Here is a 57,671-nt window from a genome sequence, read left to right as displayed (position 1 = left end):
CCCCATTACCAACAGCCGCGACGAAATGATGATTAACGCCAGCTACGGCTTAGGCGAAGCCGTGGTCAGCGGCACCGTCACGCCCGACGAATACGTCATTAAGAAAAGCGACAAGTCGATTATCGAAAAGGTCATCGCAGACAAAAAGAAAATCGTCGTACAAAATGATTCGGGCATCGGCACCCACGAAGCCGATGTGGAAGATATTTTAGGCGCCGGCGCCGTGAAGGAAGAATGCCTGACGAAAGAAGAATTAGGCACCTTAATCGACGCGGGTCTTAAAATCGAAAGCCTTTACGGCAGCGTACAAGACATCGAATGGGGCATGGACAGAGATACCAAGGGCCTCTACATTTTACAATCCAGACCCATTACCACATTAGGTGAAGCGGAAAGCGCATCGGAAGGCGAGAAAGAGGAAGGCATGAATCAAGCACCTGAAAAATTAAATCCCCTGGTTCGCGGCTTGGCGGCATCGCCGGGCATCGGACGAGGCAAGGTTAAAAAGATTAAAGATGTCAGCGAAATTAACCTGGTTAAAGAAGGGGACATCCTCGTTACAGGCATGACCAACCCCGACATGGTACCCGCTATGCGTACCGCAGCCGCCGTCGTTACCGACGAAGGTGGAAGAACCTGTCACGCCGCCATCGTCAGCCGGGAATTGGGCATTCCCTGTATCGTAGGCAGCAACACCGCGACATCCGTTTTGGAAGACGACCAATTCATTACCGTCGATGCCACTCGCGGCGTCGTATACGAAGGCGATGTATTAAAGGATAAAGCAAAGAAAAAAGACGAAAACGCCGGCGCAGGCGCAGGCATCGGCATTTCCGCCGAAGAACTTCGTCAAATCGTGGCACCGACGACGGCAACCAAGATCTACATGAACTTAGGCGAACCGGCGTTGATCGAAAAATATAAAAACCTGCCCTTCGACGGCATCGGCCTCATGCGCACGGAATTTATTTTCACCAATAAAATCGGCGCTCACCCCATGTACCTGGCGAAGACCGATCAAGGAGACATCCTTATCGATCAATTGGCCGAAGGCATTGCAGAAGTAGCCGGCGCTATCTACCCGAAACAAGTCGTCGTTCGCATGAGCGACTTCCGTACCAACGAATTCCGCGGCCTCAAGGGCGGCGACGAAGTGGAACCCCACGAAGAAAACCCCATGATCGGATGGCGTGGCGTCAGCCGTTACATTTCTCCGGAATACGAAAAGGGCTTCCGTCTGGAATGTAAGGCCATGCGCAAGGTGCGCGAAGATTTCGGTTTGGACAATGTGGTTGCCATGTTGCCCTTCGTCCGTACGCCGGAAGAGCTGGTCGTCGTGAAAAATATTTTGGCGGAAGAAGGCTTGAAGCAATCCAAAAACTTCAAGATTTGGATCATGGCTGAAGTCCCCTCGGTGGTCTTCCAAGCGGAAGAATTCGCCGAACTGGTCGACGGCTTCTCCATCGGATCCAATGACTTGACTCAGCTCACCATGGGTGCCGACCGCGACAGCGGTATCTTGAACCGTATGGGCTACTTCGACGAACGAAACGAAGCCGTGAAGCGCGCCATTAAGATCTTAGTCGATGCCGCTAACAAGAAAGGCATCACCTGCTCCATTTGCGGTCAAGGCCCGAGCCAATACCCCGAATTTGCAGAATTCCTCGTAGAATGCGGAATCACCTCCATGTCCGTCAACCCGGACACGGTGGATTACACCCGTCGCTTAGTCGCCGGCGTGGAACAAAAAATGATTCTTCGCAAATTAAGAGAACAAAACTAAACAAGACAAAAATCCGTCGGAAAGCCGGCGGATTTTTTCATGTCAGTCATTTTGTTCGAGGCAAAATAAAAAATGGCACAAAAAAAGTTCGAGCACGCACTCTAGAGTGACCCCATAAAGTTGGACTTAATCGAGTAAGCATTTCGCTTGCTCGATTTTGTTTTACATAACTTATTTTCTAAGCGGTTTTCATTCGTTCACGGTATTGCTTTGGACTTAGCCCTCCTAATTTTTCTTTGATTCGGTCGTTGTTATAGTAGTGGATAAAGTCTTCGATCGCCCGCACAAGTTTCTGCCGGCTTCGGTAGACGTAACCGTCGTAGATTTCTCTTTTCAGTACACTGAAGAAGTTTTCCATGGGTGCGTTGTCGTAGCAGTTACCTTTTCTCGACATGCTTTGAAAGATGTGGTGTTCTTCTAACATGGCTTGATAGGCGGTCATTTGGTAGCCCCAACCGCGATCGGAGTGGAAGGTGCGGCGATAGGGACAGGTGTTGGTTCGTTCGATGGCTTTTTCTAAGCCTCGTAGCATGGTGACGCCGTTGGGCTGATCGGATAGGACGTAGCTAATGATTTCCAGATTGTACATGTCCATGTATGGATCGAGGTAGAGTTTCTTTGTTTGAAGTTTCCCCGCTTTATCTTCGACGTAGTATTTGAATTCTGTAGTGTCGGTGGTAATTTTTTGGTAGGGGATACAGGTGTTGAAGCGTCGATTGATTCGATTCTTCTTGATCTTACCGACGACGCCTTTGTAAGAGTTGTACTTCTTGTATTTCCTGCCATAGGCACGGACTTGAAGGCCCATGTCTTGAACCAGTCGTTGAACTTTCTTTTTGTTTACCGCCCAACCCCGGTTCTTCAGCTCCAGATGGATCCGGCGGTAGCCGTAGTCTTTGTGTTCGCGCCGAATGGCGAGGATTTCGTCTTTCAACGCTTGGTCTTTGTCTTCTTCGCTCCACTTTTTCTGCCAGTACATGAAGGTGGATTTGGGAAAGTTGATGGCAGCGAGTATCTCTGTTAGTTGGAATTGTTCTCGGAGTTTGGCGACGATCCTCGCCTTTTTCTCATTTTTTCTTCCCTCACCAAACTCCTTAGCTCCTCCAGGTATAGCTTTTGAATGGTGAGTTTCCGGTTCTCCGCCTCTAATTCTTTGATGCGGTTTTCCAATGCCTCACGCGAGGATGCATCAAGAGGCTCCTTCTTAGTTGCAGACTTCGGTGGTTGATTGCAGGCGTCTTTCTTCGTCACAGGTCTCCCTCGCTTATGTGTTCGCAGCCCCTCCATGCCCTCCTTTCGATACTGACTGTGCCATTTGGCGATCATGGACGGATTCGTCAAACCAAGTTCAAGGGCCAATTGTTGGTAACTGCATTCGCTCGTTTCGTAACGTGTAATGGCTTCTAACTTAAACTCTACACTGTACTCACGTTTATTTCTAGAGCGCATTAACCCTTCATCGCCAAATTGTTTGTAATTATTGACCCAACGTCTGATCAGTGATTCATCAATTTGATATTTATCTTCTAAGATGGGATAGCTTGACTCTCCGAACAGGTATTCTTCGACGATTTTCCTTTTTAATTCATAACTGTATTTTGCCATTAAAAGACCCCCAAAGGTTGGATTTCTTGGTCCAACTTTTGGGGGTCAGTGCACTCGAACTTTTTTAATGGATTAAAGATCCACGTGAAACAGCTTGGCGTAATCGCGAAGGCCCGTTTCGATTTCCTTTAAAGAAAAATCTCCTCGCCGCAATTCCTTTTCGTCGATTCTGAGCAGAGATTCGTAGAAGAGAATGCCCGTGGCGAGATCCGCCTCGCCTTCGTCAAAGGCGTCGAAGAGGGCGTCCTCCGCCTCGCCGTATTTGCCTTCCCGAGCGAGGGAATAGAGGGTTTGGGAGAGAGACGTCGCTTGCGTCGCTTCCTTTGCCTCGTCGCTGAAGCCCATGGGATAGGCGAGGCCCAGGAGGAACTGAATCAACTCCTTGATTTGCTGCATGAGAAAGTCGTTTTTAATCATTCATTGCCTCCCATTTTCTTTGCCAATTCCTTGGCATGGTAGGTAATAATCAGCTTAGCCCCGGCGCGCTTCATGGCGATCATGTTTTCGTAAATAATGTCTTCTTTGAAGACGCCGTCGCGAATGGCGTTTTTGATCATGGTGTATTCGCCGCTTACATTGTAGGTGACGAAGTTCGTGTTAAAGCTGTCCTTTGCCCGTGCCAGCACGTCTAAATAGGCGAGGCCGGGTTTCACGATAATAAAATCCGCGTCCTCATCTAAATCCTGGGCGATTTCACGTAGGGCTTCGTCGCCGTTGTGGAAATCCATTTGATAGGATTTTCTGTCGCCGAAGGCGGGGCAGCTGTCGGCGGCGTCGCGGAAGGGACCGTAATAGCTCGAGGCAAATTTCGCGGCGTAAGACATAATGGGCACGTCCTTAAAGCCGCCTGCGTCCAAGACCTCGCGAATTTTCGCCACGCGAAAATCCATCATATCCGACGGCGCGATCACATCGCTTCCCGCCTTAGCGTGGGAGAGGGCGATCTTCGCCATGTACTCGATGGTGGCGTCATTGTCCACCATGCCCTTATCGTCTAAAATGCCGCAGTGGCCGTGGTCGGTGTACTCGCACATACAGACGTCGGTGATGATGACGAGTTCGTCGGTAAGAGCTTTTATCTTACGGCAGGCTTCCTGCACGATGCCGTTTTCGTCGTAAGCGCCGCTGCCTACATGGTCCTTGTGATTGACGACGCCGAATAGGATGACGGCAGGGATGTGAAGGGCAACGAGCTCCTTGATCTCATCATCCAGCCGATCCACGGAAAAGTGGTAAACACCGGGCATGGATGGAATTTCCCGCTTAATGTCTTCGCCTTCCACGACGAAGAGGGGGTAGATGAAATCGGAAACGGAGAGGGTGGTCTCCTCGGTCATTTTTCTAAGCAATTTATTGTTTCGAATTCTGCGCATGCGCATGCTGTGACAGCTCCTTTAATATAGTTTCCAGGAGAGACTCGCGTGTGGCTTTTTCTCCCGAATAAATATTTTCCTCTTTTATTCCCAGTTTGACAAGGCTTTGTTTCGTCGTCTCGCCGATGGCGAAGACCGTCGGGCCGAAAGCCGAGAGACCGTAGGCGGCGTAAAAATTTTTCGCCGCGGAAGGGGAGAGAAAGACCGATGCGTCGGAAATTTCGGTCAAGGGCTTCGGATCTGAGGGGGCGACGGTATGGTAGATGATGCGGTCCGTGGTGCAGGCCATGTCTTTCAGCACGACCCCTAAATAAGGATCGCTCGCCGCGGCGTGAGGATAGTAAAGGCGATCCGTCTTCTTCAGTCGCGTCTTTAAAAATTCCGCCATGTGCCGGCCGTCGTAGATGTCGGGTATGCCGTCGGCGCGAAGGCCGTAGGGGGCAAGGGCCTTGGCGGTTTTTTCGCCAACCACATAGATAGATACGCCGGCGAGCTTTCGAATATCGTGGGCTTTTAAAAATGCGTCGAAGAAATAGTCCACGGCATTTTTCGACGTAAAGACCAAAGTGTCGAAGGAAAAATCCGCGAGATCCTTTTGAAGCACGTCTCTATTCACGGCTTCGGTGCGGATCATGGGCCGGAGAATGACTTGGGCGCCCCATGCCCTCAACGGCTCCGCCATGGCCTCGGGATGTTCGTCGGTTAAAATGATCTTTTGCCCGGTAAGGGGCAAGTGGTTGAAGGGCGTGAGCTCTTCGTGTAGATCCACCACCTCGCCGACGACGATGAGGCCCGGGCTCGTTACCTCGGGCGGAAGGCCTCGGGCGGCAACTTTTTCAAGATCCGTATAAAAGGAAAAACTTTCGCCGTCGTCGGATAGCTTTAACACGGCCACGGGGGTGGCGGGATTTTTTCCGCCGGCCATGAGGTCCCGGACGATGGATGCGGCATTTTTCAGTCCCATGTAAAAGACCAAGGTCCCGGGCACTTTGCCGTAGACGGTAAAGTCATCCTTGCCTTTGGCGCCGTGGCCCGTGATAAAGGACACGCTTTGGGCCACGTGCCGATGGGTCACAGGAATGCCCGCCATGGCGGGGACGGTGACTCCCGAGGTGATTCCCGAGATCACGCGAAAGGGAATATTTCTCTCAGATAAGTATAAGGCCTCTTCGCCGCCGCGACCGAAGACATAGGGATCGCCGCCTTTTAAGCGAATCACCTGTTTGCCCGAGTTGTAGCCCTTTTCCAAGAGCGCGTGAATTTCATCTTGGGACAGGGTGTGATTGCTTGCGGCCTTTCCCGCGTAAATCTTCTCCGCCTTCGGCGCGAAATCCAAAATCGCGGGATCCATGAGCCGGTCGTAGACGATAAAGTCGGCGCGAACCAGGGCTTTATAGAGGGCGAGGGTAATGTTGTCGCGGCCGCCGATGCCTGCGCCGGCGAGGATGACGGGATATTTATTCATGGCCCTTCACCTTCCTAACAAGCTCCAACACATCGTCCATCGCTCTTTCAGCCGTGGTGGTGACGGTGGCATAGATCAGGGGCTCGTCCACGGTTTCGGCAAAGCAGCCGTGGAGGGCGATGTCTTTGCCGTTCTGCTCCATGTGAATGCCGATAGGGGACTGGCAGGAGGCGTTCAGCGCCCGTTGATAGGCCCGCTCCACCTTCATGCGAAGGGCGGCATGAGAATCGGAAGCTTCGGCAAAAATTTTCAGCAGTTCGCGTCGGTCTTCCGCAAGCTCGATGCCCAAAAGGCCCTGAGAAGGCGAGGGAATAAAGCGTGTCGGATCCAAGGGGGCCGTCACCTTGTGGGCCAGGCCCGATCGGGCGAGGCCAGCGTAGGCGAGGAGAGTGCCGTCGGCCAAGCCTTCTTCCACCTTTTGAATCCGCGTCTCCACATTGCCGCGAATGGGCACAATTTCTACATCGGGATAAAAGTGCTTCAGTTGAGCGATGCGTCGGTTGCTTCCCGTGGCCACGACCATTCGGGCCAGATCCGCCTCTTTAAAGTCCATAGCCTGCCCCACAAAGGCATCGGCATCCGACGGTGCTGCCGGAGGCGGGGCGAGGGTATAGCCGCCCAAAATCTTCGAGGGCATATCCTTTAAGGAGTGCACCGCCAAATCTACCGTCCCTTCTCGAAGGGCCCGCTCCAATTCGCCGACAAAGACGCCGTTTTTGCCGATTTTGTGAATGGGCAGGGTTTTGCAACGATCCCCTTTTGTGGAAATAGTCACCAGCTCAGCATCCAAGCCCGCCTCATTTAAAATGCCTACCACTTCCGTGGCTTGAATCTGTGCCAGTTTACTCGCTCTCGTTCCCACCCTCAGGGTCATACTTTGCCTCCCAATGCGCCTTGCTGATTTTTTCTTCCCGCCACAAATCTTCCATAATTCGAGAAATGTGTTCGCTCTTTCGTTCCAATAAAATTTTTCGAATCCTGTTCATCTCTTCCAGCTTCGCCACGTCGTATCTTTCCAGAAAAGCTTCCATATCTTCCTTTACGTGCTTCGATATGGTGGGATTTTCAGAAGAAACACTGACCACGAGAGGCCCGCGGTTCACCACGGATGCCATGTGAACATCCGATGTTTCGGGATCCGACGTGGAAAGAACCGGCACGGAAGATAGCTTTGCCCGCCGCACCAAGGCGGCATTTAATGCCGCATCGTCCGTGGCTGCGATTAAAAAATCGTAGGCAAAGAAGCGGAAGTCGGCATCCACGGTTTTTTCTTTCAAGAAAATTCGATCCGGATGCTCTTCCGCCAATTCGCACAAGCTCTCGTCGAAGACGGGAGCGAGGCAGTAAAAGCTGAACGACGAAGGGAGCAGCCCCTTCATCTTTGTCGCCGCCGCCTTCCCGCCGCCGACGACAAGCACTTTTTTATCTTGTGTGTCTACCATGAGAGGAAAATATCGCATAGGCCCTCCTAATTTCACAATTGCTTTTACCATTATATCAAAGAGACAGGATAAAACCTTAGGACTTGAAATGAAATCGTAACAGCGAAGGGCTTGCACCATGTTATAATAAGAGCAGGTAGGATTTTTTATGAATTCTAGGAGGAAAAAATGAAGAAAAACAAAGCAAAAACAGTGGCCACTTTGGCCTTAGCAGGCGCATTATTGACATCGCCTTTGACGGCCATGGCCGCCAGCTTCAAAGACGTGAATGCCAATCACTGGGCCTATAGTCACATTTCTAAATTAAGCGATTTACGCATTATCAGCGGTTACGACGACGGTACCTTTAAGCCGACCCGTTCGGTTAGCTATTTAGAAGTACTCACTTTACTGAAAGGGATTCAAAATCCCACATCGGCGGAACTGACACAAGCGATTACCACACAAGGACACATTGCCGATGCCTATAAAGTGCCTAAATGGGCGAAGCCTGCTGTTTGTATCGCTCTTCAAAATAATGTTATTTCGGAAATGAATTTGAAGGCGGCCTACAAGCACGGCTACATCACCGACACACCGAAAGCCGGTCAATTCCCCGGTCGCGAGCTGATTATGGTTTATTATGCCAAAGCATTGGGCATTCAACCGATTCAGGACAAGACGAAGATCAAGGTAAAAGATAACGCTCTTATCGGAAAGACGTCAAAAGACTTAACCGGGGATGTAGATATTAAAGGTTACTATGCCGCAATGATCGAAGCAGGCATTTTCCATGAAACCGGAGATGATGGCTTCTTCAATCCCAACGCTCCTTTAAAACGTGAACAAATGGCGACGATCACTGACTTTAGTTACGACTACAGAGCGGTACAAACCTTTGAAGGCGACGTCGTCGAGAACACGGTGATCAAAAATGAAGCCACCTTCAGCATTAAGGACAAGACGGGAAAAACCATCGGATTCGTTCTCAACTCCAACACCGCCGTCACCTTAAACGGTAAAGTAGGAAAACTTAGCGACATTACTGCAGGAAGCACCGTCAAAGTTAAGGCATTTGCTCAAGGCGGCGGCATTGCTCCTTATAAAGCCGTTTCCGTCGACGTTATCGGCAACGACGCCGAAGGCAAAGGGATCGTCGACAGCCGAAAGAACGACGACATCCAAATTTCCTATTCCACGAAAAAAGACGTCGTCGTCGACAGCAGCTTTAAGCCGGAAAAAACCGCAAGCTTTAAATTCGATAAAGACACGGTCATTACCAGCTTAGGCAAGAAAATCGACAAGAGTGCCATCAATGTCAGAGACCTGGTCAGCTTCAAGTCGCGCAACGGTGTCTTAAAGGAAGTCATGGTTTATCCCTATAGCGGCATGGTCAGCGGTGAATTCGTCAACTTCGAATATAATCGTATCGGCGTTTCCCGTATCATCTTGAAACTTGAAAACAAGCAAGAACAAGACTTCATCGTCAAGGATGAAAAAGTCGCTAGGGAACTTTTCGACCTGTCGCAACGAATCAACAAGGGCTATCCCTTGACCTTGAGCACCAGATACCATGAGGTTGTCGATGCAAAAGAAATGGAAACGACTCTCGAAGGCTTTTATTTAGGCTATTACAATGCTGTAAATGGCTATGAAATTTCCATTGGAAATGGACAAGGAACGAAATTCTATCCCGTTGCTGAAAGAGTCAATTATGTGGAAGGTGATAAGAAGTTCCTGACATCGTTTAATCAAGAGCAGCTAGGAGAACAGTTGAAAAAATTCAAAGGTGCTCAGCGAGTTCAAGTTGTTCTTACCTTAAAAGGTGGAAAAGTCATCGGCGTTCGAGTTATTGGTGTTTTAGATAAAGCTGATATTTATACACCCTTGGATTCCGTTAAGCGTCTCGAAGATGTAACACCTCCTTTCGGACATAATACTTTGCCCGGTTACAAGGCTTATGCTTTCACATTTAAGATTGATGGTAAGACGGAGACGAGAAATTTAATGGTAGCTGAAAAATACGTACCGATCATAGATAAGTATATAAATACATTATCTTTGTCATCCATGTCTTTAAAATATGACGTATACACCACCTTCGCGGGAAGTGGCGAAAAGGTATATGGTAACCTGAGATTGGATACGCCGGAAGAAAAAAATATTGAGCTCTATCGTTATAATTAAACAGAAGTGAGCAACTTAATAATAGCATTGATGCTAAAAGGCCCTATGGTTTGTCCCCATAGGGTCTTTTTTGATATAATAAATTGTTAGTATGGGATAGGAGGTGCTTGGAATGGATCCGTTTTTACGAACCCGTTGGCTCATCGGCACGGAGGCCGTCAATCGGCTGCAACAGATGCGTGTCGCCGTTTTCGGCGTCGGCGGCGTCGGCGGCTTTTGCATCGAGGCATTGGCGCGGGCCGGCGTCGGCGCATTGGACATCGTGGATTACGACCGGGTGGATGTGACGAATATTAATCGGCAAATCATCGCCACGACGGAAACCGTAGGTGCGCTGAAGGTGGATGTGATGAAAGAGCGCCTCGCATCCATCGTGCCCAAAACGGCGGTGCGCACCTACCACCTTATGTATAACGAAGCCACCGCCGATGAAATCAACTTCGGCGATTACGATTACGTGGTGGATGCCGTGGATCAGGTGACGGCGAAGCTATTGATTATCGAAAAGGCGCAGGCGGCCGGCGTGCCCGTCCTATCGGCTATGGGCGCCGGCAATAAATTACATCCGGAAGCGTTGGAGATCGCCATGCTTTCCGAAACCAAGGTCTGTCCCTTGGCACGAGTCATGCGCCGGGAAGTAAAAAAGCGGGGCCTCGGCGATTTCCCCGTGGTTTATTCTACGGAGGAGCCGAAAAAAGTGGAAGGCATCGACGAGCGTTCGCCTGCGAGCATTTCCTTCGTGCCGTCCACGGCGGGTTTGATCGCGGCGTCGAAGGTCATCAGGGATTTAGTCCGAGAGTAGAAAGAGGGTCGTGTTGTTAGAAAATTATAATGATCGTCAGAAAGAAGCTATACTTCACACAGAGGGCCCTCTCTTGGTGCTCGCCGGAGCCGGCAGCGGCAAGACCCGCGTGGTCACGGGCAAGATCGCTTTCTTAATCGAGGAGAAAAACGTTTCTCCCTACCGCATCCTCGCCATTACCTTTACGAATAAGGCGGCGAAGGAAATGAAGGATCGAGTAGCCCGCCAATTGGAGCGAAATATCGATGGCATGTGGATCAGCACCTTCCACGCCATGTGCGTGAGGATTCTTCGTGGCGACATTCACTTCCTGGGTTACGACAAAAACTTTGCCATTTACGACGGCGCCGATCAAAAGACGCTGATGAAAGAGTGCATGAAGGAATTGAATCTCAGCAAGGACATGTACAATCCCTACGGCCTTCTGAGTCGAATCTCCGCGTGGAAAAACGAGGGCACGGATCCGGATGCCGCCATGAAGGAAAATTTCGGCGATTTTCACGGGCGGCAGACGGCGGAGGCCTATCGCCTTTACGAAAAGAAGAAGCGGGAGAACAACGCCCTGGATTTCGACGATCTATTGGTGAAGACCGTGGAATTGTTTCAGCTGAAGAAGGATGTCCTCGCCTTTTATCAACAGAAATTCGATTATATTTTCGTGGACGAGTATCAGGACACGAACCACATTCAGTACTTACTGGTCAAGATGCTGTCGGGGAATGCGAAAAACCTCACCGTCGTCGGCGACAACGATCAATCCATCTATCGCTGGCGGGGGGCGGACATCGGCAATATTCTTTCCTTCGAAAAAGATTTTCCCGGCGCGAAGACCATTTTGCTGGAGCAGAATTACCGCTCCACCACGCCCATATTGGACTGCGCCAATGCCCTCATCGCCAACAATCCCACGTTGAAGGAAAAGAATTTGTGGACGGCCAATGAAGGCGGCGATCCCGTGGTCTATCGGGAGTTTTACCATAACACGGAAGAGGAAATGGCCGTGATCCAAAAAATGGAGCACTTGAATTACAAGGGCACGGCTTACGGGGACATGGCGATTTTGTACCGCACCAACGCCCAGTCACGGGGCTTTGAGGAAGCCCTCATGCGGGAAGGCATTCCCTACCGCGTCGTCGGCGGGCTGCGCTTCTACGATCGCCGGGAGATCAAGGACGTTATCGCCTATTTGGCGGCGGTGGACAATCCCAAGGACGATGTGAATATGAGTCGTATCGTCAATGTGCCGAAAAGGGGTATAGGTGATACGACCATCGACAAGCTGCGGGCCTTCGCCGGCGAAAAGGGCATGAGCCTCTTTGACCTCATGGAAAAATTAGACGACTACCCCGAGCTGAAAATCCGTGCCCATAAAAACATACGCGATTTTGTGAACCTGATTCACCTTCTGCAAAACAAAGCCGCCGAAATCGGTTTGACCGCACTGGTGGAAGCCATTCTGTTCGAAAGCGGCTATGCCGACGAGCTGAAGCGGGAGGACACGGTGGAATCCCGCACTCGATTGGAAAATGTGGAAGAGTTTATTTCCGCGGCGGCGGAATTTGAAGAAGTCAATCCCGATCAAAGCCTCACGGATTTTCTCGGCAATCTAAGCTTAATCTCCGACAAGAATGAATTGGACGACGAATCCCACGCCGTGAAGCTCATGACCATTCACGGGGCGAAAGGTCTGGAATTTCCCGTGGTCTTTGTCGTCGGTTTGGAAGAGCGGCTTTTCCCCACCTCCAGAAGCTACGACGACGAAGAGAGCATGGAGGAAGAGCGTCGGCTTATGTACGTGGCGGTGACCCGGGCGGAAGAAAAGCTCTTTCTTTCCTCGGCCAAGTCGCGCACCCTTTACGGCAAGCGTAACGGCGCCGTCAGAAGCCGCTTCGTGGAAGAGATCGAGGATAAGATTTCCGTCCACGAAGAAGAGAGCAGAAAAATAGACTTAAAGAGTCGCCACGAGATTTACACCGGGGCGGCCATGGATAGAAAGCCCGCGAGGGAAGTGGCGGAAGATTTACCCGAATTACATCTCGGCGATACCATCGTCCACAAGAAATGGGGCGAGGGGATGATCGTTCAGTTAAAAGGGGACGAAGGCGTCATTTCCTTTGAAGGAAAAGGACTGAAGACTTTGAATTTAAAGGTGGCGCCGATTCGAAAGAAGGAATAAGATGGAGAAGATGAGAGAGATCATCGACCAATTAAATACCTGGGCCCACGCCTACTACACCTTGGACGCGCCCTTGGTGGAGGACAAGGCCTACGATGCCCTCTACGATAAGCTCGTCGCCCTGGAAAAGGAGACGGGGGAAGTGGCGCCCGATTCGCCTACTCGCCGCGTCGGCGGCGATCTATTGGATGGCTTCGAAAAGTTTACCCACGAGAAGCCTCTCTATTCCCTGGACAAGGCCCAGAGCTACGAGCGCCTTAAGGCCTGGTGTGATCGCATGCACGAGGCCGGCGCCGACGATATGGGCTATATGGCGGAGCTGAAATTCGACGGCCTTACCATTTCTTTAACCTACGACGACGGCAAGCTCACCCGGGCAGTCACTCGGGGCAACGGCACCGTGGGTGAAGTGATTACGGAGCAGGCGGTGACTATATCCACCGTTCCTTTAAGTATTCCCTTTACCGGGCACTTGGTGGTTCAGGGGGAAGGGCTTATGCCCTATGCCAGTCTGAAAAAATACAACGAGACGGCAGCGGAACCCTTAAAGAATCCGAGAAACGGTGCCGCCGGCGCTTTGCGCAATTTAGATCCCAAGGAAACCAGGCGGCGCAGGCTCACGGCGTACTTATATAATCTCACCGATGCCGAGGGGATGAATTTCGAAACAGACGAGGAAGTGAAGGCCTTTTTAAAAGAGCAGGGCTTTCTCGTTCACCCCATGACCCGGCGCTGCAAAGACTTTCAGGCCATACTCGATTACATCGAAGAGGTGGAGAAGATTCGGGACGATCTGGACGTCATGATCGACGGCGTCGTGTTGAAAATCAACGACGTCACCAAGCGGGACGCCCTGGGCTACACGGTGAAATTTCCCCGCTGGGCCATCGCCTATAAATTCGAAGCGAAAGAAGTGGTCACAAAACTTCTCGACGTGGAATGGAATGTGGGCCGCACGGGCAAGGTGACGCCTACGGCCATACTGGAGCCCGTGGACATCGACGGGGTCACCATTCAGCGGGCCACCTTGAATAATTACGACGACATCCTGCGAAAAGGCGTGCGAATCAACGGAAAAGTGCTTTTACGGCGAAGTAATGACGTGATTCCGGAAATTTTAGAGGGAATCGGCGAAGAAGGTGATAGAATAGAGATGATCACCCATTGTCCCGCCTGCGCCACGGAGCTCGTGCAAAAGGGCGTGCACAGCTTCTGTCCGAACACCATCGGCTGCGAGCCCCAATTGGTGGCGCGGATCGATCACTTCGCCTCTCGCGATGCCATGGACATTACGGGCCTCAGCGAAAAGACGGCGGAGCGATTAATCGCCGCGGGCCTTTTGCACGAGATTCCGGATATTTACGCATTGAAGCGGGAAGATCTCATGACCCTCGAGGGATTCGGCGAAAAGAAAGCCGACAATCTCTTAAACGCCATTGAGGCCTCGAAAAAAATCAGCTTTAAGCATTTTATCTACGCCTTGGGCATCGGACAGGTGGGCATTAAGACTGCCGGCGATTTGGCGGATCACTTCGTCGACTTCGACGCCCTGGCAAAGGCCGATGAATCGGAGCTTATCACCATCGAGGACATCGGTCCGGAAACGGCCCAAGAGATTCATCTCTTCTTTACGGATCCCGTTATCGGCGGCTACGTTCACGATTTAATGGACGCCGGCATGGAGCTGATCTACGAGCAAACGAAAAAATCCGGCGTTCTCGACGACATGACCGTGGTCCTCACGGGCACCCTGTCCCGGCCCAGAAGCGAAGTAAAATCCTTGCTGGAAGCCGAAGGAGCGAAGGTCACGGGCTCCGTCTCGAAAAACACGGATCTGGTTCTCGCCGGGGAAGCGGCGGGGTCGAAAGCGGAAAAAGCGGAAAAATTAGGCGTACCCGTCTTATCGGAAGAAGCCTTTAATAGAAAGTGGGGGAACCTCCTATGAATAAAGACCAAATAAAGCATATTGCGGAAATTTCCAAGCTCTACTTCACGGACGAAGAACTGGACGGCATGGTCAAGGAATTTTCCGACACCATGGATCTCATCGACACGATTAAACAGTCGGACATTCACTGCGTGCCGACCTTCCATACGAACACTTTGCCCAATCGTCTTCGCGACGATGAAATTCGTCCTTCTTTGGATAGAGAAGACGCGACGGGTAATGCCGTGGCCGTGAAATACGGTTACTTCGAAATCATTAAATTTGTGGAATAAGGAGGGCTTATGAATCTGACCCATTTAAGCGGCCTGGAAACCAGACAACTGTTTCTCGACGGAGAAATTACCTGTACGGAACTGGTGGAAGCCTATTTGGAAAATATTAAGCGGGACGACGAGGATCTGAATGTCTTCATCACCCTTACCGACGATATCGCACTGGAAAAGGCGAAGGAATTGGATGAGAAGCGCGAAAAGGGCGAACCTCTGGGAAAGATGGCGGGCATCGTCGTTTCCTTAAAGGACAATATCGCCATGAAGGATGTGCGTATGACCTGTGCATCGAAAATGCTCGCCGATTTCGTTTCGCCTTACGACGCCGTGGTCACGGCGAAGCTAAAGGCGGAAGATGCCATTCTTATCGGCAAGGTGAACCTGGACGAATTTGCCATGGGATCTTCCACGAAGACTTCTTATTTCGGAACGACGAAAAACCCCGTGGACAGAACCCGTGTCAGCGGTGGCTCTTCCGGCGGTAGTGCCGCTTCCGTTGCGGCTCATTTCTGTGCCGTCAGCTTAGGTACCGATACCGGCGGTTCCGTGCGTCAACCGGCGTCCTTCTGCGGCGTCGTGGGCATGAAGCCCTCCCACGGCAGTATTTCCCGCTACGGCGTCGCCGCCATGGCCAACACCTTTGACCAAGTCGGCGTCTTGGCTCACACCGTAGACGACGTTCAATACGTCCTGGAAATCCTCAAAGGATCCGATCAACGAGACGCCACCTGCATCGGAAACGACTCCCTTAACGATGAAGCTGTGAAAGGCGCCAAGCCCTTGAGCGAACTAAAGGTTGCCATTCCCGACACCTTCAAGACCTTCGACGTGGAAGATTCCGTTCGCGAAGCTTTTCAACGGACCGTGGACTTTATGAAGGAAAAGGGCGCACAAGTGGAGTACGTCCATATCGCCAGTCTGGATCTGGCCATTGCCGTGTACCATATTTTGGTCAACGGCGAAATTGCGCCTAACATGAGCCGTTTCGACGGTATTTTGTACGGCTTTATCGCCGACGATTACGACAACATCGACGATCTCTATATCAAGACCCGCAGCGAAGGCTTCGGCGACGAAGTCAAGCGCCGGATCATGATCGGATCCTATATTATGAGCATGGATCACTCCAAGGAATACTTCGAGCAATCTTTGGAAATGCGTCACTGCATGATGGAAGAATTTAATCAGGTCTATAAAAATCACGACGTGATTCTCTGTCCCACCTCGCCGACAGTGGCTGTACCTATCGACAAAAATATGTCCCCGGTTCAAACCTATATGCTCGACCTGTTTACGGTACCCGTGAACCTCATCGGCACCGGCGGCATCAGCGTGCCGGCTAAGGACAAGGACGGGCTTCCCGTGGGCATTCAAATTATTCCGAAGAAGAGCAATGACCATCAAGCCCTTGCCACGGCGAAAGAATTGGAGGGAAATATCTAATGGGTTACAAGACAATCGTGGGATTAGAAATCCACGTCGAATTATCCACCAAGACCAAGGCCTTCTGCGGCTGCGAAAACGCCTACGGCAGAGAGCCCAACACCTGCACCTGTCCGGTTTGTTTAGGTCTTCCCGGCGCCACCCCCGTCTTAAACAAAGGCGCCGTGGAGCGTGCCATTGAAATCGCCACGGCCTTTCATATGGAAATCAATCACAAATCGACTTTCTCCAGAAAGAATTACTTCTATCCCGACTTAACCAAGGGCTACCAAATTACCCAAACCGACGAAGCCGTGGCCAATCACGGTTATATCGAAATCGAAACCGATGAGGGTCCCAAGAAGATCGGCATTCACCAAATTCAATTGGAAGAGGATACCGGAAAGAGTCTGCATACGGAAAAAGGAACGACGCTCATGGACTACAATCGCTGCGGCGTACCCCTGGTGGAAATCGTCTCCGATCCGGACATGGCCTCGGGCCTTGAAGCTCGCCTCTTCCTCGAAAAATTGAGAAACACCTTGCGCTATTTGGAAGTCAGCGACGTGAAGATGGAAGAGGGCTCCCTGCGCTGCGACGTCAATGTCAATATTAAAAACACGGAAACAGGCGAACGCAGTGCCATTTCCGAAGTAAAGAACCTGAACTCTTTCCGTGCCGTGGAAAAGGCCATCGACTACGAAGTGGCCCGTCAAATCGAGCTTATGGAAAAGGGCGAAACGGAATTGCGCGCCACCCGCCGCTGGGACGATGCGGAAAACAAAACCGTAGTCATGCGGGTGAAGTATACGGCCAGCGACTACCGCTTCGCACCGGAAGGAGACCTGGGCCCCCTGTTCATCGACGACGAATGGATCGAAAAAGTGCGCAAGGGCATGGCGGAACTTCCCGATGTGAAGATCGCTCGCTTTATCGAAACCTACGGTCTAAAAGAATACGATGCGAAAGTCATTTGCGGTTCGAAAAAAGTTGCGAACTACTTTGAAGAGGTGGCCAAGCACTTTACGGACTACGATATGCTTTCCAATTGGTTTATGACGGAATTTCTGCGCCGCATCGAAGTCACCGACGACGGGGACATGGAGGTGCCTTTCGAAGGAGAAGACTTCGCCTATCTCTTGGAGCAAGTGAAGTCCGGCAAGATCAACAATAACGCCGGGAAGAAAGTCTTCCGCATCATGTGCGAAGAAGGCAAAAAGCCCAAGGCCATTATCGAAGAAGAAGGTCTGGTGCAAATCGGAGACGCTTCGGAAATCGAAGCCATGGTCAAGGAAGTCTTGGCGGAAAATCCCGAGTCCGTGGAACAATTTAAGGCGGGCAAGGACCGCGTCGTCGGTTTCCTCGTGGGCCAAGTCATGAAGAAAAGTCGCGGCAAGGCCAATCCTCAAATGGCCAACGAAATGCTCGTGAAATTTCTTAAGCAATAAAAAGGGGAATGTTCAGTGGAACGTGTGATTACATCGGCCATTACCAATTACGGATACCTGGCCGTATTCGCATTGATCTTTATTGAAAATGTATTTCCGCCCATTCCATCGGAAGTGATTTTGCTCCTCGGCGGTTTTTTCGTCGGGCGGGGCAATCTCGCCTTTCTTCCCACGGTCTTGGCGGCCACGGCGGGCTCGCTTTTGGGCGCCTACATCCTCTACGGCATCGGACGCATGGTGCCTACGGAAAAGATTTACGACTCCGCCGAACACGGTTGGATGGGCAGACTGGGCTTTAAGAAAAAGGAAATTATGGGCGTGGTCAACAAGTTCGAGCACAAGGGAAAAGCCCTGGTCCTCGTCGGCCGTTGCGTGCCCGTGGTTCGCAGCCTCATCTCTATTCCTGCCGGCATGGTGTCCATGCGAATCTCCGTGTTTTCCCTGCTCACGGCGGCGGGCTCATTTGTATGGAACTGCGTGCTCACCTTTCTCGGCTATAAAACCGGTGAGAACTGGCATGTGATCCTCACCTATTTGGATTACTACAAATATATTATCGTGGCCCTATTGGCGGTCATCGCCATAGGCTATTTGATTTGGCATTTTAAACAAAAGGACGCAGAATGAAATATAAACGCATGGAAGAAGCGATTTTTCTTAACAGGGAAAATCGCTTTATTGCTATGGTAGAAAAAGACGACAAAAAAATACGGGTTCACGTGCCCAACACCGGCCGCTGTCGGGAACTTTTTATCCCCGGGGCGAAAGTGCTTTTAGATGGAGCGGATCCCGCAAGGAAACGCAAGACGCCTTACAGCTTGGTCACGGTGTACAAAGGGGACCTTCCCATTAATATCGACTCCCAGGCGCCCAATCAATTGGCGGCGGAGTATTTCGACGGCGCGCCTTATTTAAAGGGCTTCGGAAAAATTCTTTCCTACGAAAGGGAAGTGAAGCACGGTAACAGTCGCTTCGACTTTTATCTTAAAGGCACAGAAGGCGAAGGCTTTTTGGAAGTGAAGGGCGTCACCTTGGAAGAAGTGGGCCTGGCGAAATTTCCCGACGCGCCTACTATGCGCGGGGCGAAGCATATTCGCGAACTGGGCGACATGGCTACGGAAGGAAAATGCTGCGGCGTGCTTTTCGTGGTTCAGATGAAAGGCATATGGGGCTTTACGCCAAACGTGGAGACGGATCCCGAATTCACTCAGGCACTGAGGGAGGCGGAAGAGAAGGGCCTCCATATTTTCGTCGTCGATACCATCGTCGACGGGGCGGAAATGGAAATGGATAAAGCCGTGCCCTATTTCAAAAAGGCGCCCCTATCCCTCGTAAAGACCCGGGAAGAAGAGCTGCCTGTCGTCGTGAACCTTATCGATTCGGCGCGGGCCGCATTAAAGATCGACGGCGTGGATCAATGGCAGGGCGTGGTTCCTACACCCGAAGAGCTTTTGGAAAATATCAAAGCAGGGTGTTGCTACTTCTTTAAAGACGATACCGTCGCAGGCATGGCTGTGTTAAAAGAAGGGGCGGATCCCACTTACGGAAGCATCGACGGCGAGTGGCTTACGGAGGGCGACTACCTAACGATTCATCAATTCGTCGTCGCCGAAAATAAAAGAGGCGAGGGCATGAGTCGGCGCATGATGGAGCGGATTTTCACCTACGTAAGGTTTAAAGGCATCCCCGCCATTCGCATCGACACCCACGCCGATAATTTCCGAATGAGGGGTTTAATCGAGTCCACGGGCTTTACCTACTGCGGCGTGATTACCGTGGCCGACGGCACCGAGCGTGTGGCTTATGAGCAGGTGATTTTATGAAGCGACTATTATTATCCGCCGGGCACTCCGGCGCGGGGAAGACGTCCATAACCATGGGGATCATCGGCGCCCTGATCCGCCGAGGCATGACGGTGGCATCGGCGAAGATCGGGCCCGATTACATCGACCTTATGTACCACCGCGCCCTGGGGGCATACGGCGTGAACTTGGACCGCCATCTTATGGATGACGATTACATTTTCCACCTTATGGCTCGCCTGGAGATAAAGGACGTCATCGTCATGGAAGGGGCCATGGGCTACTACGACGGCATGTCCACCACGACGGCATGTTCGGCGGCGGAGATGGCGTATTTCACCAAGACGCCGACGATTTTCATCGCATCGGGACGGGGCAAGGGAGCGAGCCTCGGCGCGGAGCTTGCGGGCTTTTTAAATTATAAAGAAAACACCATTGCCGGCGTCATATTGAATCACACGAAGCCTGCCATGGCACTCTACTACGAAAAAATCATCAGAGAAGCCACGGGGCTGACCCTCTTCGGTTGCATTCCCGATTTGGATCGGGACTTGCCCGAGCGTCATTTGGGCCTGCATCGACCGGAGGAGATAAAAAACTTCCGCACCTTTGCAGAAAATTGGGCGGACGTCGTGGAAAATTACGTGGATTTAGATAAGCTCCTCGCGGCTTGTGAAACAGAATCCGTGAGCAGTGAAATAGCCATTAGCCCAACTCGGGAAAAAATTCCCGTGGCGCTTGCGAAGGACGAGGCCTTTTTCTTTTATTACGAAGACGTCCTCGACGATCTTGCCGAGAGAGGAGTGGAATGGATTCCATTTTCGCCGCTCACGGATCCTCTGCCGAAAGGGATCTGCGGCGTCTATTTGGGCGGCGGCTATCCGGAGCTTCACAAAGAAGCCTTGGCGAAAAACACAGGCCTTGCCCGGGATTTAAAATCCTTCGTCGAAAGCGGCGGCGTTCTTATCGCCGAGGGCGGCGGCTTTATGAGCCTTCTCGAAAAAATCGACGGCAGAGAAGCCTTCGGCCTCTTTCCCGGCGAGGCGAAAATGACGGAGCGCCTGCAGCATTTCGGCTATCAGATAATAAATGCGGAAGAGGACGGATTGTTATTAAAGGCCGGCGAGGCCGCACCCGTCCACGAATTTCACTACAGCGCCGCCGATGAAGAGGGGAAGGACCTTCTCATCCAAAAGCCGGACGGCAGGGGAAAGAGGCGCACGGCGTATTGCGGAAAAAACTTTTACGCCGGCTATCCTCAACTCCATCTAAGCGGCAATAGTAAACTCAGGGAAAATTTTCTGAATGCATTAAAGGAGGCGACACCGTGGCAGGGTTAATGGTATTGGGAACGGCATCCAACGCGGGAAAAAGCGCCATGGTGGCGGCGCTCCTTCGCATTTACGCCAACAGAGGCTACCGGGTGGCGCCCTTTAAGGCGCAGAACATGGCGCTGAACAGCGGCATTACCGACGACGGCTCGGAAATCGGGCGGGCGCAAATCGTGCAGGCGGAGGCGGCGCGGATACCCGCCGACGTGCGCATGAACCCTATTCTCTTAAAGCCGACATCGCCGGGGGTGAGCCAGGTTATAGTAAATGGACGTGTCTACAAAAACCTCGAGACACGAGCCTATTACGCCGAAAAGAAAAAGCTCTTTCCTAAAGCCTTGGCGGCTTATGAATCCTTGGCCGACGAATTCGACTTCGTCCTGTGCGAAGGCGCGGGGAGCGCATCGGAGATCAATTTAAAGAGCGTGGACATGGTAAACATGGGCTTCGCCAAGGCGGCGGACATTCCCGCCATACTCATCGCCGACATCGATCGCGGCGGCATGTTCGCCTCCGTTGTAGGCACATGGGAGCTCTTTGACGAGGACGAGCGAAGAAGGCTCAAGGGCATCGTCGTGAACCGCTTCCGCGGCGACGTGTCCATATTGGAGCCGGGGCTTAAAATTTTAGAGGAGTGCACCGGCGTGCCCGTCCTCGGCGTCGTGCCCTACGCCGACGTGCAATTGGAAGCGGAAGACTCACTGGCCATGGAATTTCACGAGGCGAATGACGCAGCTGTGGACATCGCCGTGATTCATCTGCCCCACATATCCAATGTCACCGACGTGGCGCCCTTTCAAATCATGGATGATGTTCGCGTCCGCACCGTCGCCCGAGTTGAAGAATTTGGCGAGCCGGATCTCTTGATCATCCCCGGAACGAAAAACACCATGGCCGACTTAAAATGGCTGAAAGAAACGGGATTCTATTCCCGCGTCCTGCGTCACGCAGAAAGGGGCGGCGCCGTCTTTTCCATTTGCGGCGGCTTTCAAATGATGGGGGACACCCTTTCCGATCCGGAGGGCGTGGAAAGCGGCGGCACCATGGAAGGCCTCAAGCTCTTTCCTATGGACACCGTCTTCTCGAAAGAAAAAAAGCAGTGCCGGTTGGAAACGACGATTACCGCTTCCGAGGGCCTGCTGAAAAATCTGAATGGAACAAAAGTAACGGGCTATGAAATTCATATGGGACTAAGCAAAATAAGAGAAGCGGGAGAAATAGAAAAACTGACGGAATCCGGCGGCATCGCAATAAACGGCCGCCTCTACGGCACCTACATCCACGGCTTCTTCGACGCCCCCCATATCGCCGAGGGAATCGTGGCCGCGCTGAAGAAAGAAAAAGACCTGCCGGTGAAAGAAACCGTGGACTACGCCGCCTTTAAAGACAGCCAGATCGAAAAACTGGCGGTCGTGGTGGAAGAGGCGTTGGATATGAAGAAGCTGGATGAAATCTTGGGCTTGCTGTAAAGGGAGGCGACCATTGAAGATACTGATGATCGAAGACGACGAGACCATCGTCTACGGCGTGAAAACTTATCTGGCTCGGTACGACATGGAAGTGGTGGCGGCGAGTCGATTGGGCGATGTGGGCGAAGAGCAAATTCGCTCCGCCGATCTGCTCATTTTGGATGTAAATCTTCCCGACGGATCGGGTTTCGATTTTTTAAATTGGGTCCGTTCCTTTTCTAAACTGCCCATTCTCATGCTTACGGTAAAAGGTGACGAAGACTATGTCGTGAAAGGTTTGTCTGAAGGGGCCGATGAATACGTGGCAAAGCCATTTTCCCTTCCCGTACTGAAGGCGCGAATTGACAATCTTTTCAAGCGTCGCGTACCGGAAGAAGAGTTGCTGGAATTTAAAGAGCTGATCTTAGACAGGCAATCGAAGATGGCAATCTTGCGGGGCGATGCAGTGGACTTAAATAGACAGGAATTTGATCTGCTGGCCATGCTATTGGCACATCGGGGCAGACAATTGTTGCGAAGCCAATTAATCGACGAGGTGTGGGGCTTTGGCGACGAAGTTAACGATAATACACTCACCGTCGCCGTGAAGCGCCTTCGCAAGAAGCTGGGACCTTACGGCCATTTTATAAAAACTGTGCGGGGCATGGGCTATTTTTGGGAGGACGGCGATGACTAAGAGACAGACCCTGTTGATCCTATCGCTGAATCTCGTCCTTTCCATGGTTGTGGTTGCTTTCTTTCCGCGCTTCGATTGGTTGACCGTCGCGCTATTTTTTCTGATTAACACAGGGCTTTACTTTGCCATCGATCGCTTTGAAGCGAAGGCTTGCATGGAAGTCGAAAAGAAGGTTGACGACATGATCCGTCTCCTACATAGTTCGGATTCGGAGTCTCGAGTCGATGAGGCCGAAGAAGACGATTTTTCTAAGCTGAGAGATGAAATCGTGAAGATGACATCAGAAAATAGGCGCATCACTCAAGAGGCGGAGAGGCGTCGTGTTCAACTGACGGAGTATACGGAAGATATCGCCCATCAAATCAAGACGCCCATTACAGGTACCTTGCTTATGCTGGATCTAATCGACGATGCATCTGACAAAGAGGCCCTTATACGTATGGGCCGATCCATGGAGCGCCTCTTGGGCCTTTCCGATGCGCTACTTAAATTGGCGGCGGTGGACAGTGATGTGGTGGCCATGAAAAAAGAAGCGGTCGACGGTATGGAGCTGGCGACATCCGTGGCGGAAGGATTGGAAAGTGCCTTCGGGAGAGAAAAGATCCCTTGCACTATTTATGGCGAATCAGTGGCTCTTTATTGTGATAAGAAATGGACCTACGAAGCCCTGTTTAATCTGGCGAAGAACGGCATGGAAGCGTCCAAAGAAAGAGGTATCGCTATGACTTTTATAAAAACCAATGTCTACAAATCCATTGTCGTCGAAGATTTCGGCGAAGGCATGGATCGGGACACCTTGGAACAAGCATTTCGGCGCTTTTATAAAAAAGATCCCAACACACCCGGCTTTGGCATCGGCCTCCCCATGGCAAGGGCGATTATGAAAAGACAAGGCGGCGATCTCCTCTATACAAAAAGGAAGGAATCAAATCGATTCGAGCTGCGCTTTTACGAATAAATGAGGCATCGGTACTCGGTCACCGACCGGTCACTTTCACTTGATATCGTAGGCTCAGAAAAGGAGGAACACTATGCCTATTGTAAAAACAGTGAATCTAACGAAAACCTACGGTCGGTCGGTGGAAGTACACGCACTGGACGGCGTGAATTTCCAGTTGGAAAAAGGAGACTTGGTGGCAATCATCGGCGACAGCGGATCGGGAAAATCCACCTTGCTTCACCTTTTGGCGGGCATCGACAGGCCCACCGGTGGCGAAATTTTCATTCAAGATAAAAACATTACCACCCTCAGTAACGAGGAAATGACCATTTTCCGCCGCAGAAATATTGGAGTCATCTACCAATTTTTCAATCTGATCCCCAATATAACGGCGCGGAAAAATATCTTGCTCCCCCTGCTACTCGACGGAAGGAGGGAAGATGAGGCTTATTTTAAAGAGATTATTTCGATTCTCGGGATCGAAGATAAATTGGATCGCTATCCGAAACAACTTTCCGGCGGCGAACAACAGCGAGTGGCCATTGCCCGAAGCTTAATCACGAGGCCCGCGTTGATTTTAGCGGATGAGCCCACCGGAAACCTGGATCGGCGAAATTCCGAAGAAATCACCGCCCTTTTCCGATTGGTCAACGAGCGAACCGGCTCCACCATGGTCATCGTGACCCACGATGAAAAGGTGGCCAACAGCTGCCAAAAAGTTTTTCGCATGATCGACGGAAAACTCTTCCCTTCGGAGGTGTAGACGATGAAAATCATCGGTGAATTAGCTGCTTCCGTAGTGAATACCGGGAAAAAAGACGCCTTGGCGGTAAAAACAAGCATACTGCTTGCCGTGATCCTGCTGGGGACCATTCTGTTCATCACTACCTTTATAAGAAAAGCGGACGTCGATTTTTCCATCGCCAATACAGGCGATTACCACGCGTCCATTGCCGAGGTCGACGCCTCTTTTTACGATGATTTAAAAAAGAATCCGGGCATCGAAAAAATTGCCTTCCATCGCATGGTAAAAACGGACCGAAACGCCGTGATTTACGAGCGAGATGACTATTTTAATCAATTAAAAGGTTACGAACCCATCGAGGGCAGGCGGCCGGAAAAAGACGATGAATTATTGGTGCCCGATTCGTTTTTGAAGCGCAACCGGGATTTGCATCTGAACTGCACATTGGAGGCGGAAGGGAAGACGTATCGAATCGTAGGCGTTTATGAAAATAACGAAATATCATTTGAAGAGTCTTATCTGATCGGACGCTTGTCAGATGTGTCGAAAGACGAGCTGTTCGAAGGATCAAGCGGGACCGAAGCCTATATTTGGTATAAAAATCCACGGGATACCTACACCCTGACGCGGGAGATTTTACAGAAGCGAGGCATCGATCCAAAAGTGGCGGAAAGTCAGGGACGGTTGGGCTACAATACCCCTCTCTTGAATTATAAAATGATCTATCCCAATGGAATTATTCCGCCGAAACCAGTTTTGTCTCGTGCATTGGAAATGTATATTCCCATGAGTCTGTTGGCACTCTTATTTGCCTTTATTATTTACGGCGCTTTTAACGTGTGGAACAGTCGGGATCAGCGGGAGATTGCTCTGTTAAAAAGCGTAGGCATGACGGAGAAACAAGTAAAGAAAATGATTCGCAGGCGTGCTTTTCTTTTGGCGAGGGGACCGATTCTGCTGGGCACGGTCCTGTCCTATGGTGTGGCCAACGGACTTATGTATTTAATGTGGCGCAACAATGCCAAGAGCATCCATGCTGTGGCCGACATATTAAGCGAGCGAATTAAGGCGCCGGATTTTCAAGCGGTGAGCCTTTCGCCCTATGGGATTTTGGCTATTTTAATTTTATCTGTGGCGACGGTTTATCTATCCGCCATGGTGCCGACGAAGCGCTGCGGGAAATTAAATATTATCGAGGGATTAAACGGCCTGTCTGAAAAAGACGGGCGGCTGGGTCCGTCGAAAGTAAGGGGAAAAATCGAAAAGACGTTGGCTAAAGATTATTACGTTTCTTACAAGAGAACCTACCGCACGATCCTTTTGTCCACGGCGCTCTCGGCTGTCATTCTCACCGTGGTTATGGTGTCCGGTGCTTATTCAGGGCTCACTGAAGCCTACGACAAATTTCGCAGTCCCTATTCTTTTTCGTCGGTTATTTACACCCCGGGATCGATGGATCCCCAAATGACCGAGGACCTAAAAGCTCTAAAAGGCGTGGATGAATGGCATGTATATCGCAAGCAAGATTTTAAGTGCTTTGTCGGAGACAACGGAGCGTTCTTTTCAGATTCTATGAAACAGGCGTTAAAAGATGGCAAGAAGTCAAAGGATTTGTATGCCAGGCTGTATGGACTTACCGACGAGGATTACGAGAAGCTTTTGGCAGCGAATGGATACGATAACGATACGGCGTATTTGCTCTTAAATAGAACCGCCGCCGACGACGGAAGTCCCTATGCCTTTCGAAATTACATTCCCGTCACCGATGGAAGCGGGGCCGTGAAGCTGCGCTACGCCGCGGAGGGCAAAGTGATGGCCATCGGCATCGGCGGAGTGATCGACGAGATGCCCTTCGCCATCGAGCCCATGACGGCCCGAGAAGTGTCCTTATTTACGCGACAATCTACCATGGAGGCGTTTTTCCAAAAGGAAGGACACGATCCGTCGGATCCGGTGAACTATTACAATATAAAAATGCGAGCGGACAAAAACGTGGATAAAGTATCCGAAGATTTCGAAAAAGTCATCGCATCTTATATTCCGAAGACCGACCACTCCACCTTGACTCAAGCTATGAGTCGGGCTTTGGATAATGAGGCGGAGAGGAATGTGCGCGTACTGAACGGAGGCATTCAAGGAATTTTAATTCTCATCGCCTTGACCAATGCCTACAATAGTTTTATCGGCAACTTGCGGGCGAGGAAGAGGGAGTTTCAACTGCTTATGACGGCGGGTATGACGGAAAGACAAATGAAATCCATGGTTTACAGAGAAGGCGGCATGCTCTTTTTGCGCTTACTTGCCCTTTACGGCATCTTGCTTCCCGTGGTCATCTTAGGGCGATCGGCGAGGAGCAAATTCGACATTGCTTTCGCCGCGAAACATCTTTTCTTCACGACGAACTATCTGCCCATTGCTTTGGCATTCGTCGTCATGGGCATCGGGATCAGCCTTTCTATTAGAAAGGGTTTAGAGCAAGTATTAGTTGAAGACTTAAATTGAATTACACTAAAAAAAGGACTTCTCAGGTTGGGAAGTCCTTTTTGCATGAAAAAATCGGCACAAGCGAACTTATGCCGATTCGTTATATTATTCGACGGTAACGGATTTCGCCAGGTTTCTCGGCTTGTCCACGTCGTTGCCCAAGAGGACGCTCACTTTGTAGGCGAGGATTTGTTGGGGCAGGACGGCGAGGATGGGGGCGTAGAGATCGGAAATGGCGGGGATTCGGATCAAATCGTCGGCCACTTCGTCGATGTGGGCGCTGAGGTCGTTGGTGATGACGATATTGTAGGCGCCTCTAGCCTTTACTTCTTTAATATTGGAAATGCTCTTTTCCACGAGAAGGGATTGGGTGATAATGGTGACGATGGGAATACCGTCTTCTACCAAGGCGATGCTGCCGTGTTTTAATTCACCGGCGGGCATGGATTGGGCGTGAATGTAGGAAATTTCCTTAAGCTTCAATGCGCCTTCTTTTGCGCTTAGGTAGTCGATGCCGCGGCCCAAGTAGAAGATGGCCGGGTGAGAGGACAGGCGCTTGGCGATGGGATCCAAGGCGTCGACGTTTTCCAAAATGGATTCGATCTTTTCGGGAACGCCGGAGAGTTCTTCGATGGCGACTTTCACCGCTTCTTCGTCGTAGGTGCCCAGCTTGTAGCCGAAGTCCAATGCCAGGAGATAAAGGCTTAGGAGCTGAGTGGAGTAGGCCTTGGTGCTGGCCACGGAAATTTCGGGGCCCGCGTCGCAGTAAATGACCTTATCGCTTTCGCGGTCGATACTGGAGCCCAACACATTGGTAATGGCGAGAACTTTCGCACCGCGCTGTTTCGCTTCACGAAGCACGGCCAGGGTGTCGCCGGTTTCGCCGGATTGGCTCACGACGATGAGCAGGCTGTTTTCGTTTAAGAAGGGCATATTGTAGCGGAATTCCGATGCGATTTCCGCCGTAATTTCCTTTTGCATGGCCTCTTCCAAGGCGCGCTTGCCCACTTGGGAAGCGTGGAAGGCCGTGCCGCAGGCGGTCATGTAGACGTGGTCGAAGGCTTCGATTTCATCTTTCGTAAAGGATTGGTCGCCGAAGCTGACGAAATTGTCCTTCACTTTGCGGCGCAGGCAGTCGCGGATGGCTTTGGGCTGTTCGAAGATTTCTTTCATCATGTAGTGTTCGAAACCTTCTTTGCCGGCGCTTTCCATGCTCCATTCCACAGTTTGCACAGCTTTTTCGATGGCCTTGCCGCCGTTATAGATGGTGTAGTGGCCGCCTTCGATGACCACGAGATCGTCGTTATCCAAATAAATCACATCGCGGGTGTAGGCCAAGAGGGCGGGGATGTCCGATGCGGCAAAGACGCCGTCTTCGGCGATGCCTAAAATCAAGGGGGATTCCCTGCGGGTGACGATTAAGGTTTCTGGATCCTCCGACGAGAGGACGGCCAGGCTGAATGTGCCGCGGAGTTCTTTCGTCGCCTCTTCAACGGCCGCCTTCAAGTCGCCGTGAAGCTTCGATGCGATTAAGTTCGCCACTACTTCCGTATCCGTATCGGAATAGAAGGTGTAGCCTTCTTCCATGAGTCTATTTTTAATTTCCTGGAAATTCTCGATAATGCCGTTGTGTACCACGGCCACCTTTTGATCGCTGGAGACGTGGGGGTGGGCGTTTATTTCACTGGGGACGCCGTGGGTAGCCCAGCGGGTGTGGCCTATGCCGTTGTGGCCTGCCAGGGGATGGGCGCGGAGCTTTTCTTCCAAAGCATCCAAGCGGCCGGCGGCTTTTGTAACTTTTAATACGCCGTCTTCGATGATGGCGATGCCGGCACTGTCGTAGCCGCGATATTCTAATTTTTCAAGTCCCTGAAGAATCCGTTCTTCAGCATTTACTTTGCCGTTAAAGGCGACAATTCCACACATAATATCCTCCTAATCTCGGGAGCTGCCGTATTGATTTTGTGCACAGATTGCTCTGGGTTTTGTACAATACTTAGGTTGCAGACCTATGAAGCATCCGCCGAAAATTTCGATCACTTCATTCCTCGTCCACCTTGTAGGTGCTGGCGCTCATATTCTTCTCCCGCACTAAATTACTAGCGTACATAAACATTATACCATAGCCCTCGGGATTAAGAGAATAGACTCATCTTGACGGAAGAATATAGGATTGTTATGATAAAGTGCAGAGAAAGGCAAATATGCCGCAAATACTAGGAGGTAATCATGACTGAAGAAAATAAAGTACTGGCGTCCATTGGACAAATGGACATTCATCAATCCGATGTGGATGCTTATTTAAAGAGCATGAATCCGCAAATGGCCATTCAATTCCAAGGTGAAGAAGGCAAAAAGCATATTTTAGACGAATTGGTTCGTCAAGAGCTTTTGCTTTTGGATGCCCAAGACAGAAAATTGGACGAAGAGGAAGAATTTAAAAAGGTCTTCGCCGATACGAAGAAGTCCCTTTTGAAATCCTACAACTTCTCAAAAACCATTGAAGGCGTGGAAGTGTCTGAAGAGGACATGAAAAAGTATTACGAAGAAAACAAGGATTATTTCAAAAAGCCGGAATCCGTACACGCCGCTCACATTTTAATCGACGACGAAGAAAAGGCCGCCGACCTCGCCAAGCAAGCACGTGAAGGCGCCGACTTTGCCGATCTTGCCAAGGAACACTCTTCCTGCCCCTCCAATCAAAACGGCGGCGACTTGGGTACCTTCGGTCGCGGTCAAATGGTACCGGAGTTCGAGGAAGAAGTCTTCGCCATGAAAGACGGAGAAATTTCCGATCCCGTGAAGACCCAATTCGGTTACCATATTATTAAACGCTTTGAAGGCAGTCCGGAAGAAGCGAAAAGTTTCGACGACGTTCGCGGCGAAATTCAAATGGAACTGACGCGTCAAAAACAACAACAATGCTATTTGGACAAGGTAGCCGAGCTGGAAAAGAAATACAAGGTAGAATACAAATAAAGAAGTGGCTTCGGCCGCTTTTTTATTGCTTTTGAAAAGAAAAAATATATCTTCAAACCTTTAATTCACAGGCGATGCCAATGGCAAAGAGCGAAGCCTGGATCGTTTTCCGACTTTGTTCTGTGTTATACTAGAGGGTAAGTCAGGGGGAAGATATGGAACTGGATTTATTTAATTTTATCGACCGCTCCATCGAGCTGTTGAACAATAAATACGATCACATTGCGGAGCTTGAGAACGAGCTCGAAAACTTTTTCGAAATGGAATTTATGGAAAACGACCGTTTTCTCGCGGTCAATTCCCGAATTAAATCGCCAAACTCTCTGCGGGAAAAAATTATTCGCAACAGCCTTTACATGCGTTACGACGATCCGTCGAAAATGCTTCGGAATATGCAGGACATTATCGGTCTTCGAATTGAATGTCGCTTTACCGACGACGAGGCGGCCATCTACCGCGCCATTAAGGATCTGTTTTACATTCCCGTCGAAGACGGCTACTATCGCTCGCCGACCCACAAGGGCATTTTCCTCGATATGGAAACGGCCCAGCCCATGATTCAAAAAAACGGCTTCGGCATTTATAAAATCGACGGCATTATTAAAGATGGCGACGAAAATATTAATTTCGAACTGCAGATCAAGTCCTTGGTCAATGTCTTCTGGGGCGAAATCGACCACAAGGTCTTGTATAAGAACTACAATTACATGCTCACGGAAGAATTTTTCCGGGACATTATGCACTCCATTAAGGACAATCTGTCCATGATCGACAGGCAGTTGAGGATTCTTTACGAACACGTCAACGACATGGACTCCTCGGCGGCCTACAGCAATCACAAACAGGTGAAGAGCCTGTTGTCGAAAATCATTCACGACATTTTCGTGGGAAACATTCGAAAAGAGCTGGGCTTCGTCGTGGACTTTAACGAAACCTCGGACATTATCGTGGATTACCTGGATTACAAATGTCAGGAGCTCTTGGACTATAACGAAGGGGAAAACTTCATTCGCCTTTTGAACCGCATCAACCACATCGACCAGCGAGGCTTCAAAGTGTCCGAGAGCGTGGAATTCGATCGCAAACCGAGCTTTACCACAGACTTTACCGAACGGGTGGGCCGGGCGGTTTACGCCGTCATGCCGCGGGAATTCGGATGGAATTTATTCTTCAAGATCATCGCCGTCATCGAGCAATCGGAGCCGCGAATTGACTTCGAAGAGTTTTTCCGCTATTTGGAAAGCCTCTTGGTGAACATGGTATCGAGAGAAGTGGACTCCAGAGGATTTTCCGAGGAAGAATACCAAGTCCTCGTGGATTTCGTTCTGGATTGCTACGCCACCATGGTGGAAAAAGATCCTTCCATGAACCATATGATCAGCAAGTACTACGGATTGAGCAATCATTCCATATCTCAGGTCTTTCGAAATATCGACTCCTTCGAGGATTTTCAGGAAAACAAATCGCGCATCGAGCGCTTATTGAACAGTTAGGAGGGAGCATGGCGGAAATTATTTTGGCCGGCGGCTGTTTTTGGGGCGTAGAAGAATATTTTCGTCGTACGAAAGGTATTACGTCGACTTTGGTGGGCTATGTCAATTCCGACATCCCGAATCCCACCTACGAAGACCTGTGCTACGGCAAGAGCAAGGCGGCGGAAGGCGTCATCATCGAATTCGATGACGACGTTATTTCCAGGCAGGAAATCGTCGATTTGTTTTATAAAATCATCGACCCCTACAGCTATTTTCGCCAGGGAAACGACGTGGGGCGGCAGTACCGCACCGGCCTTTACTATCGACCCGGTGACGAGGCACTGGAGACCTTTTACGAAGAGGACAAGCAGAGGCGACAAAAGGAGTCCCCACGCAAGATTTGGGTAGAGGTGGAGGCCCTTCAAAACTTCACCGAGGCGGAGGAATACCATCAAAAGTATTTGGTGAAAAATCCCGGCGGCTATTGCCACATTCCTTTGCCGAAGAAAAGCGAAAACTAATGACGGAACGGTGTATTTCGTGTAATATAAAGGAGAGGTGATATTGTGATAAAAGGTTTAACCGGCGACTTCCCGGTATTGAAGTACTTTGCTGAAATTACGGACATTCCCAGATGCAGCAAAGAGGAAGAAAAAATCAGCAATTACTTGGTAGCATGGGCGAAAGAACGAAATCTCGAGGTCATTCAAGACGAAGAGAACAACGTCATCATTAAAAAGCCCGCAACGAAGGGCTATGAAAATGAGCCCATCGTCATCTTACAAGGCCACATGGATATGGTCTGCGAAGCGACGAAAGGCCACGAACACAATTTCTGTTGTGACCCCATCGAAGCGGTCGTGGAAGGCGATCGCATTATTGCCAAGAACACCACATTAGGCGCCGACGACGGCATTGCCGTGGCCATGATGCTGGCGATTTTAGACGGCGATTACGAACATCCCGCGTTGGAATGCTTGATCACCACGGACGAAGAGACCGGCATGACCGGAGCTCACACCCTCGACGGGAAGCTCCTCGAAGGCCGTACCTTGATCAACATCGACTCGGAAGAAGAAGGCATTATTACTGTGGGCTGTGCCGGCGGTTTGGTGTCCAATATTGTTTTTGAAAAATCCTTTAAAGCACCGGAAAAAGACGTCTTCCTTCAACTGGACTTCGGCGGATTCCGCGGTGGCCACTCCGGCGCGGACATCGACGACGAACGGGGCAACCCCATTCTTTTACTGGCGCGGATGTTAAGAGAAGTGTCCTTCGAACACGATTTCGAATTGGTTGACTTCTCCGGCGGATCCAAGCCCAACGCCATCCCCAGAGATGCCGAAGCCATTATCGGCGTCGACTCCAAAGATGTGGACGTTGTAAAAGAAGCCTTGAATCGCTCGGCCGACACGATTCTTAAGGAATTCGTCGCCACGGACCCCAACGGCAAGCTGAGTATTGTCGAAGCCAAGGCCGACAAGGTCCTCACCCCGGAAGTAGCCGACGGCATCATCAACTACCTGCTTTTGGCACCCAACGGCGTCAATACCTTCAGCAAAAAAATCGAAGGCTTGGTTGAATCTTCCACCAATGTGGGCGTCGGCGCAAGCGACGACGAAAAAGTGGTTTTCACCATGCAAATCCGAAGCGATGTGGAAAGCAAGATTCATTTTATCGCATTGAAAAACCGCATGGCCGGCGAAGTCAACGGCGGTAAATACGAAGAACAATCTTCCTACGCCGCATGGGAATATGCGGAAGAATCGCCGCTGCGCGACAAGGCCGTCAAACTCTGGAAAGAAATCACCGGCGAAGAAGCCACGGTAGAAATGATTCACGCCGGTTTAGAATGCGGCATTTTGCAAGATGCCATCGGTCATATGGATATGATTTCCATTGGCCCCGACATGGAAGGCGTGCATGCACCGGGAGAAAATCTATCCATTTCTTCCACGAAGAGAGTCTTCGACTACCTGATTAAACTGTTAAATACGAAAGGATAAATATGAGCCACGATCACAATCACGAACATGAACATGAACATGAGGAAATGGACGTCATCACGTTGACTTTAGAAGATGACAGCGAAATGGACTGTGCCGTCATCGGCGTCTTTCCCTACGAAGAAAAAGACTACATCGCCTTATTGCCCTTAAAGGACGACGAGGTCGACGAAGACGCTTCCGTTTTACTTTACGAATACACGGAGCTTGAAGAAGGCGAATTGGAATTGGTCTTTATAGAAGATGAAGACTTTTTCAACGAAGTGGCCGACGAATTCGAGCGCCTCTATGCGGAAGAAGTAGAAGACCAAGGAGTCTAAAATTACGGAACAATTACCTTATCGAAGCTTCAGCGCTTATGCCAATGAAACCTTCGGCATGAAAGTGTACAAGGTGCCCATTCACCTGAAAGGCAGCTGTCCTAATCGCGACGGCACGGCAGGTGTAGGCGGTTGCATTTTCTGTGGCGAAGAAGGGGGAAGCTTCGAATGGATTCACGGAAGCATCGGCGAACAATTTAAAGAAAATAAAGAGCGCATGAAGACCCGGTACAATGCCCGGGGCTTCATCGCCTATTTTCAAAATTTTACCGGCACCTACCTTCCCTTGGAAGAATTTAAAGAAAATTTAAAGGCGGTGGCCACGGAAGACATCCTCGGCGTGTCGATTTCCACTCGGCCCGATTGTGTCGACGACAGTTATTTAGAAGCGGCGAAAGAAATCTTTCCCGACAAAGTCATTACCTTTGAATTGGGTCTGCAATCAGCCAACGAAAAGACCCTGGCCCTGATCAATCGGGGGCACGGCGTCGATGCCTTTATCGATGCCGCCAAGCGTATTAAAGACAAAGGCCTTCGCCTTTGTGTTCATATGATTCTGGATTTGCCTTGGGACAGCCGCGAAGACGTGATTCGAGGCGCGAAGCTTTTGGCTGATGTAGGCGCCGACGAGGTGAAGATTCACAATCTTTACGTGGCGAAGCACACCAAGCTAGCCGATATGTATGAATCCGGCGACTTCGTTCCCCTTCCCATGGAAGAATTTATGGAGCGTGTGATTCTGTTTTTAGAACACTGCCCGCCGGAGATGGTGGTGGGTCGCCTCTTGGGCCGTGCGCCGGAAGACGACGTGCTCTTCGCCAATTGGAACAGAAGCTGGTATTATATTCGGGACGAAATTATTCGTCGAATGAATGAGGAGAATCGGCCGCAAGGTCACTTCTATAGAAAATAGAGAAAGGATGATCACAATGATTCATTACATTTTAGGAGCAAAAGGCGCAGGAAAGACGAAATGGTTAATCGACCACGCCAACGAAGATCACGAAGGCGGCAACGGCAATATCGCTTTTGTCGAAGTCGACGACGATCACATTTTCAGCTTAGATTACAATGTGCGCTTAATTAATGCCACGGAATACGACTTAACGACCCTGGATGAATTCTACGGCTTCTTATGCGGTATGTTCGCCATGGACTACGACTTGCAAAAAGTTTACGTCGACGGCATGTACAAAGTCGTAGATCTTTCCATCGACGACTTAGTCGATTTGGCAAACCGCTTGGAAGCATTGGGCATGGAAAACCGCGAAATTTACATTAACGTCAACTACGTTGAAGCCGACTTCCCGGCAGAATTAAAAGAATACGCACTGGAAGTTTCTTTAGAAGGCTAAGGATTTGACAGGGGATCGGAATGAAAGCAAATAAGACAATTATCCGAATCATCGCAGTCGTTTTATGTGTTGCCATGGTGTTGCCGCTAATTATCAATGCAATCTTTTGACGACGACGGCTTAAAGATGGAACCCATTTGCGACGAATGGTTCCGGCACTTTATGGAAAGACGCAGCGCCTTGATTCGCGCTTACGAGCGAGGCGATTTAAACAAAAAGGAATTTCTGCAGTCGAATTTAAAAGACATGCACAATAGCAATGTGCGCCCTTTTTTAATCATCGACCGATTGGAAAAAGGCATCTTTAACTACCAGTATTACAATGCCCTTGCCAAAAGTTATCGCATGGAGGCCCGTCGCTTGAAGGGGCGCCAAAAGTGTAATCGCGAGTACAGCCGTTGCCTTTCTTTGACCGAAAAATATTACGGAAAGAAAGACGATACGATACTTGAAATTTTGAAATTCGTCGATTGTAAAAATGTGTACGCCTATTTCGTGCACTGCGACGGAAAAAAACTTCAGGACCGCCTGTTCGAAATCGTCTTTATCGAATACCCGGAATATATTTTACATTCCACATCCCGGAGAGTTTACCGGTATTTGCACGACCGCGATATTTTCATGGAAGAAAAGATGCGGTCGAAAATCGACATGTACATTAACGACAGGTACTGAGCCATAGAAGGAGGCAAGGTTTGGAATTCAATCATCTGAAACAATCGGATCCTGCGATCTTTGAGCTGATCCAAAAAGAAATTCATCGTCAGCAAAGTCACATCGAGCTGATCGCATCGGAAAATTTTGTCTCCCGCAGCGTCATGGAGGCCATGGGATCGCCTTTAACCAATAAATATGCCGAAGGTCTTCCCGGTGCGCGCTATTACGGCGGCTGCGAAGTGGTGGATGAAGTGGAGCAATTGGCCATCGATCGCTTCAAGGCCCTTTACGGTGCCGATCACGCCAATGTTCAGCCCCACAGCGGTGCCAATGCCAATATGGCCGTATACCTGGGCCTGTTGAAGCCCGGCGAACGAATGCTGGGCATGAACCTGAGCCAAGGCGGTCACCTGTCCCACGGCAGCCCGGTGAATATTTCCGGTAAATACTTCGACGTGGTGGCTTACGGCGTGGACAAAGAAACCGGCCGAATCGACTACGACGCCTTTGAAGATGCGGTAAAGAAGTACGAGCCCAAGCTGGTAATTGCCGGCGCATCGGCCTATCCGAGAAAAATCGACTTTAAGCGTATGAGCGAGGTCGTGAAGGCAAGCGGTGCCTATTTTATGGTCGATATGGCTCACATCGCAGGACTTGTAGCCACCGGCTATCACGAAAATCCCGTGCCCTACGCCGACGTGGTCACCACCACGACGCACAAGACCCTGCGCGGTCCCAGAGGCGGCGCCATTCTGTGCACGGAAGAGCTGCACAAGACCATCGACAAGGCCGTGTTCCCCGGACTGCAAGGCGGCCCCTTGGAACACGTCATCGCGGCAAAAGCCGTGTCCTTCCACGAAGCGGCACAGCCCGACTTTAAGGTGTACTGCAAGCAGATCATCGACAATGCCAAGGCCATGGAAAAGGTCTTTTTGGAACAAGGCGTGGACTTGGTTTCCGGCGGCACGGACAATCACCTGCTGCTCTTGGATCTTCGCTCCTTAAAGATGAACGGGAAAGAAGCGGAAAAACTTTTAAACGATAGCGGCCTCGCCGTCAATAAAAACATGATTCCCTACGATCCCGAAAAACCCATGGTCACCAGCGGCATTCGCATCGGTACCCCGGCCATTACCACCCTGGGTGCAAAAGAAGAAGATGCGGCCTATGTGGCACAGATTATGGTGGACCTGCTGAAAAAAACCATTTCGGAAGACGAAGCAAAAGACAGGGTAAGGATTTTTTGCGAAAAATTCCCCCTTTACAAATAACGGGAGAAGGACTCGAAAGAGTCCTTTTCTAATATGACGAGAGGAGGCGCCATGAACCCATATGAAATCGACATCGTTCATAAAGCATTAAACACGATCCGCTCCGTCGATCCCGGGTCCATCGGCGAAGAACTGGAAATCGAAGCCGGCGACCGACTCATCGCCATTAATGACAGGGAAGTGCGGGATGTCATCGACTATCGCTACGAATCGGCCAACGAGTACATTACCTTGACCATAGAGAAGCAAGACGGAGAGCTGATCCTTTACGATATCGAAAAGGACGTGGAAGAACCCGTGGGATTAAACTTCGTCACGCCTTTGTTGGATAAACAAAAGACCTGCTCCAATCGCTGTTTGTTTTGCTTTATCGATCAAATGCCGCCGAATATGCGGGACAGTCTATACATTAAAGACGACGATTCACGCCTTTCATTTCTTCAGGGCAATTACATTACCCTGACCAATATAAAAAAAGAAGACTTCGATCGCATGATCGCCTATGGCCTAAGCCCAATTAATGTGTCGGTTCACGCCACCAATCCAGAGTTGCGGGTGAAGCTTTTGAAAAATCCTTCGGCGGGAAAGATTATGGAAGACATGAAGCGCCTGGCTCGTGCCGGGATCGTCATGAACGCGCAGATCGTCCTCTTGCCCAATGTAAACGACGGAGAGGAATTGAAGCGTACCCTGCGGGATTTAGCCTCCCTCATGCCTCAGGTGGCCTCTGTGGCCATGGTCCCCGTAGGTCTTTCCAAGTATCGGGATCACTTGCCGAAGCTTGCGCCCTATACCAAGGAAGAGGCGCGAGAGGTGATCGCCATTGCCGAGGCCTTCGGCAAAAAGATGCGAGAAAAATGCGGTCGCCACTGGGTCTATGCCTCCGACGAATTTTATCTCATCGCCGAGAAGGATCTGCCGGAATCGGAATATTACGACGGCTATCCCCAATACGAAAACGGAGTGGGCCTCATGCGCTCCTTCTTCGAGGAATTTAAAGAAGCCCTGGATGCGGCAGAGGGCGATTACCATTCGAAGATCACCTTGGCAACAGGGGAGTATGCGGCGCCTTTGTTTCGCTCCATGGCGGATATGATAGGCGAAAAGTTTCCCGGCATTCATCTCGACGTGGTCACCGTAAAAAATGAATTTTTCGGCGACACGGTAAAGGTGGCGGGGCTCTTGACGGCGGAGGATGTGGTCCGTCAATTGAAAGGTAAAATCCACGATGCTATAATGTTACCTATGTCTATGTTTCGAAGCGACCGCGCCATTACATTGGACGATGTGACGGTGGACGCTTTGGAAGAAGAATTAGGTGCGAAAATTATTACCGTAAGCAACAATGGCGGGGAATTTTTACAAAAATGTTTGGAGGTGCGTCCTGTTGAATAGACCGGTCGTCTGTATTATAGGTCGTCCCAATGTTGGGAAGAGTACCTTATTTAATGTGCTGACCCGCTCGAAAATATCCATTACAGAGGATACGCCGGGCGTGACGCGGGACAGAATCTATGCGAAGGCCACGTGGCTGGATCATGAATTTACTTTAATCGACACGGGCGGGCTGGATCCTTCCAGTGCCGAGACCTTTATGCCCGAAATTATGGCTCAGGCGGAAGTGGCCGTGGAAAACGCGCAGATTATTTTATTTGTCGTGGACGGCAAGGAAGGCTTAACCAATGTAGACCGCGAGGTGGCGGCCTATATACGCAAGAGCGGAAAGGAAGCCCTTCTCGTCGTAAATAAAATGGATGCCAAGGAATCGGAAGAACATCGCTACGATTTCTACGAACTGGGTCTGGGCGAGCCCTACGTCATTAGTGCCGAGCAGTCCCGAGGTATCGGCGACTTGCTCGATGCCACAGTAGCTTCCTTTCCCAAAGGGGAAGAAGACGATTTTCGCGACGAAATCAAAGTGGCCTTTATCGGCAAGCCCAATGCCGGCAAATCTTCCTTGGTGAATCGCATTTTAGGGGAAGAGCGCTCCATCGTGACGAACATTCCCGGCACCACCCGCGATTCCATTCACTCGTTTTTTGAATACGAAGATACGGATTACGTTCTAATCGATACGGCCGGGCTGAGAAAGCGCAAGAAGATCAACGAAAAAGTGGAGCGCTACTCCGTGGTGCGTACCTTAAGGAGCATCGAGCTCGCCGACGTGTGCGTGCTTTTAATCGATGCCAAGGAAGGCGTCAGCGAACAGGATTCCAAAATCGCCGGCTATGCCCACGACAATAAGAAGGCCATGATTATCGCCGTAAACAAGTGGGACGCCATCGAAAAAGAAACCCGGACCATGAAGCAATACGAAGAGGCCATTCGCAGAGAACTGCCCTTCTTAAATTACGCGCCCATGATCTTCATTTCTGCCCTGACGGGCTCTCGGGTGGATAAGCTGTTGAATATGATTCACGTGGTCAACAACAATTACTCCCTCAGGATCCAGACGGGGGTTTTAAACGACATTATGAACCGCGCCGTCTTAATGAATCAGCCCCCTTCCGACAAGGGCAAGAGGGGAAAACTTTACTACGCCAGCCAAGTGTCGGCGAGACCGCCGAAAATCGTCTTGTCCGTCAACGACAAGGAGCTGTTCCACTTTACCTATCTGCGGTATTTGGAAAACCAAATTCGAGCCTCCTATCGCTTTGACGGCGTGCCCATTATTATGGAGTTGAAGAATCGATGAAAACTTTCCTCGTTCTCTTGGGCTGCTACCTCGTGGGCTCCGTTTCCGGTGCCTATATTTTGAGCCAGCTTTTTCGCCACAAAGACATTCGCGACGAGGGAAGCGGCAATGCGGGAACTACCAATGCCATACGTGTCATGGGGAAAAAGCTGGGCTATGCCACCTTCGCCATCGATGTGGTCAAAGGCGCAGTGGCCATGGTTCTTCTCGCGCCCATGCTGGACGAATCTATGCGTCTCTTTGCCGGGCTCTTCGTCGTCCTCGGCCACGACTTTCCCTTTTACCTCGGTTTTCGCGGCGGCAAAGGCATCGCCACCACCTTCGGTTCCTGGGGCGTCGTCGAGCCCGTGAGTACGGCGATCGGCGCCCTGTGCGGATTCGTTGCGGCAAAGACGACGAAGTACGTCAGCGTCGGCTCGTTAACTTTTTTGAGCATCAGTTCCGTGGCCATGCTCGTCTTATACGGACATGATTTCGGCAATGGATTGGCCGTTCTTTTGGTTTGGCTTTTAGGTTTTGTTCGACATAAAGATAATCTGATTCGCCTGAAAGAAGGCAGAGAAAACAGAATCGGAGGGAGATAAGTTGAAGATCGGAATCATCGGTTGCGGCAGTTGGGGAAGCGCCATTGCCAATCTTCTGGCCACCATCGGCCACGAAGTTCATATGTATACTCAAAGCGAAGAGCAGTATGAGCGGATTCGAAACGTCGGGGACAATCCCGGCTACTTGGAAGATTTTACATTCCACCCGTCCATAGAAATCCATCTTTCCATTGAAGAGGCCATCGACGGGGCAGACGGCATCGTCCTCGCCGTGCCCACGGCGGCGATTCGCTCCTGCTTGGAAGACATTGCCCGCGTGGGGACCGGGGTACGGATCATCAATCTGGCCAAGGGCTTGGAGCAAGGCAGTCACTTGCGCCTGTCACAAGTGGCGAAAGAAGTATTGCCCGGCGCGCCCTATATCGTTCTTTCCGGGCCTTCCCATGCGGAAGAGGTGGCGAAACTTATGCCCACCACCGTATTGGTTTGTGCTGAGGATGAAAAGGACGCCTTGTGGGCACAGGATTTGTTTACTCACGACAGTTTCCGCGTCTATGTTCAAGACGATATGATCGGCGTGGAAATGGGCGGAGCTCTTAAAAACATTATCGCCCTCGGCGCCGGCCTATCCGACGGATTGGGCTACGGAGACAATGCCAAGGCGGCCCTGATGACCCGGGGCCTCACTGAAATTCAGCGGCTGGGTATCGCCCTCGGCGCAAAGCCCGTCACCTTCCAAGGCCTTTCCGGCATCGGCGATTTAATCGTCACCTGCACCAGCGTCCACAGCAGAAATTGGCGTTTCGGAAACCTGGTCGGCAAGGGAACGGCACCGGAAGATGCCATCGAGAAGGTGGGCATGGTGGTAGAAGGGTATAAGACCACCAAGGCCTGCTACGAATTGGCAGGGGAACTTGGCATCGAAATGCCCATTACGGAAAAACTTTACGACGTTTTGTACCGCTCGGCGGATCCGAGACAGGCGGTGCTGGATTTAATGCAGCGCCCGAATAAACACGAAAACGAGAAGATCTTTTTACTATGACACAAGGCTCGAATGTTCGAAACAAAATTCGACGTCGACAGAACCGAAAGAGGAAGCGCAGACGGCTGCTGCTTCTGATTCCTTTGCTGTTGATCCTGCTGGGCGGCGTCTATTCTATTTACGACCGCCTGGTTTTTGCGCCCAAAACCGCAAAGCCGACGGAAATTCAATTTCGCGACGTCGCTAAAGGGGATGGCTATTTGCTCTTTGACGAAGACACGGTCTTTACCAAAGCCGGCGGCACCGCCGTCTACAATGTGCGTGAAGGCAAGAAGGTGCCCAAGGGCTTTCGCGTGGCGGATATTAATGTCATGAACGACAATTCCAAAGTAAAGGATCAGCTCATACGGATTCAGGCGGCCATCGACTTTAAAAACGATCGCACCTCGGAAAAATCCAAGGACACGGTAGACGAAGAATACGAAAACGTGATTCGAAACATTCAGCGCTTTATTCGCGACGAAGATTACGAGAAGCTCGTCTCGTCGATTAATACCTTGGATTTAAGCACGAAACATACGGTCAACGTGTCTGAACTAAACGAGCTTTTAAAGCTTTCCATTCCCGCTTTGGAAGAGCAGAAAGATGTGTTGACGGAAAGGATCGCATCCACCAGCGCCGACTACACGGCGCCTGCTTCCGGTATCATCAGCTATACATTCGACGATTTAAAAAAAGACCTGTCTCTGGAAAAGGATGACGAAACCTTCACCCGCTCTTATTTAAAAGCCGTGGACGTGGCGCCGCTTACGAGGGGGAAGAACCACGTGAAAGAAGGCCAGGCCTTTTTCCGCTCCATTTGCGACACGCGATACAAAATCGCCCTTCCCATCGACGACGAACGCCTGGTCAAAGACCAAATCAAACAAACCGTCACCGTGCGTATCGGAAAAGTTTATACTCAGGCGCAAGTGGAAAAAGTGCTTCGCGACGAGAAGGGTGCCGTGGTAATATTAAACTTGCAAGACAAATTGCAAGAAGTTTACACGCCCAGGCGGCAAAAGATTACAATAATTAAAAGTCAATCCAGGGCGCTGAGAATTCCCACGACGGCTATCGTCAAGGGAAAGCACGGCGAAGACGGCGTCTATGTAGACGAGATCCGCCGCTTCGTCTCCTTCGTGCCCGTGCAGGTCCTTTCCGTTCGCGGCAAGGACGCCTATATCAGCATGGGCGGCGAGGACGCCACGATTAAAAATAAAAAAGGCAAGTATGTAACCACCGTTCAGCCCAACGACGATGTCATCGTCGAGCCGAAAAAGGTGGAAAAGAACAAGATAGTCTATTGACCCGAGGAGGTGTGTATGTCGACGATCGGCGACGAATTGTCCCGCGTGCGAGAAGAAATTGAAGAAGCCAGGCGCCACAGTTTGACGGGAGAGCCCGTTCAACTCATCGCCGTAACGAAAACTCACGGCGTCGATATGATCGAAGAAGCCCTTCGACACGGGGTGACGGATATCGGCGAAAACAAAGTCCAGGAGCTTACGAAAAAAATAGATGTCCTGAAAGACCGTGTTCGTTATCATATGATTGGAAACTTGCAGTCAAATAAGGTAAAATATATCTACAATGATGTCGTTTTAATCCATTCACTGGACAGATCGTCCTTGGCGAAGGAAATTCAAAAACGAGGATGCGAATCGGATCACGTGGTCCATTGTTTACTGGAAGTAAATATAGCCGATGAGGCGTCGAAGGGTGGCCTGGCCTACGATCAGGTTCTGCCATTTCTCGAATCTGTCATCGACTACTCCCACTTGAAAGTCGACGGGTTGATGACCGTCGCCCCCAATGTGGATGACGAAGCTTACTTAAGGCAGCTCTTTAGAAAGATGATGGCTTTAAAAGAAGACATCGCTTCTCGCCACTACGAGGGCGTGGACATGACTCATATGTCCATGGGGATGAGCCAAGACTTTCGCATCGCCATTGAAGAAGGCGCAAATATGGTACGCGTAGGCAGTCGCATTTTCGGTGCACGACAATATTAAGGAGGATAACATGGCAGATTTTGGTAACAAATTAAAAAGGGCGTTCGGCTTCGGTGACGATTACGAATACGATGACGAGTACGATTACGCGGAAGACGACGGTTTTCAAACGACTGAAGTCGAACCGATTACCACGACGCACTCTCACAAACCCGTCTCTCCTCGCAGAAAAGACAATGGCAATGTGCTGAGCATTCAAACGAAAGCCGCCATGGTCATTACCATTCACGAGCCCCTGAGCTACGACGAATCCCCGAAGATCGTCGACGACTTAAAGGAAAACAAAGCCGTGGTCTTGAACTTCGAGCAATTGGATTTAGATGTAAAGCGGGAAATTTTTGATTTCGTTAACGGCGCGCTTTATGCCGTGGAAGGCAAGATTCAAAAAGTCAACAAAGACATCTTCATCCTCGCTCCGGCAAATATTGCCATCGACGGGTTGAAGGAAGAATTACAAAACTCGGGCATCTTTCCTTGGTAAAGAGCCTTCGGAAGGATGAACTCCTTCGACACATACGAGAGCCAGAAAAAATCACTATGCTGCGCCACGTTCTGGATTTACCGGAAATCTGTTCGAGAAATTACAGGGCGACAGCTAGTGATTTTTTAGACCCTTATGAACTGTCCCTGGTCACGTCCCTGGCCGTACATTTCCCTTCAGTGGAAACTTTTATTTTCCCCGAGGGGAATTGGGAGCGAAAGATCGTCGTCTTCGCGCCCTATGAGGTGGAGGACGAATTTTTGTCCGCCTTTCATTTGGAAGGCGCGGAGCCCATGGACCACAGGCAGGTGCTGGGTTCTATTTTGGGACTGGGCGTCGAGCGCAGCAAGATCGGCGACATCTCCACCTTCGGCGACGAGGCCTATGTCATCGTCAAAAAAGAGATCGCAAACTTTCTCGCGGTAAATTTAAGAAAAATCGGATCCGCACCCATTCGTCTTAGGGAAATCGCCGCGGAAGCCGTGCCGGAAGCGGAAGAAGATTGGCTCGAGGCCGCCGCCGTGGTCTCTTCCATGCGGTTGGATTCCGTGGTTCGCGCCGTGACCCACAAGTCTCGCGACGAGGTGAAGGGATTGATCGCAAAGGGCTTGATTAAAATCAATTTCAAGCGGGCTGAAAAGCCCCACGAAATCATTGACGGCGGGGATTTGTTATCCGTGCGCGGTTTCGGTCGCATCAAAATCTTCGAGCCTTTGTACGAAACAAAAAAGGGCAAAGTGCGCTTTCGTTACGGAACATTAGACAGCAGATAGGAGCCTTATGGTTACACTTATTATTATTTTACTCATCGCTTTGGATCAGATCAGTAAGCTGGTCGTCTTGAACCAATTGGCGGACGGCACGGTGGTGGATATTATTCCGGGCTTTTTCCGCCTGCTCTATGTAGAAAATCGCGGCGCCGCCTTCGGCATATTGCAGGAAGGCCGCCCGCTTTTTATCGTGATCACCCTGGCAGTCATCGCCTTTTTGCTCTACGGCATTTATTTTAAGCGGAACGAAGTGAAAGGTATGCTTCGCGTCGCCCTGGTGCTGATTCTCGCCGGCGCCGTAGGTAACTTCATCGACCGAGTGCGGCTTCATTTCGTCGTGGACTTTTTGTCTTTTCGCTTTTTCGGACACGACTTCGCCGTCTTTAATTTGGCAGACGCCATGATCGTCGTGGGCACGATTCTCTTAATGGTCCACGTCTTTATAGGCGATGAAAAGAGCAGCCATGCTTCATAAATTTGTTGTAGAGGCTGCCGGCGGTCGCTTGGATAATTTTTTAGCCGACGCCATGGAAATGAGCCGCTCTCAAATAAAAAAGGCCGTGGACGAAGGCCGGGTGACGGTGAACGGCAAGGGGGAGAAGGCGGGCTATAAGCTGCAGGCAAAGGATGAGATCGCTTTTGAAGAAGAGGCCCCCTATGTCCTTAAGGCAAAATACGTGCCCTTCGATGTGCTCTATGAAGACGAGCACCTTGCATGTATCGACAAGCCCTACGGTCTGGTCGTCCATCCCGGGGCGGGTCGTGAGGAAGAGACCTTGGTCCACGGGCTTTTGGACCGCTTCGATCATTTGGCTCAGGGAAGCGATCCTCTTCGCCCCGGCATCGTTCATCGCCTGGACAAGGATACCTCCGGCGTCATGGTGGTGGCGAAGACCGACGAGGCCTATGAGGGCCTGGTGGAAGCCTTTCAAGAGCGGCGGGTGAAAAAGACCTATTACGCCGTTTGTCGCGGCGTCATTCGCCAAAAAGGCATCATCGATACGCCCATCGGCAGGGATCCGAAAAACCGCATTCGCATGGCGGCGGGGGTACACCCTTCGAAAGAGGCGCTGACGGAGTACGAACCCGTTCTCGCCTTTCGCGATTCCACATTGATTCGCGTCGCCCTTCACACGGGCAGGACCCATCAAATACGGGTACATATGGCATCCGTGGGCCACGGCCTCTTGGGGGATCCCTTGTACGGCGCGAAAAACGACAGGGAGAAGGCCCTCTTGCTCCACAGTTATCGCCTGGCCTTTACCCATCCGGTGACGGGAGAGACCGTCGTCGCCATATCGAAACTTCCCGAGCGCATGCTCGCATACATTCGAAAGGAGAGAGGGGATCGATGCACAAGATTTTAGATGCCCTGGCCATGAAACGTGCCACGGCACGGATCGCCAATGAAATAATCGAGCGCAACAAGGGCCTGGACGACGTGGTCCTCATCGGCATCGTGACGCGGGGCGAATTTCTTGCCCGGCGCCTTCAGGAGAAAATGGAAGAGATCGAGGCGACCACTGTTCCGGTCTATGCATTAGATCCGAGCTTCTTTCGAGACGATCGTCGGGAAGAGGCCTTTCTACCCATGGAATTTATGGGAAAGATCGACGGCAAACGGGTTGTTCTCGTAGACGACGTGCTCTATACGGGGCGCACGGTGCGGGCCGCCATGGACGCCCTCATGGTCAAGGACCGCCCGAAACAGGTACAGCTGGTGGGCCTCATCGACCGAGGTCACAGGGAGCTTCCCATTCGCGGCGACTTTATCGGAAAGAATGTGCCTACGGCTCAATCGGAAAAAATCATCGTGCACTTCACGGAATGCGACGGCGAAGATGCCGTTTACGTGTCGGAATAAAAAACCCGGCGGCTTAGTTATATAGCCGTCGGGAATTTTTTTGCTTTATAAAAGATCGATGCGTACCTCGCGGGGCGTTCGATTCGATGTAAAGACTTTGTCAATGGCGCGGACAATGGCGCGGCGCACATCTTCAGACTTGGTAATGGTCATAATCTCCGAAACGCCGGTACAGTAGTTGACCACGTGGCAAATATTGGCGTAATGCAGGCCCAATTCACGAGCGAGAACGACTTCGGGCACATTGGTCATGCCCACCACGTCGCCGCCGATGGATGCATAAAATTTTATTTCCGTGCGGGATTCGAAGCGGGGGCCTTCCGTGGACACGTAAACGCCCCGAGGAAGTGTTTCGCCGAAGGCCTTCTCGAATTCCCGGTTCAATGTTTCGTCGTAGGGCGCGTCCATAGCGATGTGCTTGGCGAATTCATGATTGCCGTCGTAAAATGTATTGGCACGGGTTTTCGTAAAATCCAAAAAGTCGTCGCACAAGAGGACGGTGTCGGGACCGTAAGTTTTTTTTAAGCTGCCCACGGCGCTGATACCGTAAACTTCCGTGACGCCGATTTCCTTCAACGCCCAAATATTTGCCCGATAGGGCACCTTGTGGGGCGGGATCGTGTGGTCCGTGCCGTGGCGCGAGACGAAGACATAGGGCTTGTTTTCGGGATAAATAAGCTTGGCGTCGCCGTAAGGCGTGGAAAAAATTTCTTCTTTAGCGGGGGAGAAGGGGGCTTCGAAGCCTGTACCGCCGATGATTCCGTAATGCATGATAACCTCGTTTCTCTTTGATGATTATGGTACTATTATACATGGAAAGAGAGGGACGTATGCATTTTGATGAAGATTTAGCTTACATGCTTCAGGCGGAGCATGTGGCCTTTTATAAAGACGGCGCGGTCAATATTTTGGATCGGCGCATTTACCCGGTGCGTGTGGAATACGTGCGCTGTAAGAGCCACGTAGAGGTGCGCGACGCCCTGCGCGCCATGGTCACCCAATCGGCGGGGCCTTATACGGCGGCGGCTATGGGCATGGCCCTTGCCGCACACGAAGCGCGAGATTTAAAGGGCGAGAAGCGGCTTCGGTACTTAGAAGAGGCGGCGGAGGTATTGGCAAACGCCCGCCCGACCACGGCGAATCGTATGGCACAGGTGACGAAGGGCGCTTTAGCAGTGGCCAAGGAGCATATCGACGACGGGGACTTGGATTTAATTTTGCGGGATCACGCCCTGCACTCCATGGAGAGACGTTACGCCGCCATTAACGAGGTGGCCAAGCATTTTATGGCGGCCCTTCCGGAAAAGGGCACGGTGATGACCCAATGCTTCGGCGAAACCATTATCGGCATGTTGGGCCGAGAAATAAAGAAGACCGGCAAAGACATCGCCTTCGTCTGCCCCGAGACCCGGCCCTTTTTGCAAGGCGCCCGCTTTACGGCCTCGGTCTTGTCGCAAATGGGCTTCGATACCACGGTGATTACGGATAATATGGTGACGTCTTATATCGAAAATCACGGCATCTCCCTTTTTACCTCGGCGGCCGATTCCATTTGTATGGACGGAAGCATCGTCAACAAGGTGGGCACCCATCAGATCGCCATTGTCTGTGACCACTTCGATATCCCCTATTACGCCACGGGAATTCCCGATATGGACATTCAAAGCGCCAAGGACATTACCATCGAAATGCGGGATCCCGAAGAGAGCCTAAGCGCCCACAGCATCAAGCATACGGTAGAAGGCGTGAAGGGCTATTATCCGGCCTTCGACATTACGCCGCCGAAATTGGTCACCGGCGTAGTGACGGACCTTGGCATTTTCCCTTCTCACGAACTGCAACAATACAAAGAGAAAAAAGGAGAGGGCGATTTTTATTTCGCCGTATAATATGAACGAGAATCTGGAAAAACAAATCGACTTTATATACACACTGGAAAAAATGAAGAGCGTCTATCGCCGCACCCGTCTGCTTCATGCCGATCGTTACGAAAACGACGCGGAGCACAGCTTTCACATCGCCGCCATGGCTTTTCTCTTAAAAGAATATGCGCCGATGGATGTGGACATGGAGCGAGTGGTGTATATGCTTTTGTTCCACGATGTGGTGGAAATCGAAGCGGGCGACACCTTCGCCTACGACGTGGAGAACAACAAGACCAAGCGGGAGCGGGAAGTGCGCGCGGCGGAGCATTTATACGGCATGCTCCCCGAAGCTCAGGGCGAAGAGCTCAGGGCTTTGTGGGAAGAATTTGAAGCGCAAGAGACGCCGGAATCCCACTTCGCTCTGGCCATGGACCGCATCGAGCCCATTCTTTTAAACGCCGCCGGCGGAGGGGGCACGTGGAAGAGCAATGAGATTCGGAAAGAAGACGTCTATGATCGCATCGAGCCGGTAAGGAAATTTCCGCCCTTGTACGCCATGATTAAAGAAAAGGTCGATGCTTATTTTAAATAGAGAGGTGACCCATGACGAAAATATTACTCGTCGAGGACGAAGTGTCCATTCGCAAGTTTATTAAAATCAATTTAGAACGGGAAGGCTTTGAAGTTTTCGAAGCGGGAAGCGGCGAAGAGGGATTGGAAATCGCCGAACGCGAAAAGCCCGCCATCGTCCTTCTGGACATTATGTTGCCCGGGATGGATGGCTTTGAGGTCTGTGATAAGCTGAGAAAATCCTTCCCTCACCTTGGAATTATTATGCTCACGGCAAAGGCGGAAGACTACGATAAGATCATGGGCCTTCAAAGCGGCACCGACGATTATTTGACTAAACCCTTTAACCCCACGGAGTTGACCCTGCGCATTAAATCTTTGGAGCGCCGCTTAGGTACCGACAGCAAGGAAGAGAAAAAGGGCGAGCGCTTCTTGGAGTCGGGAATTTTCAAAGTGGATGTTTACGGCCATAAGTTCTACAAAAACGGTGTGGAAGTTGAACTGACGCCGACGGAACATGAAATCGTCAAATTCTTTATTACCAATGCCAATCGCGCCTTAAGTCGTGACGAAATTTTAAACGCCGTGTGGGGCGAAGAATTTTTAGGCGACAGTAAAATCGTGGACGTCAACATTCGGCGCCTCCGCTCCAAAGTGGAAGAAGACGCCGCCCATCCCGTCTACATCGAAACCGTTTGGGGCGTCGGCTATCGCTGGAAAAACGTCGCGAAGTAACGATGAAACACTCCATTCGAAAGACGCTGACGAGAAATTTCGTCGCGCTGATTCTTTTAACCGTCAGTCTCCTGGACCTGGCATTGATTTTCGGCTTCCGGGAATACACCTATAACGGTGTGAAATACTACTTAAATCAACAGTTGAACAGCTCCGTCTACACCTACGAACGCTATTTTAAAAGCAGCAGCTTGGACGAGCTCTTGGCCGACGATTACGGCATGTTATTTTATCAATTCGGCGGTCAGGTGCAGATGATCGATAAGGACGCCCAATTGGTTTACGATTCCATCGGCGCCATTAACGATCCGGTGAAGGACTATCCTGACGTGCTACAGGCCTTAAAAGGGAAGGACGGTTTTCGCATCGGGCCCGTGCCCTTTTCCGACACGAAAGTCCTTTCCGTCTCCCGTCCCCTTTACTCACAAGACGACGAGGTCATCGGCGTTTTGCGCTACTCCTCGTCATTGGTACCGGCCATTCATTCCGTATGGACACTGAGCCGCTACCTCTTGGTCTTGACGGCCTTTGTCATCGCTATCGCCGTCGTGGCGAGCCGCATGTTGTCAAAAAGCATAACGCGACCCATTGAAGAGATACAATCTACGGCCATCCAATTGGCGGACGGTCAGTACAAAAAACACATTACCATGAAGCGAGACGACGAATTGGGTCAGCTCGCTCAATCCATTAACACCTTGGCGGCGGAAATCGTACGCAAGGAACAGGTGAAAAACGACTTTATCTCATCCATCTCTCACGAACTGCGCACGCCCCTTACATCCATCAAGGGCTGGGCGGCGATCTTGAAAGACACGGATCCCGCGGATACCGACGTCATGAACGAAGGCTTTGAAATTATCGAAAGGGAGACCGATCGTCTGTCGAAAATGGTGGAAGAGCTTTTGGATTTTTCCAGGTACATTTCCGGCCGCATTACATTAAAAAAAGATCGCTTCGACATTACTTCCACCTGCGAAGATGTATTTAAACAGATGAAACCCAGGGCCATGAAGGAGTCCATTCATTTAATCAACGAGATCAACGAAGAAGTGGTGCTGCTTACGGCGGATGAAGACCGTTTGCGTCAAGTACTCATTAATCTCATCGACAATGCCATTAAGTTTACCGACGCCGACGGATGGGTCTTGTTTGAAGCGCGGAAAAATTTCCCCAATTACGAAATGATCATTTCCGACAACGGCGTAGGTATGGACGAAAACGAATTGGCCCTCGCCAAGGAAAAATTTTACAAGGGCAAGCATTCCAATTCCCACTCGGGTCTGGGCTTGTCCATTGCCGACGAAATCGTGAAGTTCCACAGCGGCAGCATACAAATCGTTTCGGAAAAATCCGTGGGGACCACCATTCGCGTGATTATACCTTTAGGAAGCGAGGCGGCAGCATGAAAAAATTAATCCTTGTATTGCTATTGCTACTGACCGCTTGCGGGCCCGTCAAAGGGGACTATCGCATCATCGAAAAGCCCCGGATCAATCGCTCGCCTCTTCAGGGGCGCTGGGTCGTGACGAAAATTCAAACCGTCACCGACGAAAGCAAAGACCTGCGGCCCATTATCGGCTCCGATGCTATATTCGCCCCCAATGTCGCTCTCTTTAACGACCAGCGGGCGGACAATGTAAATTACGTCATCCGAAAAGGAAAGACTGACTATTTAATGAAAGTAGGGTATAATAAAACGAAAGATGACGTGGGCATCGCCGGGGACGATTTGTTTATTATCGACATTTACCAAGACGACCAATTGCTCTTTACCGTTTATCGGGAAAAAGATGACGTGGCATACATGGACATCTACGGAAATCTACTGCAATTAGTCAAGACGAAAGGTACCCTGGACGAGCGTCAACTGAAAAACCTGATGGAAGAAGCCGACCCGAAGAAGACCTATTACTCCCGGGTGCCCGGCAAGTAGGAGGACACGATGTTATCGAAAGTTTCTGAAAGTCTAAATGGAAATTTAACCTATATAGCGATTTTGGTTTTAGGCGTAGTCGTCGCCTTGATTCTAACCTTCGTCATTAATATGATGGGCAAGCGAATGAAATTTCTGCGTTATCTGCCCGGTCTGGCGCTGATCTTTATCGGCATGTTTTCTCTGATCATGGTTTTAAACCGGCTCTTTGAACGCTCCAGCCTGACCAATATTTTTATTTCCGTTGTCTGCATAACGGCGGGCATTTGCTCTTTGCTCTTTGCCCTGTGCATCGGCATTTACAACAAGGACCGCTACCCCGACACTCGCAAGGATACGGATCGCCGTCGAAGAGAAAGCTAAATAGAACGAGAAGAATTTGTCGCCACCTGCGGCAAATTTTTTTGTGGGCTGAATAAATCAACGAGAAGTTTCTTCAAGACCCGTGCCTTAATGCGTGGCGTTGCTGAATTTTTAAGCCCCTTCAAAATATCTCTGATAAAACAATTGTGCTAAAACCTGATTTAGTATATATTATTGAGTAAAGCAGGGAGGAATTATGAACATCGGCGAAACAGGCGAGGTCATCGCTGCGAAGTTTTTACAGAAACAGGGACACGAAATCTTGGAGCGAAACTTTCGTTTTAGGCATGGTGAAATCGATATCATAAGTTTTACGAAAGGCTTCGTCGTCTTCACGGAAGTAAAGACCAGGACCAATGTAAACTACGGCGACCCGAAAGATGCCGTAGACGTCTATAAGCGCCGCCAGATCTACATGACGGCGGAGCATTACCTTGCGAATCGTTCCGCTTTTTATCGCGGAGCCCGTTTCGACGTCATCGAAGTGTTTTTAACGGATCAACCGATGATTCATCACATAAAGAATGCCTTCGACGGAAATGACTTGGGGGAATGACATGTATGCCAGAGTGAAAACCTGTAGCTTAGAGGGATTGGAAGGATTCGTCGTGGAAGTCGAGTGCGATTTAAGTCGCGGGCTTCCGCGTTTTCTTATGGTGGGCTTGCCCGACGCGCAAATTCGCGAGTCAGGCGAGCGGGTCCATGCGGCGATTAAAAATATCGGCATGCCCTATCCGCAGCAGCGGATCACCGTAAATCTTTCCCCTGCCAATCGCAGAAAAGACGGTTCACAAATGGATTTGGCCGTGGCCGTATCCGTCTTAGCCGCAGAAGGCATCGGCGATCCAAAGGTCATCGACGACTACATATTTTTAGGGGAGCTTCAACTTAACGGAGAAATTTCCGCCATTCGCGGCGCCCTGCCTATGGTGATCTCCCTCAGGGAATTGGGCTACAAGAAATTCATCGTCCCCAAGGCCAACGAAAACGAAACCGCCATCGTCCGGGACGTGAGCATTTATCCCGCAGCCAATTTAAAAGAAGTGGTGTCACTTCTTACCGGTGAATCTACCATCGAAGAGGCGACGGTGGAAAATCCAATGGAGCATACGCAATCCTTTGACGTGGATTTTGCCGACATAAAAGGCCAGAGTCAATTAAAGCGCGCCCTGGAAGTGGCGGCGGCGGGGGCACACAATCTCTTAATGATCGGCCCGCCGGGAAGCGGAAAGAGCATGAGCGCCAAGCGACTGCCCACTATATTGCCCGGGATGACCTTTGAAGAGGCCATTGAAGTGACGAAGATCTATTCCGTCTCCGGTCTTTTGGCGGAGAATCGCCTGATGACGGAGCGTCCCTTCCGTTCGCCCCACCACACAGCCTCCGGCGTGTCCCTCATCGGCGGCGGCCGCATTCCCAAGCCCGGAGAAATTTCCCTGGCTCATCGCGGCGTCTTATTCCTCGACGAAATACCCGAGTTTCAATCCAGCGTATTGGAAGTATTGCGCCAGCCCATGGAAGACGGAAAGATTCACGTGGCACGGGCGACTGCGAGCCTGGAATTTCCCGCGGACTTTCAATTGATTGCGTCCATGAACCCTTGTCCCTGCGGCTATTACCAGGATCCCAATCACGAATGCAGCTGCAGCATGCAACAGATTCAGAAATATTTGAGCAAGATCTCTCACCCGCTCCTCGACCGCATCGATTTGCAGGTGGAAGTAAAGCCCATCAGTTACGAAGACATGAAGGACAATGTGAAGGGCGAGGATTCAAAAACCGTGCGGGAGCGCGTAGAGCGGGCGAGAGGCTTTCAAAAGGCCCGTTTCGAAGGCACGGACATCATTACTAATGCGGGCATTCCCGATCGCCATGTGGAGAAATACTGCAAGCTGACACCGAGCTCCCAAAAGATTCTGGACATGGCGTACAAGAAATATAAATTCAGCGGCAGATCCCTTCACAAAGTATTGAAGGTGGCGAGGACCATTGCCGATCTGCGCGACGGCGGTCCCATTACGGATCAAGACGTATTGGAAGCGGTGCGCTATAAATCAGTGGAGGGAAAATATTGGTCGGAATAAGAGAAGATCTTAGAAAACTTTTGATCCGCCTGTCCCTCGCCGGTATGCCCAATGAAGAACTCATCGAACTTTACGGCTATTTAACGGAAGAGGAGGGGCAGCTGACTTTTCTCGAAGGAGAAAACATTCCGCAGAAATTAAGAGAGCGGGCGGCCATGTTTCTGAATCGAGACATCAGCAAGAGGCAAAAAGTCATCGACGCGCAGTGCATTCAGATTTTAGTCGTCGGCGATGATTTTTATCCCGAAAAGCTTGCCCTGACGCCGGATCCGCCCATGGTTATCTACGCCATGGGGAATTTGGAACTTATGGCCAAGCCATCTCTTTCCGTAGTCGGCGCGAGAAAGCACACGGACTACGGTCAAAGAGTATGCAAAAAATTCGTTTCGCAACTGGCCTCCTCGGGCCTCGTCATCATCAGCGGCCTCGCTTTGGGCATCGACAAGCTGGCGCATCAGGCCACCTTAGATGCCGGAGGTGAAACCATCGCCGTTTTAGGTAACGGCATCGGCGACTGTTACCCGAAAAGCAATCGCGCTTGTTACGAAGCCATTAAATCCACCGGCTTAATCTTAAGTGAATACCCGCCCTGTACGTCGCCTCAGCCATTTCGCTTTCCCGAGCGTAACCGCATTATCGCCGCTTTAGGCGACGGCGTGTTGGTGGTGGAGGCCAAGGAAAAGAGCGGTTCTTTGATTACGGCGCGCTTGGCGGCGGAATACGGACGGGAAGTCTTTGCCGTCTGTGGCAATGTGGATTCCATTTACAGCCAGGGAACGAACCGCCTCATTTTCGACGGCGCATCCATCGCCCTGTCACCGGAAGATATTTTAAATCATCCCGTCTATCAGATGAACAAGAAAAAATCTTCACCGGATCTTTCCGATCTCACTTTGGAAGAAAAAACATTGTATGATAGTATAGTGGACGGTCATCAGAATACAGAGACCCTTATGGCTCACGTCGGTTGGGACATTACCGAAGTGTTGAGCGTATTAACCATGTTGGAATTAAAAAATTATATTACAGGTGTCGACAGTGATTGCATCGAAATACTTTAGAGCAGGAAAGGATTTGGGATAGTTTGGCAAGAAATCTGATTATCGTAGAGTCGCCGACGAAGGCTAAGACCATCCGCAAAATGGCGGGAAGCCATTACAAGGTCGTGGCCACGGTGGGACACATTCGCGATTTGCCGAAGTCGAAATTAGGCATTGACATAGAAGACAATTACGAACCGAAATACATCAATATACGGGGCAAGGGGCCGGTGATTAAAGAGCTGAAGGCGGAAGCGAAAAAAGCGAACAAAGTCCTTCTCGCGACTGACCCGGATAGGGAAGGAGAGGCCATCAGCTGGCACTTAACTCATATTTTAGATATGAACCCCGAAGACAATGTGCGTATTTCTTTCAACGAAATTACGAAAAACGCCGTAAAGAACGGCATAAAAAATCCTCGGCCCATTAATATGGAGCTTGTGGACGCTCAACAGGCCCGCCGCATTTTGGACCGCCTGGTGGGCTATAAGATCAGCCCCCTCTTATGGAAAAAGGTAAAGTCCGGACTCAGCGCCGGGCGGGTTCAATCCGTGGTCTTAAAAATTATTTGCGACAGGGAAGAGGAGATCAAGGAGTTCGAGCCTTCCGAGTATTGGACCATTGTGGCAAAGGCATTAAAAAATCGCAAGACTTTTGAAGCCAAGTACTTCGGCACGTTGAAAAGCGGAAAAATCCAATCGGTTCCCTTAAAAGACCGAGGCGATGTGGATGCGGTCCTCGCCCGCATGAACGAAAAGGAGCTCGTGGTTTCCGACATTCAAAAGGGATCCAGAAAAAGGCGCACCTTGCCGCCCTTTACGACATCCACTATGCAACAGGAGGCGAATAAGCGCCTGAACTTTACCACGCGCAAGACCATGCAGTTGGCACAGAGACTTTATGAAGGGATTTCAATTCCCGGCGAAGGTTCCGTCGGTTTGATCACCTATATGCGTACGGACTCGACCCGGATCTCCGAACAGGCCGTAGCGCAAACCAAGGCCCATATTTTAAAGGCTTATGGCGAAGAGTACAGCGCGCCTTCTACTTGGTCGAAGAAAAAAGAAAACACCCAGGACGCTCACGAATGTATTCGCCCGTCGGATGTTAATCGCACGCCTCTCAGCATTAAGGACAGTTTGGGGCGTGACGAATTCCGCCTCTATCAATTGATTTGGTCCCGCTTTGTGGCATCTCAAATGACCGAAGCCCTTTACGATACGCAAAAAGTAAAACTGGCGAGCAATACGGAAATGTTTCAACTGAACGGAAACACCTTGGTCTTTGACGGCTTTTTACGGGTATTTCCCTCCAAGGACCAAAAGGACAAGGAAATTCCGGCCCTGGAAGTGGGGGAACATTTAAAAGTAAAAGAAATGCTGCCCGAACAACACTTCACTCAGCCGCCGGCTCGCTACAACGAAGCCTCATTGATTAAACTTTTGGAAGAGCTGGGCATCGGCCGTCCCAGTACCTATGCGCCGATTATAAACACGCTTCTATCCAGATACTATGTGGTAAGCGCAGAGCGGCGTTTCGTGCCTACAGAATTAGGCGAAACGGTAAACGATCTTTTGACCGAGTACTTCCCCATGTTTGTGGACGAGGCCTTCACGGCAAAGATGGAGCAAAGCCTGGATGCGGTGGCCGATGGAGAGATGGTTTGGCAAGAGGCTGTGGATCCGGTGTACAAACAATTGGCAGAGTACTTGATCCATGCGGAAGAGGAAATCGAGAAGGTCGAAATTCGCGACGAGCCCACCGATGTGATCTGCGAAAAATGCGGCAGAAACATGGTGATCAAAATGGGCCGCTACGGAAAATTCCTCGCATGCCCGGGCTTTCCCGATTGCCGAAACACCAAGGCATTGGTGGAAAAGGTCGACGTGAAGTGCCCGAAATGCGGCGACGGAGAAGTAGTCATCAAAAGGAGCAAGCGGGGACGTAAATTCTACGGCTGCGACAAGTACCCCGACTGCGATTTCGTCTCTTGGGACGAGCCCATCGACGAGCGTTGCCCGAAATGCGGCGATATTCTGACGAAAAAGGTCACGAAAAAAGGCACACGAATTCAATGCCATAATCCGGATTGCGATTACGTGCGTGCTGAAGCAAACGAAGCCAAAGAAAAATAATCATTTAAAAGACGACTTATTTACAAAAGACTGTTTTGGAGGTTAGGATGGACAAGAAATTAAACTTTTCCGCTTCGAAAGGCGGTAGTATCCGAAATAGTCAAACCACTTCTCAAGGTGGCGGCCTTAGTGCGGTCCAA

At 50.6% G+C, this 57,671-nt stretch carries 55 protein-coding genes (2 of these 55 only partly in view); 47 read left to right on the top strand and 8 right to left on the bottom strand.

Annotated features, from left to right (window positions below):
- A protein-coding gene (gene ppsA, locus BN7444_RS08870; protein ID WP_068458320.1) for a phosphoenolpyruvate synthase crosses the window boundary here: on the top strand, positions 1-1,783 show its 3' portion. It extends 608 nt beyond the left edge of the window; 1,783 of the gene's 2,391 nt are visible here — the last part of the coding sequence; the start codon falls outside the window, past its left edge; it ends in the stop codon at positions 1,781-1,783.
- A gap of 178 nt (positions 1,784-1,961) precedes the next feature.
- On the opposite strand, the gene BN7444_RS09205 is transcribed toward ppsA, so the two are convergent.
- The 6 genes from BN7444_RS09205 to BN7444_RS08835 all read right to left on the bottom strand — a co-directional run bounded on the left by BN7444_RS09205 (position 1,962) and on the right by BN7444_RS08835 (position 7,686).
- Positions 1,962-3,388, bottom strand: a protein-coding gene (locus BN7444_RS09205) for an IS3 family transposase (RefSeq protein ID WP_417875541.1) whose coding sequence is annotated in 2 segments (ribosomal slippage) — positions 1,962-2,818 and positions 2,818-3,388 — 1,428 coding nt in all. Because the reading frame shifts where the segments join, the coding sequence is not laid out codon by codon here.
- A 72-nt stretch (positions 3,389-3,460) separates the two neighbouring features.
- Positions 3,461-3,805: a DUF6483 family protein gene (locus BN7444_RS08855; protein ID WP_068458318.1), complete on the bottom strand. Its 345-nt coding sequence runs from the start codon at positions 3,803-3,805 to the stop codon at positions 3,461-3,463.
- Positions 3,802-4,767 (bottom strand): porphobilinogen synthase, encoded by a 966-nt coding sequence (gene hemB, locus BN7444_RS08850; RefSeq protein ID WP_068458316.1) that lies wholly within the window; start codon positions 4,765-4,767, stop codon positions 3,802-3,804. The genes BN7444_RS08855 and hemB overlap by 4 nt, the downstream gene beginning before the upstream one ends.
- Positions 4,739-6,226, bottom strand: a complete 1,488-nt coding sequence (gene cobA, locus BN7444_RS08845; RefSeq protein WP_068458312.1) for a uroporphyrinogen-III C-methyltransferase — start codon at positions 6,224-6,226, stop codon at positions 4,739-4,741. The genes hemB and cobA overlap by 29 nt, the downstream gene beginning before the upstream one ends.
- Positions 6,219-7,100, bottom strand: a complete 882-nt coding sequence (gene hemC / locus BN7444_RS08840; RefSeq protein WP_068458309.1) for a hydroxymethylbilane synthase — start codon at positions 7,098-7,100, stop codon at positions 6,219-6,221. The genes cobA and hemC overlap by 8 nt, the downstream gene beginning before the upstream one ends.
- Positions 7,069-7,686, bottom strand: coding sequence for a precorrin-2 dehydrogenase/sirohydrochlorin ferrochelatase family protein (locus BN7444_RS08835; RefSeq protein ID WP_068458307.1), 618 nt, complete (start codon positions 7,684-7,686; stop codon positions 7,069-7,071). Before BN7444_RS08835 ends, hemC begins: the two co-directional genes overlap by 32 nt.
- A 150-nt stretch (positions 7,687-7,836) precedes the next feature.
- Here BN7444_RS08835 and BN7444_RS08830 point away from each other — a divergent pair, with 150 nt between their 5' ends.
- The 15 genes from BN7444_RS08830 (at position 7,837) to BN7444_RS08760 (ending at position 27,364) form a co-directional block, all read left to right on the top strand.
- Positions 7,837-9,834 (top strand): S-layer homology domain-containing protein, encoded by a 1,998-nt coding sequence (locus BN7444_RS08830; protein ID WP_068458306.1) that lies wholly within the window; start codon positions 7,837-7,839, stop codon positions 9,832-9,834.
- 112 nt (positions 9,835-9,946) lie between these two features.
- Positions 9,947-10,636, top strand: coding sequence for a tRNA threonylcarbamoyladenosine dehydratase (locus tag BN7444_RS08825; protein ID WP_068458304.1), 690 nt, complete (start codon positions 9,947-9,949; stop codon positions 10,634-10,636).
- Between the two features lie 10 nt (positions 10,637-10,646).
- Positions 10,647-12,812 carry an ATP-dependent helicase gene (locus tag BN7444_RS08820; protein ID WP_068458302.1) on the top strand — a complete coding sequence of 722 codons (2,166 nt, stop codon included), beginning with the start codon at positions 10,647-10,649 and terminating at the stop codon, positions 12,810-12,812.
- A 1-nt stretch (position 12,813) separates the two neighbouring features.
- Positions 12,814-14,757, top strand: a complete 1,944-nt coding sequence (gene ligA / locus BN7444_RS08815) for an NAD-dependent DNA ligase LigA (RefSeq protein WP_068458300.1) — start codon at positions 12,814-12,816, stop codon at positions 14,755-14,757.
- Positions 14,754-15,032 (top strand): Asp-tRNA(Asn)/Glu-tRNA(Gln) amidotransferase subunit GatC, encoded by a 279-nt coding sequence (gatC, locus tag BN7444_RS08810; protein WP_068458298.1) that lies wholly within the window; start codon positions 14,754-14,756, stop codon positions 15,030-15,032. The genes ligA and gatC overlap by 4 nt, the downstream gene beginning before the upstream one ends.
- A gap of 9 nt (positions 15,033-15,041) precedes the next feature.
- Complete coding sequence (gatA, locus tag BN7444_RS08805) at positions 15,042-16,472, top strand: Asp-tRNA(Asn)/Glu-tRNA(Gln) amidotransferase subunit GatA (RefSeq protein WP_068458296.1); 1,431 nt, start codon at positions 15,042-15,044, stop codon at positions 16,470-16,472.
- Positions 16,472-17,899: an Asp-tRNA(Asn)/Glu-tRNA(Gln) amidotransferase subunit GatB gene (gene gatB, locus BN7444_RS08800; protein WP_068458295.1), complete on the top strand. Its 1,428-nt coding sequence runs from the start codon at positions 16,472-16,474 to the stop codon at positions 17,897-17,899. Before gatA ends, gatB begins: the two co-directional genes overlap by 1 nt.
- A 15-nt stretch (positions 17,900-17,914) precedes the next feature.
- Complete coding sequence (locus tag BN7444_RS08795) at positions 17,915-18,526, top strand: DedA family protein (protein ID WP_068458293.1); 612 nt, start codon at positions 17,915-17,917, stop codon at positions 18,524-18,526.
- Entirely contained in the window at positions 18,523-19,722 is a 1,200-nt protein-coding gene (sfsA, locus tag BN7444_RS08790) for a DNA/RNA nuclease SfsA (RefSeq protein ID WP_068458291.1), read from the top strand. Before BN7444_RS08795 ends, sfsA begins: the two co-directional genes overlap by 4 nt.
- Positions 19,719-21,041, top strand: coding sequence for a cobyrinate a,c-diamide synthase (locus BN7444_RS08785; protein ID WP_068458289.1), 1,323 nt, complete (start codon positions 19,719-19,721; stop codon positions 21,039-21,041). Before sfsA ends, BN7444_RS08785 begins: the two co-directional genes overlap by 4 nt.
- On the top strand, positions 21,029-22,501 hold the full coding sequence (locus tag BN7444_RS08780) for a cobyric acid synthase (protein WP_218016017.1): 1,473 nt from the start codon (positions 21,029-21,031) through the stop codon (positions 22,499-22,501). Before BN7444_RS08785 ends, BN7444_RS08780 begins: the two co-directional genes overlap by 13 nt.
- 13 nt (positions 22,502-22,514) lie before the next feature.
- Positions 22,515-23,177 carry a response regulator transcription factor gene (locus BN7444_RS08775; protein ID WP_068458285.1) on the top strand — a complete coding sequence of 221 codons (663 nt, stop codon included), beginning with the start codon at positions 22,515-22,517 and terminating at the stop codon, positions 23,175-23,177.
- Positions 23,170-24,135, top strand: coding sequence for a sensor histidine kinase (locus BN7444_RS08770; protein ID WP_068458282.1), 966 nt, complete (start codon positions 23,170-23,172; stop codon positions 24,133-24,135). The genes BN7444_RS08775 and BN7444_RS08770 overlap by 8 nt, the downstream gene beginning before the upstream one ends.
- A 73-nt stretch (positions 24,136-24,208) precedes the next feature.
- Positions 24,209-24,880: an ABC transporter ATP-binding protein gene (locus BN7444_RS08765; RefSeq protein WP_068458280.1), complete on the top strand. Its 672-nt coding sequence runs from the start codon at positions 24,209-24,211 to the stop codon at positions 24,878-24,880.
- Between the two features lie 3 nt (positions 24,881-24,883).
- Positions 24,884-27,364 carry an ABC transporter permease gene (locus BN7444_RS08760; protein WP_068458278.1) on the top strand — a complete coding sequence of 827 codons (2,481 nt, stop codon included), beginning with the start codon at positions 24,884-24,886 and terminating at the stop codon, positions 27,362-27,364.
- Positions 27,365-27,451: 87 nt separating this feature from the next.
- Here the strand turns inward: BN7444_RS08760 and glmS are convergent, their stop codons facing one another.
- Positions 27,452-29,272, bottom strand: a complete 1,821-nt coding sequence (glmS, locus tag BN7444_RS08755) for a glutamine--fructose-6-phosphate transaminase (isomerizing) (protein ID WP_068458277.1) — start codon at positions 29,270-29,272, stop codon at positions 27,452-27,454.
- 303 nt (positions 29,273-29,575) lie between these two features.
- Here glmS and BN7444_RS09535 point away from each other — a divergent pair, with 303 nt between their 5' ends.
- The 20 genes from BN7444_RS09535 to pyrR all read left to right on the top strand — a co-directional run bounded on the left by BN7444_RS09535 (position 29,576) and on the right by pyrR (position 46,803).
- Positions 29,576-30,325 carry a peptidylprolyl isomerase gene (locus BN7444_RS09535; protein ID WP_068458276.1) on the top strand — a complete coding sequence of 250 codons (750 nt, stop codon included), beginning with the start codon at positions 29,576-29,578 and terminating at the stop codon, positions 30,323-30,325.
- Positions 30,326-30,480: 155 nt separating this feature from the next.
- Positions 30,481-31,818 carry a GTP pyrophosphokinase gene (locus BN7444_RS08745; protein WP_068458274.1) on the top strand — a complete coding sequence of 446 codons (1,338 nt, stop codon included), beginning with the start codon at positions 30,481-30,483 and terminating at the stop codon, positions 31,816-31,818.
- Positions 31,819-31,826: 8 nt separating this feature from the next.
- Positions 31,827-32,321, top strand: coding sequence for a peptide-methionine (S)-S-oxide reductase MsrA (gene msrA, locus BN7444_RS08740; RefSeq protein ID WP_068458272.1), 495 nt, complete (start codon positions 31,827-31,829; stop codon positions 32,319-32,321).
- Between the two features lie 45 nt (positions 32,322-32,366).
- On the top strand, positions 32,367-33,806 hold the full coding sequence (locus BN7444_RS08735; RefSeq protein WP_245654214.1) for an aminoacyl-histidine dipeptidase: 1,440 nt from the start codon (positions 32,367-32,369) through the stop codon (positions 33,804-33,806).
- Positions 33,807-33,808: 2 nt separating this feature from the next.
- The gene (locus tag BN7444_RS08730) at positions 33,809-34,126 is read left to right on the top strand and encodes a DUF1292 domain-containing protein (protein ID WP_068458268.1); all 318 of its coding nucleotides are present in this window, start codon (positions 33,809-33,811) and stop codon (positions 34,124-34,126) included.
- Between the two features lies 1 nt (position 34,127).
- Complete coding sequence (mnmL, locus tag BN7444_RS08725) at positions 34,128-35,039, top strand: tRNA modification radical SAM protein MnmL/YtqA (protein ID WP_082941339.1); 912 nt, start codon at positions 34,128-34,130, stop codon at positions 35,037-35,039.
- 16 nt (positions 35,040-35,055) lie between these two features.
- Positions 35,056-35,481 carry a hypothetical protein gene (locus BN7444_RS08720; protein WP_068458264.1) on the top strand — a complete coding sequence of 142 codons (426 nt, stop codon included), beginning with the start codon at positions 35,056-35,058 and terminating at the stop codon, positions 35,479-35,481.
- A 126-nt stretch (positions 35,482-35,607) separates the two neighbouring features.
- Positions 35,608-36,156 (top strand): DUF6648 family protein, encoded by a 549-nt coding sequence (locus BN7444_RS08715; RefSeq protein ID WP_068458511.1) that lies wholly within the window; start codon positions 35,608-35,610, stop codon positions 36,154-36,156.
- A gap of 20 nt (positions 36,157-36,176) precedes the next feature.
- A complete protein-coding gene (locus BN7444_RS08710) occupies positions 36,177-37,409 on the top strand; it encodes a serine hydroxymethyltransferase (RefSeq protein WP_068458262.1) in 1,233 nt (410 codons plus the stop codon).
- A 51-nt stretch (positions 37,410-37,460) separates the two neighbouring features.
- On the top strand, positions 37,461-38,804 hold the full coding sequence (locus BN7444_RS08705; protein WP_068458260.1) for a DUF512 domain-containing protein: 1,344 nt from the start codon (positions 37,461-37,463) through the stop codon (positions 38,802-38,804).
- The gene (gene der, locus BN7444_RS08700) at positions 38,797-40,104 is read left to right on the top strand and encodes a ribosome biogenesis GTPase Der (protein WP_135122068.1); all 1,308 of its coding nucleotides are present in this window, start codon (positions 38,797-38,799) and stop codon (positions 40,102-40,104) included. Before BN7444_RS08705 ends, der begins: the two co-directional genes overlap by 8 nt.
- On the top strand, positions 40,101-40,688 hold the full coding sequence (plsY, locus tag BN7444_RS08695) for a glycerol-3-phosphate 1-O-acyltransferase PlsY (RefSeq protein ID WP_068458257.1): 588 nt from the start codon (positions 40,101-40,103) through the stop codon (positions 40,686-40,688). Before der ends, plsY begins: the two co-directional genes overlap by 4 nt.
- A 1-nt stretch (position 40,689) precedes the next feature.
- Positions 40,690-41,694 (top strand): NAD(P)H-dependent glycerol-3-phosphate dehydrogenase, encoded by a 1,005-nt coding sequence (locus BN7444_RS08690; protein WP_068458255.1) that lies wholly within the window; start codon positions 40,690-40,692, stop codon positions 41,692-41,694.
- Positions 41,691-42,983 (top strand): biotin/lipoyl attachment domain-containing protein, encoded by a 1,293-nt coding sequence (locus BN7444_RS08685; protein ID WP_135122067.1) that lies wholly within the window; start codon positions 41,691-41,693, stop codon positions 42,981-42,983. Before BN7444_RS08690 ends, BN7444_RS08685 begins: the two co-directional genes overlap by 4 nt.
- 15 nt (positions 42,984-42,998) lie before the next feature.
- Positions 42,999-43,688 carry a YggS family pyridoxal phosphate-dependent enzyme gene (locus tag BN7444_RS08680; protein ID WP_068458251.1) on the top strand — a complete coding sequence of 230 codons (690 nt, stop codon included), beginning with the start codon at positions 42,999-43,001 and terminating at the stop codon, positions 43,686-43,688.
- Between the two features lie 10 nt (positions 43,689-43,698).
- Positions 43,699-44,169 (top strand): cell division protein SepF, encoded by a 471-nt coding sequence (locus BN7444_RS08675; RefSeq protein ID WP_068458249.1) that lies wholly within the window; start codon positions 43,699-43,701, stop codon positions 44,167-44,169.
- Between the two features lie 56 nt (positions 44,170-44,225).
- Positions 44,226-44,942 carry a YlmH/Sll1252 family protein gene (locus tag BN7444_RS08670; RefSeq protein ID WP_068458248.1) on the top strand — a complete coding sequence of 239 codons (717 nt, stop codon included), beginning with the start codon at positions 44,226-44,228 and terminating at the stop codon, positions 44,940-44,942.
- A gap of 7 nt (positions 44,943-44,949) precedes the next feature.
- Positions 44,950-45,414, top strand: a complete 465-nt coding sequence (gene lspA, locus BN7444_RS08665) for a signal peptidase II (RefSeq protein ID WP_068458246.1) — start codon at positions 44,950-44,952, stop codon at positions 45,412-45,414.
- Positions 45,404-46,306 carry an RluA family pseudouridine synthase gene (locus BN7444_RS08660; RefSeq protein ID WP_082941336.1) on the top strand — a complete coding sequence of 301 codons (903 nt, stop codon included), beginning with the start codon at positions 45,404-45,406 and terminating at the stop codon, positions 46,304-46,306. Before lspA ends, BN7444_RS08660 begins: the two co-directional genes overlap by 11 nt.
- Positions 46,291-46,803: a bifunctional pyr operon transcriptional regulator/uracil phosphoribosyltransferase PyrR gene (pyrR, locus tag BN7444_RS08655; protein WP_068458242.1), complete on the top strand. Its 513-nt coding sequence runs from the start codon at positions 46,291-46,293 to the stop codon at positions 46,801-46,803. The genes BN7444_RS08660 and pyrR overlap by 16 nt, the downstream gene beginning before the upstream one ends.
- A 45-nt stretch (positions 46,804-46,848) precedes the next feature.
- Here pyrR and BN7444_RS08650 read toward each other — a convergent pair whose 3' ends face one another.
- Positions 46,849-47,574: an MTAP family purine nucleoside phosphorylase gene (locus BN7444_RS08650; RefSeq protein ID WP_068458241.1), complete on the bottom strand. Its 726-nt coding sequence runs from the start codon at positions 47,572-47,574 to the stop codon at positions 46,849-46,851.
- Between the two features lie 59 nt (positions 47,575-47,633).
- Between BN7444_RS08650 and BN7444_RS08645 the strand changes: the two genes are divergently transcribed.
- From BN7444_RS08645 to BN7444_RS08595, 11 genes are all read left to right on the top strand, one after another.
- A complete protein-coding gene (locus BN7444_RS08645) occupies positions 47,634-48,692 on the top strand; it encodes a s-methyl-5-thioribose-1-phosphate isomerase (protein ID WP_245654213.1) in 1,059 nt (352 codons plus the stop codon).
- A 1-nt stretch (position 48,693) separates the two neighbouring features.
- Positions 48,694-49,260 carry an HD domain-containing protein gene (locus BN7444_RS08640; protein ID WP_068458237.1) on the top strand — a complete coding sequence of 189 codons (567 nt, stop codon included), beginning with the start codon at positions 48,694-48,696 and terminating at the stop codon, positions 49,258-49,260.
- An 11-nt stretch (positions 49,261-49,271) separates the two neighbouring features.
- The gene (locus tag BN7444_RS08635) at positions 49,272-49,973 is read left to right on the top strand and encodes a response regulator transcription factor (RefSeq protein WP_068458236.1); all 702 of its coding nucleotides are present in this window, start codon (positions 49,272-49,274) and stop codon (positions 49,971-49,973) included.
- 2 nt (positions 49,974-49,975) lie between these two features.
- Complete coding sequence (locus BN7444_RS08630; protein ID WP_068458234.1) at positions 49,976-51,382, top strand: ATP-binding protein; 1,407 nt, start codon at positions 49,976-49,978, stop codon at positions 51,380-51,382.
- A complete protein-coding gene (locus BN7444_RS08625; protein WP_068458232.1) occupies positions 51,379-51,909 on the top strand; it encodes a hypothetical protein in 531 nt (176 codons plus the stop codon). Before BN7444_RS08630 ends, BN7444_RS08625 begins: the two co-directional genes overlap by 4 nt.
- 9 nt (positions 51,910-51,918) lie before the next feature.
- Positions 51,919-52,272: a hypothetical protein gene (locus BN7444_RS08620; RefSeq protein WP_068458230.1), complete on the top strand. Its 354-nt coding sequence runs from the start codon at positions 51,919-51,921 to the stop codon at positions 52,270-52,272.
- 196 nt (positions 52,273-52,468) lie between these two features.
- Positions 52,469-52,828: a YraN family protein gene (locus tag BN7444_RS08615; RefSeq protein ID WP_082941335.1), complete on the top strand. Its 360-nt coding sequence runs from the start codon at positions 52,469-52,471 to the stop codon at positions 52,826-52,828.
- A 1-nt stretch (position 52,829) separates the two neighbouring features.
- A complete protein-coding gene (locus BN7444_RS08610) occupies positions 52,830-54,356 on the top strand; it encodes a YifB family Mg chelatase-like AAA ATPase (RefSeq protein ID WP_068458227.1) in 1,527 nt (508 codons plus the stop codon).
- The gene (gene dprA, locus BN7444_RS08605) at positions 54,344-55,417 is read left to right on the top strand and encodes a DNA-processing protein DprA (RefSeq protein ID WP_082941334.1); all 1,074 of its coding nucleotides are present in this window, start codon (positions 54,344-54,346) and stop codon (positions 55,415-55,417) included. The genes BN7444_RS08610 and dprA overlap by 13 nt, the downstream gene beginning before the upstream one ends.
- 23 nt (positions 55,418-55,440) lie before the next feature.
- A complete protein-coding gene (gene topA, locus BN7444_RS08600) occupies positions 55,441-57,531 on the top strand; it encodes a type I DNA topoisomerase (protein WP_068458225.1) in 2,091 nt (696 codons plus the stop codon).
- A 47-nt stretch (positions 57,532-57,578) separates the two neighbouring features.
- Positions 57,579-57,671: the 5' portion of a GspE/PulE family protein gene (locus BN7444_RS08595; RefSeq protein ID WP_068458223.1), read on the top strand. Its footprint extends 1,116 nt past the window's final position; the window shows 93 of its 1,209 coding nt (coding positions 1-93); it begins with the start codon at positions 57,579-57,581; its stop codon lies beyond the right edge, outside the window.

Origin of the sequence: Peptoniphilus pacaensis, assembly GCF_900088125.1 — a bacterium.
GTDB classification, from domain to species: domain Bacteria; phylum Bacillota; class Clostridia; order Tissierellales; family Peptoniphilaceae; genus Aedoeadaptatus; species Aedoeadaptatus pacaensis.
The sequence above is the reverse complement of the archived record's forward strand: the minus strand, read 5'-3'. Positions and strand labels throughout refer to the sequence as shown.

Excerpts from the sequence above, each read along its gene's own strand:
- BN7444_RS08855 (WP_068458318.1), bottom strand. The coding sequence starts at position 3,805 with ATGATTAAAAACGACTTTCTCATGCAGCAAATCAAGGAGTTGATTCAG.
- hemB (WP_068458316.1), bottom strand. The coding sequence starts at position 4,767 with ATGCGCATGCGCAGAATTCGAAACAATAAATTGCTTAGAAAAATGACC.
- cobA (WP_068458312.1), bottom strand. The coding sequence starts at position 6,226 with ATGAATAAATATCCCGTCATCCTCGCCGGCGCAGGCATCGGCGGCCGC.
- hemC (WP_068458309.1), bottom strand. The coding sequence starts at position 7,100 with ATGACCCTGAGGGTGGGAACGAGAGCGAGTAAACTGGCACAGATTCAA.
- BN7444_RS08835 (WP_068458307.1), bottom strand. The coding sequence starts at position 7,686 with ATGCGATATTTTCCTCTCATGGTAGACACACAAGATAAAAAAGTGCTT.
- BN7444_RS08830 (WP_068458306.1), top strand. The coding sequence starts at position 7,837 with ATGAAGAAAAACAAAGCAAAAACAGTGGCCACTTTGGCCTTAGCAGGC.
- BN7444_RS08825 (WP_068458304.1), top strand. The coding sequence starts at position 9,947 with ATGGATCCGTTTTTACGAACCCGTTGGCTCATCGGCACGGAGGCCGTC.
- ligA (WP_068458300.1), top strand. The coding sequence starts at position 12,814 with ATGGAGAAGATGAGAGAGATCATCGACCAATTAAATACCTGGGCCCAC.
- gatC (WP_068458298.1), top strand. The coding sequence starts at position 14,754 with ATGAATAAAGACCAAATAAAGCATATTGCGGAAATTTCCAAGCTCTAC.
- gatA (WP_068458296.1), top strand. The coding sequence starts at position 15,042 with ATGAATCTGACCCATTTAAGCGGCCTGGAAACCAGACAACTGTTTCTC.
- gatB (WP_068458295.1), top strand. The coding sequence starts at position 16,472 with ATGGGTTACAAGACAATCGTGGGATTAGAAATCCACGTCGAATTATCC.
- sfsA (WP_068458291.1), top strand. The coding sequence starts at position 18,523 with ATGAAATATAAACGCATGGAAGAAGCGATTTTTCTTAACAGGGAAAAT.
- BN7444_RS08785 (WP_068458289.1), top strand. The coding sequence starts at position 19,719 with ATGAAGCGACTATTATTATCCGCCGGGCACTCCGGCGCGGGGAAGACG.
- BN7444_RS08770 (WP_068458282.1), top strand. The coding sequence starts at position 23,170 with ATGACTAAGAGACAGACCCTGTTGATCCTATCGCTGAATCTCGTCCTT.
- BN7444_RS08765 (WP_068458280.1), top strand. The coding sequence starts at position 24,209 with ATGCCTATTGTAAAAACAGTGAATCTAACGAAAACCTACGGTCGGTCG.
- BN7444_RS08760 (WP_068458278.1), top strand. The coding sequence starts at position 24,884 with ATGAAAATCATCGGTGAATTAGCTGCTTCCGTAGTGAATACCGGGAAA.
- glmS (WP_068458277.1), bottom strand. The coding sequence starts at position 29,272 with ATGTGTGGAATTGTCGCCTTTAACGGCAAAGTAAATGCTGAAGAACGG.
- BN7444_RS09535 (WP_068458276.1), top strand. The coding sequence starts at position 29,576 with ATGACTGAAGAAAATAAAGTACTGGCGTCCATTGGACAAATGGACATT.
- BN7444_RS08745 (WP_068458274.1), top strand. The coding sequence starts at position 30,481 with ATGGAACTGGATTTATTTAATTTTATCGACCGCTCCATCGAGCTGTTG.
- msrA (WP_068458272.1), top strand. The coding sequence starts at position 31,827 with ATGGCGGAAATTATTTTGGCCGGCGGCTGTTTTTGGGGCGTAGAAGAA.
- BN7444_RS08730 (WP_068458268.1), top strand. The coding sequence starts at position 33,809 with ATGAGCCACGATCACAATCACGAACATGAACATGAACATGAGGAAATG.
- BN7444_RS08720 (WP_068458264.1), top strand. The coding sequence starts at position 35,056 with ATGATTCATTACATTTTAGGAGCAAAAGGCGCAGGAAAGACGAAATGG.
- BN7444_RS08715 (WP_068458511.1), top strand. The coding sequence starts at position 35,608 with ATGGAACCCATTTGCGACGAATGGTTCCGGCACTTTATGGAAAGACGC.
- BN7444_RS08705 (WP_068458260.1), top strand. The coding sequence starts at position 37,461 with ATGAACCCATATGAAATCGACATCGTTCATAAAGCATTAAACACGATC.
- plsY (WP_068458257.1), top strand. The coding sequence starts at position 40,101 with ATGAAAACTTTCCTCGTTCTCTTGGGCTGCTACCTCGTGGGCTCCGTT.
- BN7444_RS08685 (WP_135122067.1), top strand. The coding sequence starts at position 41,691 with ATGACACAAGGCTCGAATGTTCGAAACAAAATTCGACGTCGACAGAAC.
- BN7444_RS08680 (WP_068458251.1), top strand. The coding sequence starts at position 42,999 with ATGTCGACGATCGGCGACGAATTGTCCCGCGTGCGAGAAGAAATTGAA.
- BN7444_RS08675 (WP_068458249.1), top strand. The coding sequence starts at position 43,699 with ATGGCAGATTTTGGTAACAAATTAAAAAGGGCGTTCGGCTTCGGTGAC.
- BN7444_RS08670 (WP_068458248.1), top strand. The coding sequence starts at position 44,226 with ATGCTGCGCCACGTTCTGGATTTACCGGAAATCTGTTCGAGAAATTAC.
- lspA (WP_068458246.1), top strand. The coding sequence starts at position 44,950 with ATGGTTACACTTATTATTATTTTACTCATCGCTTTGGATCAGATCAGT.
- BN7444_RS08660 (WP_082941336.1), top strand. The coding sequence starts at position 45,404 with ATGCTTCATAAATTTGTTGTAGAGGCTGCCGGCGGTCGCTTGGATAAT.
- pyrR (WP_068458242.1), top strand. The coding sequence starts at position 46,291 with ATGCACAAGATTTTAGATGCCCTGGCCATGAAACGTGCCACGGCACGG.
- BN7444_RS08650 (WP_068458241.1), bottom strand. The coding sequence starts at position 47,574 with ATGCATTACGGAATCATCGGCGGTACAGGCTTCGAAGCCCCCTTCTCC.
- BN7444_RS08645 (WP_245654213.1), top strand. The coding sequence starts at position 47,634 with ATGCATTTTGATGAAGATTTAGCTTACATGCTTCAGGCGGAGCATGTG.
- BN7444_RS08640 (WP_068458237.1), top strand. The coding sequence starts at position 48,694 with ATGAACGAGAATCTGGAAAAACAAATCGACTTTATATACACACTGGAA.
- BN7444_RS08635 (WP_068458236.1), top strand. The coding sequence starts at position 49,272 with ATGACGAAAATATTACTCGTCGAGGACGAAGTGTCCATTCGCAAGTTT.
- BN7444_RS08630 (WP_068458234.1), top strand. The coding sequence starts at position 49,976 with ATGAAACACTCCATTCGAAAGACGCTGACGAGAAATTTCGTCGCGCTG.
- BN7444_RS08625 (WP_068458232.1), top strand. The coding sequence starts at position 51,379 with ATGAAAAAATTAATCCTTGTATTGCTATTGCTACTGACCGCTTGCGGG.
- BN7444_RS08620 (WP_068458230.1), top strand. The coding sequence starts at position 51,919 with ATGTTATCGAAAGTTTCTGAAAGTCTAAATGGAAATTTAACCTATATA.
- BN7444_RS08615 (WP_082941335.1), top strand. The coding sequence starts at position 52,469 with ATGAACATCGGCGAAACAGGCGAGGTCATCGCTGCGAAGTTTTTACAG.
- BN7444_RS08610 (WP_068458227.1), top strand. The coding sequence starts at position 52,830 with ATGTATGCCAGAGTGAAAACCTGTAGCTTAGAGGGATTGGAAGGATTC.